Origin of the sequence: Sporosarcina sp. YIM B06819 (assembly GCF_033485175.1) — a bacterium.
Taxonomy (GTDB): Bacteria; Bacillota; Bacilli; order Bacillales_A; family Planococcaceae; genus Sporosarcina.
Window position 1 is genome coordinate 1 of the sequence record NZ_JAWLIQ010000016.1, and the last position, 57,671, is coordinate 57,671.

Genomic DNA, 57,671 nt, shown 5'->3' on the forward strand with positions numbered 1-57,671 from the left:
AATCGCCCTTCAGAGCAATTTTATTGATCCTCAAATTTGTCTAAACAAATTGTGTGATGGTTGACCCCTTTGATGTGAAGGCGTGATTCCTTCAGGTGAATCGCAAAAGGTCTACTGTTCTTGCTTTTGCGTTATGTATACGTATGTATACATATTTTCGAACGGCTTTATGTTACCGAAGAATGAGCCTTGGCAACAAAAACAGGTGTAGCAATCAGTCCCTGAATTGACCCTCTCTCAATAAAACGTTATTATAGGGGTACAGGGTATAAGTACTTACTGGGGAGGGGAAATTATGCAGGAATCAACGAAAAAAACTATCCAGCCTAATAAGCAACAACTACTGAATCGCTTAAAACGTGTCGAGGGACAAGTTAGGGGAATTCACCAAATGATTGAAAATGATCGCTACTGTGTAGATATTTTACATCAAATTAGTGCGGTTCAATCGGCGATGAATAAGGTTTCATTAGCGCTGCTAGAAGATCATACAAAACACTGTGTCGTAAATGCGATTAAAGAGCAGAATGGCGAAGGGGCCATTAAAGAATTAATGGATGTTATGAAAACAATGACAAAATAAAGAACTTTTTGACCATTACTTGACATACGTTACAGGGGTATAGTAAGTTGGAGTTAACAATAAAATAGGAGGTTTTTAACATGAAAGAAATTTTAAAAGTAGAAGGCATGTCATGTGGACATTGTGTCAATTCTATCGAAACGAGTGTTGGAGAACTTACAGGTGTTTCAGCAGTTAAAGTGGATCTTGGCAGCAAAGAAGTTGCTGTAGAATTTGATAGTGCAGCAACATTGGCTCAAGTAAAAGAAACGATTGAAGACCAAGGCTTTGATCTCGTCTAATTAAGAATCAATTACGCCTCGGCGTAATTGCGTCCAGATTTTGAATTGCGCTTGAGGCCAGCACGATGCTGGTCATGCAACCGTTGCCGCAGGATGCGGCGAACTTAGGTTGCCTTCTTAACCCCCTTCAAAATCTGTGACATCCGCCGGAGGCTTTGGGCCAACAGGATGTTGGTTACTCAGACGTTGCCGCAGGACGCGGCGAAATTAGTCTGAGTTCCCCTACTCAGTAATGGGGTTCTGCTGAAGCAAGTTAAAGATCCGCTTACACCACGTGGGGGTATAAAGCGGTGGAGGACATTATACCTCTCGGTAGGTATAGTTCTTCTTTTTGAAATTAATATACCCCCACTAAGTATAGGAGGAGGGACATCATGGCGACAGCAGAAAAAACATTGCAAATTAATGGCATGACGTGTGCAGCTTGTGCGAATCGTATTGAAAAAGGTTTATCTAAAATAGAAGGCGTGGAGAAAGCTAATGTGAACTTTGCATTGGAGAGTTCAACAATTGTTTATGACCCCGCTAAAACGAATGTGAATGAGTTTAAGGAACGGGTTGAAAAACTTGGTTATAGTGTTGTTCAGAGCAAAGTCAATTTTGATATATCGGGTATGACGTGTGCAGCCTGTGCGACTAGGATTGAAAAGAGAGTTAGCAAGATGGATGGTGTTTCTAGGGCAAGTGTTAACTTTGCATTAGAAACGATTGCTGTTGAATATGACAGTAAGCAGGTTAATGCGACCGAAATGATGACGGCTATTAAGAAGATAGGTTATGAATTAATACCTAAGCAAGATAGCCAAGGCAAAATGGATCATAAAGAACAAGAAATTAATAAGCAACAGAAAAAGTTCATCTTGTCATTGATCTTGACGATTCCATTGCTATGGACGATGGTGGCGCATTTTGAGTTTTTATCCTTCATCTATCTGCCTCATATTCTCATGAATCCTTGGGTGCAGTTGGCATTTGCGACACCCGTTCAATTCATAGTCGGCGCTCAGTTCTATAAAGGGGCCTTTAATGCGCTACGCAATAAAAGTGCTAACATGGACGTCTTGGTTGCACTCGGTACGAGCGCAGCGTATTTCTACAGTCTCTATTTGTCGATTGAATGGATGAATGCAGGCGGAGTTGGCAGTCCCGAATTATATTTTGAAGCATCCGCTGTTATACTTACATTGATTGTACTTGGGAAATTATTTGAAGTGCGTGCAAAAGGAAAAACGAGTCAAGCCATTCAAAAGCTATTGGGTTTACAAGCAAAAACAGCAAGAGTATTGCGTGATGGCGTTGAAATCGAATTACCGATTGAGGAAGTCATCGCAGGTGATGTGATACTTGTGAAGCCAGGTGAAAAGATTCCGGTTGACGGCGAAATTATTAACGGACGTTCAGCCATCGATGAATCGATGATTACGGGTGAAAGTCTTCCGGTGGATAAAGTAGTCGGCGACGTTGTCATTGGTGCGACGATTAACAAGAATGGTTCATTGCAAATCAAGGCAACAAAAGTTGGTAAAGATACGGCATTAGCACAAATTGTGAAAGTGGTTGAGGAAGCGCAAGGATCGAAAGCGGAAATCCAGCGTTTAGCGGACAGAATTTCAGGTATCTTTGTACCGGTTGTTGTGATCATTGCGGTGGCAACGTTCTTCATTTGGTTCTTTATGGTGACACCGGGCGATTTCCGTTCGGCTTTGATTCCAACGATTTCGATTTTGGTTATTGCATGTCCGTGTGCGCTAGGTTTGGCGACGCCGACGTCGATTATGGCGGGTTCAGGCAGAGCGGCTGAAATGGGCTTGCTGTTTAAAGGCGGCGAACACTTAGAAAACACACGCTCGATTGACACTGTTGTGTTGGATAAAACGGGAACAGTGACAAATGGTCAACCTGCTTTGACCGATATCACAGTGACAGCGGGCTTTACAGAAAATAAGGTTCTGCAATTAATTGCAACAGCTGAAAATCAATCCGAGCATCCTTTGGCACAAGCAATTGTCCAAGGTGTGAAAGTAAAAGGGTTGTCATTGCTGGAAGTGACTGATTTTGAAGCGTTGCCGGGTTATGGCATCCGGGCTGAAGTAAGTGGCAGAGAAGTATTGGTTGGCACAAGAAAATTAATGAATGAGTATAGCATCTCTTTTTTGTACTTGGAAGTTGCAATGGAAAAGCTTGAGAGTGAAGGGAAAACAGCGATGTTGATTGCTGTGGATAACAAGCTCGCAGGTGTCGTGGCAGTTGCTGATACAGTGAAGGAAACGTCGAGAGAAGCTATTGCAAGAATGCAGGCTTTGGGTCTGGACGTCATTATGCTGACAGGAGATAACCAACGAACCGCGGAAGCGATTGCACGTCAAGTTGGCCTGTCGCATGTTATTGCAGAAGTGCTACCTGAACAAAAGAGTGATGAAATTAAAAAGTTGCAAGATCAAGGTAAGAAGGTCGCAATGGTCGGCGACGGCATCAATGATGCACCAGCTCTCGCCATGGCGAATATCGGAATGGCTGTCGGAACAGGGACGGATATTGCGATTGAGGCGGCCGATATTACGTTGATGCGCGGAGACTTAAACAGTGTCGCTGATGCGATTATTATGAGTCGCAAAACGATGCGAAATATTAAACAAAACCTATTCTTCGCATTTTTCTACAATACAATTGGCATTCCAATTGCGGCACTCGGTTTGTTAGCTCCGTGGGTTGCGGGTGCAGCGATGGCGTTTAGTTCCGTGTCCGTTGTGTTGAATGCATTGCGGTTGCAGAAAGTTAAATTCTAATTGGAATGAGGGGAAGCCATGTGGAGAGGATCCTGCATGGCTTTTATTTTGTAGTCCAGTTCGTCGAAAGGGTAGTTCAGTTTTGCGTATAGGTAGCCCAGTTCATCAAAAGGGTAGCTCAGTTTGGCAAATAGGTAGTCCAGTTTCCACAGAATTCATCATAGGAACAAAATTATCGAGTTGGATGGTGCTTGAACAATGTATGGATGGCTATCAACATTTAGTGCGGCAATTAGTGAGCCACTGACTAGCCTCATGCATTCTTTTGCAGGTGTGCCGCTTGTTTTTGCGCTTTTGCTAGGGCTAATTGGAGCTGTTGCTCCTTGTCAGTTGACGGGAAATATGAGTGCGATTACTTTTTACGGTAATCGCACGGTTCAAATGAAAAGTAATTGGATTGAGATAGGATTTTTTATTGCAGGAAAAGTTGTTGTTTTTAGTGCCCTTGGCTTGCTAGCATGGCTCTTTGGACAATCATTTGAGACGAAAATTACGGAGTATTTTCCTGTTTTCCGTAAGGCGATTGGGCCATTAATTGTGATGACAGGGCTTGTTTTGCTGGGGGTTCTCAAGCTTGAGTTTCTGCATGGATTAACGGCGCGGATTCCGATGCGGTTGCGTGAAGGGAAGTTTGGCTCGTTTATGTTGGGCGTTAGTTTTTCACTCGCTTTTTGTCCAACGATGTTCGTCATTTTCTTTTTGTGGCTAATGCCAGCTGTTGCAACAACTTCTTATGGCTTTATCCTCCCGACGGTATTTGGCATTGCCACGTCGTTTCCACTTATTCTACTGTTCTTTTTAATTTGGTTTTTCGACGGTAAGCGTTTGATTATGAAACGTAGCAGGAAAGTAGGGGCAATGATTCAACGCGTTGCAGGTGTGATTCTTGTACTGATTGGTGTGTTTGATACGGTCACGTTTTGGAGAATTTGAATCGTGTCCTGTTCGCTGAAGTGTTATGCAAATGAGGCAATTTCATTTATCCGAATATGGATGTGCGTGCAAAGATCTTTGAAACGGTGATACCTATGACATGGGTAACGCTACTATTTGAAAATTATAAATAGGATGTTGCATCAAGGAAACTTCTAGCATACAATGACACTATAATGAGGAATAAAATGAGTTAGCTTTCAATAGAGAGGAAGAACAATGTGCTTGAATTTTTTATGGAGTTAGATGCCGTTTACCAGGCCTTAATCGCGACTTTATTCACCTGGGGAATGACGGCGCTTGGGGCTGCGTTAGTATTTACGACGAAGACAGTGAACCAAAAACTGATGGATGGCATGCTTGGCTTTGCGGGCGGCGTGATGATTGCGGCGAGTTTTTGGTCATTGCTGTCTCCTGCAATTGAAATGGCGGAGACTGGACCTTTCCCATCTTGGTTCCCCGCTGCAACTGGCTTTTTACTAGGCGGATTGTTCTTGTGGGTTGCTGATAAAATCATTCCTCACGTGCATCCGACTTCTCCGATAACAGACGCGGAAGGCATACATCCGGAGAAAAAACGTCGCAGTACATTGTTGGTACTGGCAATTACGTTGCATAATATCCCAGAAGGCTTGGCAATAGGTGTTGCATTTGGTGCGGTGGCTGCTGGTTTTCCGTCGGCATCATTGGCAGCGGCGATTGCTTTGGCTGTGGGGATTGGGATTCAAAACTTGCCGGAAGGGACAGCAGTTTCCATGCCTTTACGGAGAGATGGTATGTCCCGTAAAAAGGCTTTTATGTATGGTCAATCTTCGGGTGCCGTTGAACCAATTTCTGCTGTCATAGGAGTTCTTGCGGTTACGTTAATGGCCCCAATTTTACCGTTTGCACTTAGTTTCGCGGCGGGTGCAATGATTTTCGTCGTCGTTGAAGAAGTGATTCCGGGTTCGCAGGAAAACGGTAATAAGGACTTGGCTTCCATGTGCTTAATGCTTGGATTTGCCGTCATGATGATACTGGATGTGGCGTTTGGGTAAGGGAATAGGGGGTAGTAGACTTCATCTTCGGGTGGGGTCTTTTTTTGTTATAGATGGATATGAAATTGTCAGTGAAAACAGCGAAACTGCAAGCGCAAACTTTCACTACAAATTGCATCATTTTGGTTCTGTCGACCTATCAACTGGGAATACAATGGGGTAAGTGAGGTGATGTAGTCATAATGCATTCGGAGTCAAAAATAAAGAGCGTAGGAGATATTCAAATGGAGCAGTGGTTGACGTTCCATTCTGGGACCGTGCATCGTCACCCATTGTGGAAAAGGGCATTTGATATTGTGGGTAGCCTGTTCATTCTTTTCGTTTGCCTACCATTGTTCCTAGTTATTCCAATAATTATAATTATCTTTTCGAAAAGACCGGTTTTCTTTACTCAGACAAGGACAGGCATGCATAACAAGAAATTTCGGATAGTAAAATTCCGTACGATGAAGGTATCTACGCATAATAAAAAAGGGCTTACGTATAATTGGGAAGAAGGGGTACCGGATCACTTTCAGTTTAAGACAGGAAGTGATGAAAGTGTTACGACAATCGGCAAGTTTTTGCGAAAGTATAGTCTGGACGAGTTGCCCCAATTGTTGAATGTGTTGGTGGGTCATATGAGTCTAGTTGGTCCTCGTCCTGAAATCCCAGCAATTACAGAATTATATAGTCACGAGCAAGTACAAAGATTACTTGTTAAACCAGGAATTACAGGTTACGCGCAAGTTAATGGACGATCAGATATTAACCACGGCAAGAAAATTGAATATGATTTGTACTATGTACAAAATCGTAGTTTGCGACTTGATGTAAAAATAATCGTAGCAACAATTGTAGCTGTTATTAAAGCAAAGGGGGCTTATTAAATATATGCAACCAATAGAGATGACGACGGTAAAAGCGCTATGAATGAGCAGATGAATTTGATAGAAATCTTTCAATTAATAGGTAATCAGTGGCGGAAAATCACGTCTTTTTTGTTGCTAATTACATTATGCGGTGGTTTTAGTAGTTTTGCTATTCCGCCCACATATGAGGCAAAAATCGATTTACTTATTAACAATCCAACGAAAGATGAGGGTAGTACGGTTTTGGAAACCTATGAAATTGATATGAATTTACGTCTAATAGAAACATACAAATATATATTAAAAAGTGATCGTATGATGGCTAACGTAAACGCAGAATTTAACAAGCCATATACGAATGGCGAGCTGATGGAAAAGATAAAAATTGTGTCTACTAACGAATCACAAATACTAACCATAATTGCTAATGAAAAATCCCAGAAGCAAGCAGCGCTACTTGTAAATACCTATGCCGCGACATTTCAAAAAGAGATCAAAGATCTGATGCATTTAGAGAATATAAAAGTTTTGAAAGAAGTTTCCGCTGAAAAAGACACAAGGAAAGTAAAACCAAATCATGCATATTATTTTATTCTATCGTTTGTCTGTGGTCTTCTTCTCTGTGTAACCATCGTCATTGCGCGAGAAGTCTATTTCACAAAAATGGATAGTGTAGTAAAAACAGAGAGGGCAACGGGCATGACAAATTTAGGTACAATCCCATTTATGGATAAAATTCTACTGAGTCAGATGCACAACGATGGACCACAAGGAAGTCTATTTACGAATGGAAACTTACCTGATTTCATAATTGAAGAATATAGAAGACTTAGGGAAAACATAGAGTTTATGCTAAAAGGACGAGGCATAAAAACAATCATGATCACTAGCTCTTCTCCTGGAGACGGAAAATCAACCATTAGCAGCAATCTTGCAATGATTATGGCGATGAATGGGAAAAAAACAATTTACATTGATGCTGATTTAAGGAAATCTACGGGTAGAACTTTATTTAATCTCCCTAAAAGAAAAGGTCTGACTTCAGCCATTGCGGGGCATGAAACGTTCGAAAGTATTATCCAAGCAACTGAAATAGAAAACCTGTCTTTTATCAGTGCGGGACCCCAGCCATTAAACCCGACAAAATTTCTGTCATCGGCTCGAATGAAAGAGCTACTTGAGCAACTGGCAAAGAAGTTTGATGTCATTATTATCGACTCCCCACCTTTACTTGTTGTCGATGCAGTCACACTGTCTTCAATTGTGGATGGTTGTCTATTTGTTATCGATGCAAAAAGTACGAAAGAAGAACTAGCTATGAAAAGCTTGGCACAGCTGACAAAAGTAAATGCACCCCTATTAGGAACAGTGTTGAATAGAACAGACCCAGCCAATAGTAATACTTATTATTAATGAGTAAGAAAGGCAGTGAAAGCTATTGTAGTCGACATACACAACCACATCCTACCAGGGATTGATGATGGTCCTCAAACTGAAGCCGAAGCCATTGAACTTGCAAAAAATGCATCTGCAAATGGAATTACTCATATTATTGCAACCCCACATCATCGGAATGGCATATACAATAATAATGCGCTAAACATCCAGTACTTAGTGAATAAATTAAACCATCAACTAACAAGCCAAGGTGTGCCCATTACGATTTTAGAAGGTATGGAAATTAGGCTGTATGAAAATCTGTTGAATGAACTAACTGACAGTTTGGTATCGCTTGCGGGAAGTAAAAAGTATATGCTCATAGAATTACCCAAAAATCACATACCACATTATACGGCTACTATTTTTTTTGAAATGCAACTCAGAGGCTATATTCCAATTATTGCTCATGCAGAACGAAATACCGTCATTAGAAGTGATCCAAGTCAACTTTTTGAATTTGTCAATCGAGGTGCTCTTGTACAAGTCAATGCATCAAGCATTACAGGTGCAAATGGAAGAGCACTGCGAAAATTCGCTTTGAAGTTATGTAAAGATCATCTTGTTCATTTTATAGCTTCTGATGCACATCACTTAACAAAAAGACCATTTCTTTTGTCATTTGCTTATGCCTATCTTCAACGTAAACTATCGCCCGATTATGTTGATTACGTAAAAACAAATGCACAACATGTACTAAACGGCACTGAATTTCACATCTTACCTCCGATTCAACCTAAATAATGGAATTGCCATATCATCCAGAGCCTATCACTCGCTAAAGTGGGGGAGCCAATTTGAAAATTGTTCAAGTCATTACCCGTATGGATACGATTGGAGGTGCCCAACTACATGTCAGGGATCTTTGTATTGCCCTGGCAGAGGAGGGACATTCCGTTTATGTCGTGACCGGAGGTAATTTGACGCTATATGAAGAGCTCAACACCGTTTATTGTCAATCATTAATGCGTAACCTTAACGTCGTTGCGGATATAAAAGCATTTTTAGAATTACGTAGCATTCTAAAAAGCATGCAGCCGGATGTGATTGCTACACATTCATCGAAAGCAGGAGTGATTGGCCGGCTAGTCGGTTGGTCGCTTCGTATCCCGACTCTTTTTACTGCACATGGTTGGTCTTTTACTGAAGGAGTAGCAGGAAAGAAGAAAAGAATGTATCGAATGATTGAAAGACTAATGGGGCGTATGACCAAGGGCGTGATCACGGTTTCGGAATACGACAAGCAATTGGCGCTAAAGCATAAAGTTTTACCACTGGAAAAATTATTAACGATTCATAATGGTGTACATGAAACAGAGTTATCAAGAGATTATAGGCATCCAGACAATCGACTAACGATGGTCATGGTTGCCCGATTCGCACCGCCAAAACAACAGCTTGATTTGTTAAAAGCCTTAACAAAACTACAGCAGTTTGAGTGGGAAATGCTGTTTGCAGGTGATGGACCATTATTAAGAGAAGCGCAATGCTTTGTGGAAAGTGAAGGACTGAATGACCGAGTTCAATTTTTAGGCAATCGGCATGATATATCAGCGATTTTACAGATGTCCGATATTTTTCTATTGCTCTCTGATTGGGAGGGACTTCCTCTTAGCATTTTGGAAGCGATGCAATGTAGTTTACCTGTTATTGCTTCCGATGTTGGTGGCATTAATGAAGCGGTAAAGCACTCCGTAAACGGTTATTTAATCTCACCGAAAGAAGAGGCTGAATTGGTAGACAAACTAGCTGTATTACTAACGAGCCCATCCCTTCGGCGGCAGATGGGAGAGCATAGCAGATTACTTTATGAGCAGCACTTCACATTTGAACAAATGCATGACAAGACATTTGCATACTATGAAAAAATAATCGAACAATCATAAGTTACCTCTCAGGAAGGAGATCAAGTGCATGAAAGTACTAGTGACTGGTGGAGCAGGATTTATTGGATCACATGTTGTAGAAGAATTAGTAAACCATCAATACGAAGTGGTGTTAATCGATAATTTAGTAACTGGATTCCTTGGTAATGTGTTAACTAACGTGAAAACATACCAGTTAGATATTAATAATCCAGAAATAGAATTTGTATTTGATAGAGAAAGGCCGGACTATATTATCCATTTAGCGGCGCAGGTCTCGGTCACCGCGTCTATGAAGGACCCTCTTTTGGATTTACAGACTAATATAATTGGTACGGTTAAGCTGATTACCTTAGCAAAAAAATACAATGTGAAAAACTTTGTTTTTGCCTCTTCAGCAGCCGTCTATGGAGAGCCAACCTATCTTCCAATTGATGAAAATCATAGTTTACACGCACTGTCCTTTTATTCTCTTTCGAAATGCTCGGCAGAGAAATATATTGGATTGTATGGGCTGAATAGCTGTATTCTACGTTTTTCAAATGTTTACGGCCCCAGACAGAATGCGGATGGAGAAGCGGGTGTCATCTCTATCTTCATCAACAAATTAGTACAGGGGGGAGAAGTTGAGGTGTTTGGTGGCTGTCAAACGCGAGATTTTGTTTATGTGAAGGATGTTGCGAGAGCTTGCCGGCTGGCTATCGAGGGACAACACAATGGGGTTTACAATATTTCTTCAGGAATAGAAACATCCATCAAAGAATTACTAACCTATATTTCAGATGCAATTGGGGATGCGACAATACCCGTGTATAAGCCAATAAGAGTGGGAGAAATTGAACGAAGTGTGTTGGACAATAGCAAAGTGTCTCAAGCGTTTGACTGGCGTGCGCATTATTCTTTGTCTGAAGGATTACGGGAAACGATTCACTATTATTCAACAGTTTCCCGCCCAAAGTTACCTATGAACTGATTATTAAAGGGAGGAAAATATGAATCTCGTTACAATTACATCAGTTGGTCAACTAAAAGACTACAAGGATGATTGGTCTTTCATTTTGGAGGATATCGACAATACAAATCCGTTTATCGAATTTGAATGGCTGTATGAATGGTGGAGTTATTTGGGACAAGGAAAAAATGTTGAGATCATCGCTGTTCAACAACATGGACGCTTTGTTGCATTTTTCCCCTTTATTTATAAAAAAAAGTGGTTCGGTTATGAATATAATTTTATGGCGCTAGGACAGGCAAACTATATGGATTTCATCGCGTATCAGCATGTATTGGATAACGCAATTGAATTTGTTTTTGACTACCTTTTTGATACGAAAAAAAGGGTGTTGTTTAATTTGCATGGGTTATTGGAAAGCAACCAGACACCTAACAGTCTGAATGCTTATTTTAGAAAGCGGGAGATAGAAAATCGGACGTATCGAATTGTGACTCCTTTTGTTGACTTGGAAAATATGAATCTCGATGACTATATGAAAGAAAGAAAGACACTGCATGGGCTGGATAGAAGGCAAAAAAGGCTACGGTCTTTAGGTACAGTTAAGCTTGCTACGAGTCGTCCAGAAGAGATGGACACTATTTTTCAGCTGCATAGTAAAAGATGGGAAAAGAAAAATGACACAAGTGGATTTACTAGCCAGGAGAAAAGACATTTCTTTCGGAAATTAGCTGAAAATACGACCGGAGCCATGCGTGTGCAAATTGAGTCTCTTTACTTAGAGGATAGACTTATTGCCTTCACGTACGGATTCAAATGTCGCGGAAGATACATGGGGTATGTGCTCGGACATGATGATTCCTTCGATTATTTCAGCCCAGGACGAATACTGGTTAAAGAAAAAATCAAGAAGAGTGTCAACAGCCCAATTAAAAAGTTGGACATGAGTATTGGCTATGAACCATATAAATTTGAATGGAGTACCGGATTGGATCATACAACGAGAATGGTTTTTTCTTCGAATTCTATACAAGTAAAATGGAGAAGGAACCTCATATGGGGAAAAGAATGGCTGCTTTCAGGTATTAAAAAAAGTAGGGAAGCTGTGTTATTTAGACGTAATACAGTTGGTAAAATTAAATATATTTTAAGGAATTTACGATCAATTGATACAGTCAGTAAGGTGAAACCAGATATTGTGAGCGCTATAAATTACGTCACAAAATTCTTTTTTGAACGACAGAAACATGTAATTTTAAAAATGGATTTACAATCGAATTCCGATCTAGTCACCCACGAAACGTTTAAGCCTGTAACCATTAAAAAAGTGTTTGCGAACCATGACATTGAAGATGGAGATATGAAGGAAATCGGAAATCGACTTTACCGTGGGTTTACTGGTTATTCTACCAAAGAACGATTGTCAGTTGATGATATTTGTTGGATTAATCAAAATGTTATTCGAATAGATGCAATCTCCTACCTGACTCAATTGCGAAAGGGGACTGTCTATATTGATAAGTGGAACCACGATAATATCATGGATATATGCGCCTTTATCAAGAAGGATTACAAGGCAAAAATAATTGTTATAGAATTGGAAGATCCAGATGAAAAAACGGTAGCTTCTTTAAAAAGTAGAGGTTTTTTCGTAGAAAAAGAGATTCATAATCAAACCTTCTTCGGCTTTAAGAAATCTACAATTATAGATGGATGCACGGGAACATAATAACGACCGACGATGGTGTTATTAAAAATCAACTAGCAGGGAAGGACAACTCATCGAAACGATAAAAAAAACGGCTGCGCTATTGATGATTATAACGGTCCTATCAAAAGTCTTCGGGTTTTTCCGTGATATTACGCTGACCTATTTCTATGGTGCTTCTGTTACGACTGATGCTTATTTCATTTCAATTTCCATTACAACGATGTTATTTAGCTTTATCATGACAGGAATCGCATCAGGATATATTCCCCTCTACAAAGAGATTGAAAATGATAGCGGTAAAAAACAGGCACTAAATTTTACTAATCGCTTGCTGACGGTTGTCCTACTTATCACAACTGTACTTCTTATTGTGGGATTTCTATTTTCCAGTCAACTCGTGACCATATTTGCCTTAGGTTTTAACGAAGAAACAAAGGGAATGGCGGTCCTTTTCACGCGTATCGGACTGATGGGAATCTATTTTACAAGTCTGACGCAACTTCTTGCGAGTTATCTCCAGCTGAATGGAAAATTCTCGACAGTTGCTATGCTGGGGTTTCCTTTCAATTTCATCATTATTCTCTCCATTATTATCAGTGCCCAGACGCACAGTATCGGTTTAGTAATGGGTAGTATTGCTGCATCATTGGCTCAATTTCTATTTTTACTACCCTCCTTGTCTAAGATAAATTATAGGTATTCTCCTGTAGTTCCATTGCTAGATGAAAATATAAAAAAAGTAGCATTATTTGTTTTGCCGATAACAATGGGTATGTCTGTTGACCATATCAACTCCATCATCGATAAAACACTTGCTTCGAGGATTGTCGAAGGTGGAATATCTGCATTGACATATGCAAGTCGATTAAATGATTTTGTCCATGGAATATTCGTTCTGTCATTCATCGCAATATTATTTCCTCATCTGTCAAGGATGGCTGCACAAAAGAGCATAGAAGAATTGAAGAGATCGATGCACGAAGTTCTTTCAAGTGTAATTCTTCTAGTTGTACCGGCAAGTATCGGAATAATGATTGTAGCTAAACCAATTATCCAATTGCTCTTCGGTCGTGGACAATTCGATGAGCAAGCCATTGTGTTAACATCGCAGGCATTGTCTTTCTATTCTATCGGCATGATAGGCTATGGTATTCGAGAGATCTTCTTGCGTACTTTTTATTCGCTACAGGATATGAAAACTCCGATGATCAATGCCTCCATCGCAGTGGCAATGAATATTCTGTTGAATATCATTTTATCGGCTTACATGGGGCTGAACGGATTGGCACTAGCAACAAGTATTTCAGCACTGATTAGTGTTGTCCTTTTAGCTATCAGTCTTCGAAGAAAAATCGGTCCATTAGGATTGAAAACTATAGCGGTCACTTTATTTAAAGTATTGATGGCATCGGGGATTATGGGTGTTGTCATCGTGCTAATAAATGAATATGTAGGGCTATGGATGAACGACCTTTTAAAAATGGTGGTTATCGTATGTGTAGCGGGGAGTTTCTATTTCATATTATTAACCATTTTTAAGGTGAAGGAATCAAGAGAAATCCTTACTTTCATACGAAGGAAGTTGCGCATATGAGAATTATGATGACAAGATCGAATCCCGTCAATCCTGATCCGCGTGTTGAAAAGGAATTGAACACGCTACTGGAACGTGGTTATGAGCTAAAGGTTCTAGCATGGGAAAGAAACGGGGGACAGGATGTTAAACAAAGAGATAACATAGCTCTGGACAATGGACAGGTACAGATTGAGTTATTCCATAAAGAAGCCTTATTTGGACGAGGCATCATCAATTTGTGGTCACTGTTATTATTTCAATTATTTTTATTAAAAAAACTGATCCACTACCGTAGGGATTATGACGTGATTCATGCATGTGACTTTGATACTGTCATTCCTGCGTTTGTCGTATCGAAAATCTTTCATAAAAAGTATGTGTATGATGTATTCGATTATTACGTTGACGCGTTTAGAGTGCCTACAATCCTGAAGCCTGTTATTGAGTGCCTGGATATTCAGATGATTAATCAAGCAGATGCTGTCATTATTGTTAATGACAGCAGAATCGAACAAATGCGAAAAAGTGTACCTAAAAGCTTGTGGATTATTCATAACTCTCCAGACAGATTACCTTTAGCAAATGGTAGGTTTGTTCCTATGGGTTCTGCTAATAAGAAATTGAAGTTTGTCTATGTCGGGGTTTTATCGACAAGTCGTTTTCTGCTTGAAATTGCCGATGTGATTTCCAAATTTAAGGATGCTGAACTCCATATCGGTGGTTTTGGTGATTTGGAGAGCCATTTTAGAGAGCAGAGTGCAGAACATCCTAATATCTTTTTTTATGGGAAATTGGATTATGATTCGGTTCTTACTTTAGCGGAGCATTGTGATGTGATGTTGGCAATCTATGATCCATTGGTTCCAAATCATCGTTTTACATCACCTAATAAGTTATATGAAGCGATGTTATTGAAGAAACCGATTATTGTGGCAGAGCATACGGGAATTGACGAAATCGTTGCAGTCAATCATACGGGGTTTGTTATCGAGTATGACAAGCTCAGTTTAACGAATTTGATCGAGCAACTTCTGCAAACTAGTCCAAATGTATTTCAGGAGATGGGTATCCGGTCACATCGTTTATATTCAGAAAAATATGCGTGGTCTATTATGGGGGAGCGTTTAACAAGTCTTTATGAGCAACTCTAAAAAAGAGGAATGACAAGCGATGAAAATTTTAATTGTAGGATACAACCTATCAATGGGAGGAATTCAGCGAGCGCTCATCAATACCTTACAAGTATTAGCGGCAAATAGTAACAACGAAATCGATTTATTTCTGTTTTCTAACAAAGGAGAGTTAGCAGAGGAACTACCGGGAAATGTGACGATTATAAAAAGTAATTACTTACTGACACTCACGGCCACACCATTCTCCGAAGTCATAAAATCGGGTACGCTATTTGATAAAATGATCAGGATACTATTGACGATATTCGTTAGGCTCGTTGGATCAACGCTCTATTTTAAAATACTCTTTTCATTGCAGAAAAAAAAGAAGCCATATCAGGTGGCAATCTCTTATTTTAATGATGTTCCACAAGGCTATTTTAATAGAGGAAGCAATCAGTATGTCATAGAAAATGTTGTTGCCGAAAAAAAAATTGCTTGGATTCATACAGATCCTATCAAAGCTCAATTTAACCGTGAGAGAAGTCTGAAAAGCTATCGGAACTTTGACAAAATTGTTAACGTATCAAAAGCTGGAAAAGAAAAATTTGATGTGTTTATCCCAGAATATAAATACAAGTCGGCTGTGGTTTATAACATTTTTCCGTATAAAACTATTCAGGATCGAGCCAATGACTTTGTGCCAAAGTACAGACAGGACATCACTAATCTCGTCACAGTCGCTCGGATTGATAATGCAACGAAACGTATAGACCGTATTATAGAAGTCGTGCATTTGTTGAAATTGGCTGGATATGAACATTTTAAATGGTGGCTTGTCGGAGATGGGCCAGACCGGGATAAAAATTATGCACTTGCTGACAAATATGGCGTGATGGACCTACTTGAGTTTACGGGAGAAAAAGTGAACCCACTTCCTTACATGAAGTACGCCGATGTATTCGTATTAGCTTCCGATTACGAAGGCTATCCGATGGTTGTCGGTGAGGCTCTCGCCCTAGGGACACCAGTCATTACAACTGCCTATGCATCTGCCAGAGAACAACTTGTTGACAGAGTGAATGGAATTATTGTCGAGACGGATACCGAGGCATTGTTTGATACGTTGAAAGCGGTTCTGGAAGACAGAAATATTCTTATAGGCTTACAAGAGCAGAGCCGAAAAAAACGAGGAAATAATGGAGAAGCGATGAGCCAACTTCAGGATATTTTACGCTAAGAACCTATTTTTTAATACAGAAGAGGCGGGGAGGAGGAAAAGGATGAATTGGTCAATTCCAAGTAGCGTACTGATTACGGTGGCTGCATTATCCGTATTGGCCAACATAATAAGTGATCATAGCTTATTTTTGATCCTTTTCTTACTCGTGTCTTGCTATGGAATCATGAAAGAAGAGATGGAAGGTAAAATTGTTTTCCTACTATTTTTCTCTACATGGATATATGTGTTGAAATTGGAAGTAGATAGTTTTTCCTTTTTCCACGTTATCCAATTCGTCTATTTAGTATCCTGTTTATTTTCAATGCTGAACAATAAAGTACGTGTAAGTCTCACGGTCATAGTAGGATTTTTGTTTTTTGTCCTTTATATTGTGATGACATCTTGTTTCGCTTCGAATAGTAATCCACTCATTGTAGTTGGATTTCTGTTGAATTTCCTAACGATAGCAATAGCGATTGCGACGCTCAACGACAATGCCTCTTATGAACGATATGTACTTTCCTATGCTTCTGGTTTAGTATTTTCAGGTCTAGTTGCCCTGCTTGCGCGTTGGATTCCTCAAGTACAACAACGCATTCAAAGTATGGGGGAAACCTATACGTTATATGAAAATAATTACTTGTACACTCGATTTAGCGGCTTGGACGTAGATCCTAATTATTTTTCTTTTCAAGTATTAGTTGCGATTGCGCTTCTGCTTGTTATTGCAGGTTATAAGAAACGACTTGTAATAGAAAGAGTGCTCATACTAGTTTTGGCTTTCATGGGTTTGCATACACTCTCCAAAATGTTTTTGCTCATGCTAATTGTCATCTTGGTTTACGTTTGTATCGTTTATGTAACGTCTAGATATAGAAGTGTCATGAAGTATTTATTTGCCTTGACGATCATGATTTTTGCTGCAATGCCATTCGGGTTACTCGATTTTATCGCTGTGACGATTGCTCGGTTTTCAGAACAAGGGGGTACAGTCGTTTCAGTTACAACAGGTAGGTCTTCATTATGGTTAGCTTATCTCCAAGAAATCATAGTTAATTCTCGTGTTTTTCTAATAGGGAATGGCATTGGAACAGGCTTCCTAGACGGCTTTGCAGCTCATAATATGTATTTGTCTTATTGGTACTTCACAGGGCTTCTGGGCATCGTCGCTTTGCTTGTATTTGTTGCTTATTCATACAATTATATGAAGAAAATAGCGGTGGGATCTAGTAAAATGGCTAAGCGAGTTTTGAACAGCCTGCCTCTATTCGTAGTCATTGTGGCCAATTTCTCACTTGACTCAATTGTGATGGACTTTTTCCCCCTAGTTCTATTCCTGTCTTTGTTATCACTGAATCATGTAAAATTCTAGATTTGGAGGCGGCTAGCATATTATTAATCGAGCGGAAGTTGTTTCATATAAAGATAAATAATTATTATTTTTTAAAGGAGGGAGTTGAGTTCGAAGCAGCAGTCCATGTGAAAGGATTTTCACATTCCTTTATTCCACGAGGGACATTGGAGGGGTTGGAAACCATTCATATTGATTTAGCAAAGGATGAAAATGTACTGTTAATGGAGATGCATAAATCGACTAGAAAGCAAGTTAGAAATGCAAAAGAGAAAGAGTTCGAACAGTTTGTGATTGAAACACCAACGGACCAAGATTTTAAAGAATTCCAATATTTTTATAATCGATTTGCGAAAAATAAACATGCACATACTTGTAGTTCTTTTCACATAAAAACAATGAAACTGCTGAGGGAGAAAAATGCAATTATGCTTACCTATATGCAAGACAAACAAAAGAATATCCTCTGTTACCGAATATATATTACAGATGGAGATGTTGTGATGAATTTATATTCCGCTTCCCATTATCGAATGAGTGAGGACAAGGAGAAAAAGAGAATGATTAGCCAAGCGAATCGTCTTCTTATCTGGAACAGCATATTATGGTTTAAAGAGAAGGGCTATAAGCTATACGATATGGGCGGCTTAACGAGTGATGACAATATTCGTCTGTTTAAGCTCGGCTTTGGAGGGAAGATTGTTCCTGTTTATTCGGGATATGAAGCCCATTCCTTTTGGGGGCAATTAATTATAAAGGTTCGTAACTTAAAAATGACCATTGTAGGGATGAAAGTATGAGTAAAAAAGGGATTTTCATCGTCTCCCTTGATTTTGAACTGAACTGGGGTGTCCATGATGTTTTTACTTTAGGACACTATCAAGAAAATATAGTAGGTGTACGGCAGGCCATTCCAAGAATGCTTGAGTTGTTTAATCACTTTGATATTCATGCGACATGGGCGACAGTTGGCATGCTTTTTTTTGATAATAAGAAAGAGCTACTGGCAAACTTACCTGAACTCCATCCGAGTTATGCCGATGCAGCTTTTTCACCGTATGACAAGCTAGCGAGCCTAGTAGGAGAAAACGAACAACAGGATCCCTTGCACTTCGGTGCTTCATTGATAAAAGAAATTATGGACTATCCGAACCAGGAATTGGCGACCCATACTTTTTCGCATTATTATTGTTTGGAAACTGGACAGACTGCCGCGCAATTTGAGGCCGATGTACAAGCATCTGTAAAGGTTGCAAAAGCAATTGACCAGTCTACCAAATCGATGATTTTTCCAAGAAACCAAATCAACCATGACTATTTACAAATTTGTAAAGTAAACGGTATTCAATGCTTTAGAGGACACGAAGACAGTTGGGTCTATCAAGTCGGTCCATTTCATAATAAAGGAATTATAAAGAGAATGCTAAGGCTGGCTGACTGTTATTTGCCTATTTTCGGTGATCATACGTATTCGATTGACCAAGTGACAACCGAACCAATTGTAAACCTGCCATCGAGTCGGTTTTTGAGACCTTATCACACAAGCCTGAAAAGTCTTGAGCCCTTGCGCTTAAGAAGAATTAAAAAAAGTATAACAAATGCTGCGAAAAAAGGAGAGATATTTCATCTTTGGTGGCATCCTCATAATTTTGGCAAAGACATCGAAAGCAATCTAGGTTTTTTGACGGAAATCCTGATTCACGTAGCTACTATGAGAGAACAATATGGTCTGACAAGTCTTACGATGGCGGAGGCTTCAACGTTAGCTTTACAGGGGATGGATTCACATACTATCCGGAGTCGTTAATTCGAGGATGGACATTACGATAATCTGTGCAATATTTTTTAACCGTTGTTCACTCAATTTATCTATGGTGTCATTGGCTGAATGGTAGGCTTTCTCTAAAGGGAAATAACTGAATAGAACTGCGTCAATTGCTGCATTGTGAAAGGGAAAATGATCGCTTTGACTAGTAGATCCAATCGTTAAAGTTTCCCCAAATAAATCTTCATTCGCTTTGTTGCCAATCTCTGTCGCGCTGTTCGGCATTCCATCTACCGTAAACATCGTTAGAGGTCCGGCATCTGCGCTACCGACCATATCTAAGTTAAACATGGCAATCGTTCGCTCGATTTCGTCGGTCGTCATGTGATTCACATAACTTTCAGAGCCAGCTAGACCTTTTTCTTCAGAGCCGAAAAAGATGAAACGAATTTCTAACAGGGTCGGCGTGTCTTTTAGCATACGAGCGACTTCGAGCAATACGGCTGTTCCGCTGGCATTGTCACTTGCTCCTGGTGATTGAATGACGGAATCATAATGTGCTCCAATTATAATAATATCACTAGTTTTTGGAAGATCATTTGTAGGTTTTTTTGTGACAATGAGGTTCTGAGATTCGTTCTTAGCTACTTCGATTGTAAAGTTTTGTATGTCGACTTCATATCCATACAGTTCGAGTTGTGTGGTTAAGAATACAGCAGCTAGCTGTTCGGATTCTGTTCCAGCTATACGAGGTTCTTTCGTTAATTCTTGAATAGATGCATATAGTTGGTCGCTGTTAAAACGACTTAACATAGCCAATTCAGTATCTGCTAATAGACGACCGCCTTCAACGGTAGATGAACAGGCTGATAGGATAAAAGTAAGTGATAAAAGCAACATTTTACGTAGCAATAGAATCCCCTCCATTCTACTTTAGAAGATTGTACCATGATAAAGGGAAAAGAAAGCATGTTATTAAAAAGCGACAGAACTAGTGGGAAAGGTACAAGACTTGGCAGATTGTTTAGCCATGACTCGTCACAATTTTTACTTTTTCTTCTTCGAATAAGGCCTCACCATCAACCCCAGCTATTTGCGTTCCTTATTGAGCTCCTTATAAAGTGAAACCATCATACCAATGATGACAAAGGAAAATGGCAATGGCTGCTTCTGCAATTCCTCATGTTAACTCGGCTACATTAACTGGTTGAAGTGGGCCATATATTGTCTACATGCCGATAGGGAACGTCGCTGAGTCTGCTGATGTGATAAAAAAGATGGCGATATCAAATAGCAGCATGGACATCGGCAATTCATGAAAAACGGCGAAAAGAGGGGTCAAATCCACTCCTTTTATTTGTACATCCATTGTAGTGGCACCGAGAACAGAGAACCAAAAAAAGCTAATTAATGTCGGTAATAACAGGACGACTGTTAGAAATTCACGTATGGTTCATCCGTGCCCAGTTTGTTCTGTTGCAGAGTCTATCGCGATGTGAGATAGCGGTTCCGCTACGCCCCAAAAGATGTGGCCGATTCCCATGCCGGTCGAAAATAGCATAGCGAACCAGCTTATTCTAGAATACTCGGATTTTTCATCCGGCTTACCGAGTGTGATTTATTCTACAGGGCTGACGATAAAAAGAGACAGAATAGCACAATTGCTGTGACGAAAAGCAAATAATATAAATCGAATATCGATGTGATAAAGTCTTTCATATTAGTGGTCACAGCTTCAAAGTTCTCAGGTGCTAGCACTCCATAAAACACTGCAATGCATACAAGTCCAAGCGTAATCCAGAATACATTTGATGTTTTTTTCATCTTATCATCTATTTTTCGATGTGATAATGGGGCAAGTATTACAGTGTAATCTTGTCCATTTATGGCAACAGATATGTACTTATAACTATTACCATAGTATTTGTGTGAAGCATAAAAAAAGCAATTCCAAATAATAATGGAATTGCTTTTTTTTCATGCCTCTTATCAAAAACAAGAAAACTGATCGATTTGACTCAAACTAATTCCCGTATACTCCCATCTTCTTTGCCTGCTGCGCCATCTGTAACCCGCCACGGAAGTTCGTCCGACAAAGACTGGGTAGAACCAAAAACCTTGTCTTCTGGATAACCAGACGTATGTGTAGCGGTAGAGGCATCCGCGGATTGCGCCAGGATCTACCGCAAACGTTTGATGCGTTGGATAAGCTGGGATGGTGCTTGGTGGTGCTGATGTTGGACCTTGTTGGCCATGTGATTGTCCTGGAGGACCGAAATTTGGCGGTCCTTGGTTAGGTGAGTGTCCAGGAGGTCCGAAACCCGGTGGCCCTTGATTTGGTGGGAATCCAGGTGGTCCAAATCCCGGAGGACCTTGGTTAGGCGGGTGGCCTGGCATACTAGGCCTTGGTGCGAATGGTTGCATGTTGTGTCCCATTAAGCCTTGTTCTAGCGAGAAGTCTGGCATGTCATAGCCCATCATTCCTTGATCTGGGGAAAAACCTGGCATGTCGTAGCCGATCATTCCTTGTTCTGAAGAAAAACCTGGCATGTTGGAGCCCATCATTCCTTGTTGTGGAGAAAAACCTGGCATGTTGTAGCCCATCATCCCTTGTTGTGGGAAGAAACCTTGCATTCCATAGCCCATCATCTGGTTGCCAGCCCCGTAACTTGGCATACTTTGAACATTTCTTTCCTCATATCCCTCAGGTAATCGCGGTGACCATTGTTGGCCGCCTTGATTATCTGGCTGCATGTTAACCATTATTTCACTCCTTCCAACTGATTCCATCTAGTCTATGCGACAATGGGTGAAATGGAATGGACGCTGATATTCATTTTGTGCAAACTTATTCAAGTTTTACAGGTTTCCTGAATAACAGGAGGTGTGAAAATCAAAATTAAATAACGAAAAAGTTCCACTGTAAATGCCGTGGAACTTTTTTGTTTGCGAATTAATCACGCCTTGGCGGGATTGCGTCAGGATTTTTTTCAAGCTCCCTTTCGTGACAACCTCCTGGATTCAGAAAAACTAATTCGCTTCATCAGGATAATAGAGATCTTTGCGCAAGCACACATCTCGATGGCGTAAATGACGCTCACCTTGAAAGCGAAGCCAAATTTCATCATCTGCCATGACGCCATGCGTTTTACGGACGATTCCCCAACGATTGTAGGCTTGAAGACCGAGTGCTTTAAGCAATTCATCGGCATTGGCGCGGGTAGGTGGGAAAGTACACCATTTCAGCTAACGTTCCAACTCTTCAAGTGTAATATGACCTTCCATATTTTCATTTTTCCCCCTATACTTCACCACGCTGTAACAGCATCATGTTGTTAGGGACTAAACCTTCTGAAAATCGTACAATAAAGCACTTACATCGTGCGCCCGATAGATGAAGATCGTATTTTTACACCTGATAATGAAAAGTTAGCACAGTATTTGGTGGAATGAAGGAAGAAAGCTGAAGCCATGGTTATGGCTTCAGTTTTTTCTATTCAAAACTTTCAAGTAATCACCGTATTCCCATCTTTTATTACCGATGAAGAACGTTTGAGTTGAACAATATGCGCATCTGGATGCTCTTTCCCGGTCATGAGCTCAGCCAACATTTTCGAACCAAGCATACTATAAACAGTGCCATTACCTCCATAGCCGAGCAAATAATAATGATTTTTTTTTGTTGGATGTTCGCCGATGAAAGGTAAACTATCGAGTGATTCCCCGAATGTTGCACAGTAAGCAAATTCAATTTCAATCGGAAGATCTGGAAATAGTGCTTGTAGCTGTTTTTTCAAATGTGCACAACGCTTGTTGATGAGTTCAGCTGAATGAGTGGCTTCCGGTTCGTCTTCGTCGAGCCCACCTACGATGATTCGATTATCTGTCGTGGTGCGCATATAGAGATAAGGACGTTTTGATTCCCAAATCAGGGCATGTTCATGCCAAATCGGAGAGTGGGCAATGGGCTTAGTGACGATGACATACGAACGGTTAATGTTTGCGCCTACTCGTTTTCCGACTGGAGGCGTTTCGTAACCAGTTGTAAACAAGACTTTATCCGCCTGGAATTCACCTGTAGATGTGGCAATATGCAATCGTCCATTTTCGTCGGTAACGCCAGTAACGTCCATATATTCTATTAGATGAACACCCATTGATTCGACCAACTGCAAAATGCCGTTAACGAATTTGTAGGGATTCACTTCGGCATCGTTGTATGTCACGATTGCCCCAGGTTTTGAAAACGACATCTGTTTGTATAGTTCGTCTTCGGTCCAATAATCGCAAGGAAATCCGTGTTTTTGTAACATGACATATTCGGTCATCACACTTTCTAGATCCTTGTCATCACTTGCATAATAAACGCTAGGCCTGCTGATGAAGCCAGGATCTATCGGTAGCCGTTTAGCTGTTTTTTTTAAGTCAACAATCGCTTCCAAACATAACTGATAAAACCGGACGGCATCCCTTTCACCAATCTGATCAATTAATGCATGAAGCATAATGTCATTTGAATATTGAAGAAGCCCTGTATTCGCTATTGAACTGCCTGCTGCCATCTGCCGCTTATCCAACACGGCAATGGACAGTCCTTTATCAGCCAGTGCAAGTGCTGAAAGAGCCCCAGACATCCCGCCACCTACAATGACGACATCATAATGGGGTGCTATTTCTATTTTTTTACGTGCTGGTGTTACGGGCATTGTCGTGGGCCAATACAATGAGCCTTCGTGAATATGCATACTAATAAACCTCCCAGACATAATTCATTTATCTTTCCCTGTAAGGTATTACGGAATACATAATTAATGCCGAAAAAGTACGATTTTTTGTTGTTCAAAGGGAAAAAAGGTTATCATTAGGTTGACTAGAATGTATGAAAAATAGTTTGACAGATGGAGGAAGAAGTTTACATGACGATAGAAGAAAAACCACATATTTTAGTAATCGATGGAATGGCCCTGTTATTTCGCTCGTTTTTTGCGACGTCCGCAATGGGACATTATTTCCCAAATGCGGAAGGTACGCCGACGAATGGGGTGCAAGGATTTGCGCGTCATACGATGACGGCAACATCGATTTTCGAACCAACACATTTAGCAGTTTGTTGGGATATGAGTGCGCACACATTTCGTAATGAGTTATTTGACGGCTATAAAGCGAATCGTCCTGAGCCGGCGCCAGAGCTTGTTCCACAGTTTGATATGACGAGAAGTGTATCTGAACTAATCGGCTGGAAAAACTACGGAATACAGGGCATGGAAGCGGATGATTTGATTGGGTCGATGGTTACGACATGGGATGGCAAAGCAGATATCACCATCGTTACCGGTGATAAAGACTTGCTGCAACTACTCAGACCTGGCGTCCGTATTGCGTTCATGAAAAAGGGCTACAACGTGTATGATATTTATACATATGAACGATTTGTAGAAGAATACGGCATTTCGCCACAGCAGTTTGTCGATGTAAAAGCTTTCACAGGGGATGCGAGCGATGGCTATCCAGGTGTCAAAGGCATTGGACCGAAGACGGCACTGAAATTAATAAAAGAATACGGTTCTGTCGAAGGTGTTATCGAGTCTATACACGAATTAACACCTGCGATGCGCAAGAAAATCGAGGAAGATATGGATATGCTTCAATTGTCCAAAAAGCTAGCGGAAATTCATTGTGAGATTGACGTGACTGATTCAATAGAGAATTTGAAGATACCTTCATTTGATGGCGAAGTTCGAGAGCTAATGGAACAACAAGGGTATTCAATGATTGTTAGGCAGATTCGCTCTTGAAAAATGGCTAAGTTAATGCAGGATGTTGATATACTTGTTCAACTAACAGGATAGTTAGTTGAACAAGTATAGTCAATAAAAGCAAAGTCTATATGAGAAGAGGAGGAAAAGAGTATGTTGATTGGTTTGATGCAAACTATAGGGATATTCTATTATTGGACTTGGATTATCTGGCCATTTGTATTTGTTGTTTCATTGGTTTATGCGATTTCTTCATTAGTAAAAGACGATACAGCATCTATGAAACCTGCCATAGTTGCTTCAATATCACTTTTAATAATTCTGGCTGGAATCACTTCACCTGCATTTAATTAATAACATTTAGGAAAAGGAAATAAGTATAAACCACGGTTCTAAATAAGGGAACTCCTTACTGCAACTCCCTTACCGGCTCAATCTTAACAAAAGACAACACGGCTTTATTCTTCTTATAAGACACCTGCCGCACTTGGCTCGGACGATTTCTTGCACCATTGTCATGAATAATTAGCTCAATGTCATCCTCTTTTTCTTCATAACCAATCACAGGTACCCAATGATAATCAAATTCGTAACCTCCGCGCCAACGGAAGTTAAACCACTTGTCAAACTTCGCTGCAATAAGTCGTCCATTATTAATTTGCCGTTTCACATTTGCAATATCACACTCTGCAACTGTCCAGTTGGAGCCTAATATTTTACCCATATTACGAATAAAACGCCCTTTGACTAGTCCAATTTTTGTGCCGCCAAGCCGTGTAAATAATTCGTTGATATCATATGGACATGCCTCTGGGGGAAACTGATCCATTAGGAGACGAGCCGTTACAGGGCCACATGCGGAAGGACGAAAAGATTCCTTGATATCTTCGTCATATTGCGACTTTCCATTGATGTTTAATATTTTTTTCATAGAAGCCACCACCCTTTTATTATTAATTCCCGTTCCACCAAGGTTGAAACAGAATTTCAGTATAAGAATAAAAAATCACTTCATCAGACAGAGTGAAGTGATTGTCCATTCGCATTGAAAAGGATGGTGAGTGCTGTTTTGAAGGTGGCGTAGGTTTCAATTTCAACATGCAAGCCTGATTGGACGATTTCGCGAACGAGTTGCGGATTAAAGCCGACATAGATTGGTCGAATGCCCATCAATTTCAAGGCTGCATTCAGCTGACTAATTTCGATGGCAAAGACATTGAAATCTAGTTGCGCAAGGTCTTTGAGTTCGACACCTGTAAAATCAAAAGCGGCACAATTCACTTCACGTTGGTCTGCGCAATAGTTGAGAACCCGAGTACGAATGGATTCAAGTCGCCCAGGACTTAATGGGCCAGCAATTGGCACAAGAATAGTATCGTCAATAAGGGAAGGGATGATTGGGGCAGAAAGTTCGTGAATGACTAGTTCATAGTAGGCAATTTTAGTTTTTAATTGTTGGATTTCTTTTTCATTGTTGTCCATTTTTCCACCTCGATACTATTTTCTCCAGTATATATCATTTTGGTAAAAAAGACCATTATGAAAACGGATAGACTAAGGCCTATCCGTTTAGGTGATAAATTTAATTTCCTACGCTTTCAAGAAAATCTGTAACTTGTTCAGGTGATTTTGCGTTAGCGCTATGCAAATGGGCTTTCTTTTCTCCATTTTTGAAAATAAGTAAGCTTGGAATTCCCATGACATCATACTTTTCTGCAATTTCAGGTAGCACGTCACGGTCGATGTCATACCATGTATACATATCGTATTTTTCAATGATTGGATCGATGAACATATCCATTCGTGTGCAGTCAGGACACCATCCCGCCTGGAATTTAATAAGCGCTTTAGAATCGCTCGCAATGATTTTGTTGAATTGTTCAGTTGTTGTAATTGGTTTCATCTTTATATTCCCTCCTTCATATAATAAGTGTACAATGATTGCAATCAGGTCGGAAGTAAAGTGTCTTAGAAATAAAAAAAATGAAATTAAATATTGCGAAAACTAGTTTTGTGTTCTACACTAATAGATATAGATACGCTTTCTATTTTTTTTGCCCATAAAATGAATGGTGATTCATTCAAGGAAAACAAAGGAGGCTTCTCACGTGGCTTATCAAATTAAAAAAGCAGCAGTTTTAGGTTCGGGTGTCATGGGGTCAGGTATTGCTGCTCATCTCGCAAATATCGGAATTCCAGTTTTACTATTGGATATCGTTCCTGGCATGTTAACGGAACAGGAAGAAGCACAAGGACTTACAGTAGAGAATCATCAAGTACGCAACAAAATTGCAGCGGGCGCGATTCAAAATCTGCTTAAACAAAAACCTGCACCACTGGCAACGAAAAGTAATCTGTCTTTGATTGAAGCAGGGAATTTTGAAGATGACTTAGATAAATTAAAAGACGTTGACTGGATCATTGAAGTCATTGTTGAGAGATTAGATGTAAAAAAAGGGTTATTTGAAAAAATTGATGCCGTTCGCAAGCCTGGAACAATTATTAGTTCGAATACATCAGGCATAAGCATTGAAGCAATGGCAGAAGGACGTTCGGAAGATTTCCAAAAACACTTTCTGGGCACACACTTTTTCAACCCACCACGCTATTTAAAGCTGTTGGAAGTCATTCCAGCAAGTACGACAGCTCCGGAAGTTGTGGAGTTCATGACAACCTTTGGGGAAGACCGTTTAGGAAAAGGCGTTGTCATTGCGAAGGACACGCCGAATTTCATTGCCAATCGGATTGGTACATATGGACTGCTGATCACATTACGTGAAATGGAGAAACGTGGCTATTCGATTGGGGAAGTCGATTCTGTGACAGGTACATTGATTGGTCGTCCGAAATCAGCAACTTTCCGTACGCTCGATGTGGTAGGTCTCGATACATTTATGCATGTGGCGAAAAACGTCTATGACAAAACAGCAGGCGAAGAGCAGAAAGTGTTCGAACTGCCACCGTTTATGACAAAGATGATTGACAATGGATGGATAGGTGCGAAAGCAAAACAAGGTTTTTATTTGAAACAAGGAAAAGACATTTTTGAACTAGATACCGAGACGTTTGAATACGGTCCAGCTAAAAAATTGACAACGCCTTCAATTGAAATGGCGAAGCAACAAAAAGGGCTGGCGAACAAAGTGAAAACGTTGGTTTACGCCAATGACCGAACTGGAGAAATTTTGTGGAATATTGTTGCGCCGACGCTATTATATTCGGCAGAGCTACATGGTGAAATAGCGGACGATATCGTTGCCATTGATAATGCCATGAAATGGGGCTTTGGTTGGCAGCAAGGACCGTTTGAAATTTGGGACGCGATTGGCGTAGCAAAATCCATGGATTTAATGAAGGAAGAGGGAGCAACAGTGCCTACCTTCGTTCAAAGTTTACTCGACAAAGGCTATGAAACTTTTTATAAAGAACAAGATGGAGATCTCTACTTCTTCGACGGGGAAGATTACAAGCTTGTCCCAGTGAATGAAAAAGCAATTGATTTGAAGCGCTACAAGAAAAAACATGGCGTCATCAAAAAGAATACTGGCGCTAGTTTGATAGACCTTGGGGATGGCATCGCGCTTCTTGAATTCCACTCCCAATCAAATGCCATCGGACTCGACATTATGCAAATGATAAACTTTGCTGTCGATGAAGTCGAGAAGAACTACAAAGGGCTGGTCATCGGTAACCAAGGGAAAAACTTTTGTGTAGGTGCCAACCTTGGGATGATTTTAATGGAAGCACAAGATGACAATATCTTCGAACTCGAATTCGTTATCCGAACGTTCCAGAATGCCATGATGAAAATCAAGTATTCTACGAAACCAATTGTAGCGGCACCATTTGGCATGACCCTTGGGGGTGGCGCAGAAGTTTGTCTACCGGCAGCGCATATTCAAGCGTCATTGGAGACGTACATCGGATTGGTTGAAGCGGGCGTTGGTTTGATTCCTGGTGGTGGCGGTAACGTCAATCTGTATGCCAAACATCTAAAAGGTTTGCCGAAGGGCGTCCATGTCGACTACCAGTTTGTGGCGAATAAAGTATTCGAAACCATTGCGATGGCGAAGGTATCTACTTCTGGCGAAGAAGCACGCGACAACAACTTCCTTGATTTTGCAGACGGTGTCAGTGTCAATGGCGATCACTTAATCTATGATGCAAAACAGGTAGCACTTGCCCTATATGAAAACGGCTATCAAGCGCCGAAGCGTGAAAAAATTCCAGTAACAGGTGATTCCGGCTATGCAACGATGTTGTTAGGTGCGGAGGGCATGTTCCTTTCAGGATTTATCAGTGAGCATGATTTGAAAATTGCCAAGAAGCTGGCGTTTGTTATAGCAGGTGGTAAAGTGCCATACGGAACATTAGTAGATGAACAATATCTGTTGGACCTTGAACGTCAAGCGTTCTTAAGCCTGGTGGCGGAACCAAAATCACAGCAGCGTATGCAGCACATGCTTGTTAAAGGAAAACCATTGCGTAACTGATCTGCATAGCAAAAAGGAGGAATTTCAATGCGTGAAGCAGTACTAGTAGCCGGTGCACGGACGCCGGTTGGGAAAGCGGGCAGGGGCTCACTTGTGTCGGTACGTCCAGATGACTTAGGGGCGATTACGATTAAGGAAACATTGAAACGTGCGGGAGGCTATGATGGTCCAATCGACGATGTAATTATAGGTTGTGCGATGCCAGAAGCGGAACAAGGGATGAACGTGGCACGTAATATTGGTGCGCTAGCAGGCCTTCCTGATACAACACCTGCCATCACGGTTAATCGGTTCTGTTCATCAGGTCTTCAGTCGATTGCATATGCAGCTGAGCGTATTATGCTGGGGCATTCGCAAGCCATACTTGCAGGCGGTGTCGAGTCGATGAGTATGGTGCCGATGATGGGCAATACGATTCGACCGAATGCTCACCTTGCAGAAACGGCTCCGCAGTATTATATGGGGATGGGTCACACCGCTGAGCAAGTTGCTGTTAAATACGGTATTACGCGCCAAGAGCAGGACGAATTTGCAGTATTGTCACATCAAAAAGCAGGCGCGGCGATTGCAGCTGGGAAATTTGATGATGAAATCGTCCCTGTTAAAGTCGTCAAGCGTACTGTCGATGACAATGGTAAATATAGTGAAAAGACATTTATGTTTGAAATGGATGAAGGCGTTCGCCACGGTACGAGTATGGAAGGATTGGCGAAACTACGTCCAGCATTTTCAGCGACGGGTACGGTTACAGCAGGTAACGCGTCCCAAACGTCAGACGGAGCAGGTACTGTTCTCGTCATGGACCGTGAAGTGGCTGAAGCGCAAGGCTTGAAGCCAATCGCAAAATTCCGTTCATTCGCAGTGGGGGGCGTGCCACCTGAAGTGATGGGGATTGGGCCGATTGTAGCGATTCCAAAAGCACTTAAACTTGCAGGCCTATCTATTGAAGATATCGATGTGTGGGAATTAAATGAAGCATTTGCTTCACAATCTCTGCAAGTGATTCGTCATTTAGGTTTAGATATGGATAAAGTAAACTTTAACGGCGGAGCCATCTCCCTAGGACATCCACTGGGCGCGACAGGAACGATTTTAACAATCCGCATGATGAGTGAATTAAAACGTCAAGGCAAGCAATTCGGCGTCGTTACGATGTGTATCGGCGGAGGAATGGGTGCGGCAGGCGTATTCGAACTACTTTAACTTTATGCAGCAAAGGCGAAATTGATTGTAAAATTAAAAGGAGGAAACTATAATGACTGAATTGAAAACAGCTGAACTAATCAAAGGTGGAGCTTTCTTGGTTGAAGATATAGAAGCAGCACGTGTATTTACACCGGAAGATTTTTCAGATGAGCAAAAAATGATTGCCAAAACAACAGAAGACTACGTGAAAAATGAAGTGCTTCCTGTTGTAGAAAATCTTGAAAATCATGAGTTTGAGCACTCTGTTAGACTACTGAAATCAGCAGGGGATCTTGGACTGCTTGGGGCGGATGTTCCAGAAGAATATGGAGGCCTTGATTTGGATAAAATCTCATCTGCTTTGATCGCTGAAAAGCTATCGGTTGCAGGTGGATTCTCCATTACACACGGAGCACACGTAGGAATCGGGACATTGCCAATCGTCCTTTTCGGTAACGATGAGCAAAAGAAAAAGTACTTGCCGAATTCCGTAACAGGTGAGAAAATTTCGGCATACGCATTGACAGAGCCAGGTTCAGGTTCAGATGCACTAGGTGCGAAAACATCGGCGAAGCTTAATGCAGAAGGTACACATTACATTTTAAACGGTGAAAAACAATGGATTACCAATGCTGGATTTGCAGATGTATTTGTTGTCTATGCTAAAATCGATGGCGATAAATTCACAGCCTTTATCGTCGAAAAAGAATTCCCAGGCGTTTCTGTTGGTGCAGAAGAGAAGAAAATGGGGATTAAATCATCTTCAACACGTACGCTAATTTTGCAAGATGCCCAAGTGCCAGTGGAAAACCTATTAGGTGAAATTGGCCGCGGTCATATCATTGCTTTTAATATTTTGAACATCGGTCGTTACAAACTAGGAGTAGGTACAATTGGTGGTTCAAAACGTACACTTGAATTGGCAATTACGTATGCTAACCAACGTCAACAGTTCAAAACACCAATCTCTTCATTTAATTTAACAAAACAAAAGCTAGCGACGATGGCATCTAAATTGTATGCAACAGAAAGCTTGATTTACCGTACAGTCGGCTACTTTGAAGAGCGTCAGAGCCAGTTGAGCGCTGAAGAGCAAAAAGATGGTAAAGCGATTGCAGCGGCAATTGCTGAGTATGCTATCGAATGTTCTATTAACAAAGTGGTCGGTTCAGAAGTCTTGGATTATATTGTTGACGAAGCAGTTCAGCTGCACGGAGGCTACGGCTTCATGCAGGAATACGAAGTAGAGCGCATTTACCGCGATTCCCGCATCAACCGTATTTTTGAAGGAACGAATGAAATCAACCGCCTCATCGTACCAGGAACATTCTTGAAAAAAGCGATGAAAGGCGAATTGCCATTGCTACAACAAGCGCAAGCATTGCAAGAAGAATTGCTCATGATGATGCCTGAGGAAATTGGTGAAGAGGCATTGGCACAAGAGAAAGTACTTGTCAAAAATGCCAAGAAAATCGGTCTTTTGGTGGCTGGTCTTGCTGCACAACGCTTCGGAGTGAAATTGGAAGCTGAGCAGGAAGTACTGGTCAACATCGCAGATATCGCGAATAATATCTTTGCAATGGAATCTGCACTACTCCGTACAGAAAAAGCAATTGCGCGTAACGGCGAAGAAAAAGAGCAGCAGAAGATTCTTTACACGCAAATCTTCTGTCAGGAAGCATTTGAAGAAATCGAGAAGGATGCAAAAGAAACACTTCTTGCAGCTGTCGATGGTGACAATTTGCGTATGATGATTTCTGCACTGCGTAAATTGACGCGTTCAAATCCATATAATATCATTGTGAAAAAGCGTGAAGCTTCAGTGAAGCTTATCGAAGCTGAGAAGTACATCGTTTGATAGAACCGTTTTTTGAAGTGGAAAGGAACTTATTATGAAGCAAAGCCCCAAACAAGGAATGTGTTTGGGGCTTTGCTCTATTATAGGCTTCTTTCAATTAGTGATAAAAATATTTACCTACTAAGTTAATGTTTAAATTGCTAATAATAACTTTTATTTTCTTTTTGAAGCTCTACCCAACAAAAATGCCCCTGCGGATAGAACAATAATAGAATTCGTTTTCTTAGTGAAAACTTGTTTAACGACAAGATTTAAGTTCTGCGGTCTTTCTGCCAAACGCCGCATGAAATAGCCATACCAGTCCTTGCCGAATGGTACATACACACAGAAATTATAGCCTTCTTTTGCTAATGTAAGTTGTAGGTCCGTTCTGAAACCGTACAACATTTGGAATTCAAATTTGTCATTTGGGATATTATTCGCTTTCACGAATTCCTTAACATGGTTAATGACTATATGATCGTGTGTTGCGATAGATGTGAATTTACCATTTAATAAATGCCATTCAATTAGTTTAATGTAATTCTCATCAATGTCTTTTTTATTTTGATAAGCGTATTCCTCAGGTTCTTTGTATGCACCTTTTACAATACGCAAGCGGTAGTTTTTATATTTTTGTATATCATCTTCCGCTCTGAAGAAATAGGATTGGATAACAGTTCCAATATTACTAAAATCCTTTGAAAGTGTTTCTAAAAGATCAAAAGACGGTTGTAGTCTGTCGTAATCTTCCATGTCAAAGTTAATGAAAATGTTGTAGATACTTGCTTTTTCCACGATTTCTTTTAAGTTAGCTAAGCAAAACTCATATTCAATATCCAATCCAAGCTGGGATGGTTTTAATGAAATATGTGCATCTACTTCATGAGTATGAATCGCTTCTATTACTTCAAGGATTTGCTCCTTCGCTTCAGTAGCCTCTTCTTTTTTATAAACAAATTCACCCAAATTATCGACTGTACAAGAAATACCCTGAGCATTTAATTCTTTAATACTTTTAATTGTCTCTTTGACATTTGTTCCTGCGACAACATGCTGTGCACCTAATTTTAACCCATATTTTTTTGCTGCTGTATTCAATAGTTGATTTTTAGATAAACCAATAAATAAGTCTTTTAACATCGCCAATTTATTTACCCCTTACTCTATTTAATTAACAGGTTACATCCGTCCAGTGTTAAGATTTTTGAGCAGAAAACCGCCATTTAACTTAGTTGGCTCATAGGAAATGATAAATGCTTTTGGCGCTAAAGATAGAACAAGATCTCTTAACTTCTTCTCGTAATGCCGTTTAGCTAATACTTTAATTACAAGCCTTTGACCATCTTTTCCGTCAGCGACCCAAGATGTAACACCATATCCTTGCGCTCGAATTTTCATAGGAATCTCTATTTCTAACGAATCAACGACTACATCAAATACGATATAACCAAGCGCTAAACGAGATTCGATTTTACTACCAAGGAATACACCCATCCCCCAGCCTAAACAATAGGCTGCTATATTAATTGGTTTGTCTAAGTTATCCAAAACGATTGTCAAACCCATTAGATAAATAAATACTTCACCCATGGATAGGATTGATGCTACGACTGTGTAACCTTTAATAACTAGGATTACACGCAATGTGAATAATGAAACATAGACAATATTAATAATAATTATTGTCATTAGCATTGTTAGCATAAAATTCTCCTTAAGTCTTGATGTGACCCGTATTTAAAATACCATTTGTTCAAAATCTCTAGGATACTGTGTAATTGAATAGCTACCCGTTTTCGTTAGAATAATTGTATCCGAATGCCTAAATCCACCCACTCCAGGAATATAAAGACCAGGCTCAATCGTATATACCATCCCCTCTTGAAGGATTAGCTCATTATCAAACCGCAAGTACGGTTCTTCATGTTCGGTTAACCCAAGACCATGACCAACTCGATGATTAACATATTGAGCAAAACCCGCTTTTTCGAACACCTTATAAGTAGCGATGTCAACTTCCTTTGCTGCAATGCCTGGACGAATCATCGCCATGCCTACACACTGTGCTTCAATTGCAAGTTTCAAACAGTATTTTTGCAGTTCCGTTGCTTGTCCAATTAAGAACGTGCGTTCATTTTCGGCACGATAGCCATTAAACCAGACTTGCCTACTGTGCACAACGCCGTCTCCTGTCTCAAACTTCCTTGTACTTGAATACAAATGCGGCATTTCGCTACGCTGCACACCTGAACACGTCCAATCTTCGTATCCAACTAGTTCATTAGGATACTCTTTTGAAGCGATTTCAAGCAATACCTTATCACCGTATGAATCAAATTCAAGTTCGCTAATACCTGGTCTTGCATTTTTCAGTGATTCTGCAATCGCTTTATCAGATAAACGACCAGCTATTTTTAAAAATTCTATCTCATGTACATCTTTAATCATCCGCATTTCAATAATTTTATTACCTATGTCTACAATTGTGAAACCTAACTTAGTAAGATACATAAACACAGTAGAAGGGAGGCTGTCTACCTCAACACCAATCATACTACCCTTTGGAAGATGTTGAAGTTGTTTCGATAAATGGTCCAAATAGGACATTTCCTTGTCCTTAAAGCCGAACTGCTCATAATAGATATGCATTGCGTCCACTCTAGCTTTCTCTTTTGCATGAACTTCTTCAAGGCCAGGAATGATTAACGAAGTCTTGTCATTTTCAATCAACGTAACAATCGGCCGTGAATAGGAAATCGCACGAAAACCTGTTAAATAAAACTGATTATCTGGAACCCAAATTAAGCTTAGTCTAATTTGATTGTCATCCATAAACTTCTTGAATTGCACAAGCCTATTCTGAATGAACACGTTCATTTCTCCCTTCAAAAGAAACAGAATTAATCGCAAGTAATTAGATAATCGTGATTACTAAGTGAGTGTATCATAATAGATCCTTTAATCACAATAGGTTTTATTGAAATTATTTACATGAAAAACTCCTTGTTGCAAGCAGTGTTACATGGAATGAAACCCTGCTTGTACAAGGAGAAGTACCTTTTAAACGAACTCTCTAGGAATAGCAATTTCCCATGTTTTATTGAACACTTCATTGTCACCCTCATAAGCGACTAGATGATTGGTTAGGTAGAACTGATCTTTGTCAGCTGACATGATGCTGGAAGTTTCTAAACGCGTCTGCCATTCACCGCGTCCCACTGTCAACGTCCAATCACATTGCACTTTTGCGGACAATGGATTTCCGGCTTCAATCGTGTAGATATTACGATTTGTACTACCGTATTCAATGCCACTATAAGGAAGCATTCTTGCACCTTCATCAGAGAAATCGTCAAGTGTCCATACATCTGATATTGTGTTATGTCGAATCTCTCTTGTTCGGTTTGCTTCACGAAGAATTTCACGTTCCATTACGGCAGCTGTTTCTGGATGTTGAAACGGTATTAACTCATTATCAATTGCTTTAGGCTCTCTAACTGGCAAGGATAAATGTGTCTTTTCATTTGTAAATATTTTTAAAGTTACTGGTTCAGGTGACGGCCAAGCATGTGGCCAATAAGTCGGCGACACGGCAATTTGCCAACGATGTCCCACAGGTAGATTATGACCTATTGCATTCATTTTTACTGTAATCATGTACTTTTCCCCTGGTACTAAATGTTCGGGATGCTCATGACTATTACGATGTGTTAAATTCAGCATTCCCCATGTAATCCGTGAAGAAGAGCCATCTGGCGCAACATCATTTAATCGCACAGCTAGAAGCGCATTCGGTTGATCAGATGACACTTCTACTGTTAGTTCAGGGAAGCCAAGGATATCTACGGATTCTGTTAGTGGTTCTGATGTAAATACGACAGATAAACCATTTTCAATTCTTTGATCTGCTGGATAGTCACCCGGTTGTCCAAATGGGCAGAACACACCTGAATAAAGACCGTGTTCCTGTACACTAGAAACGATTATTTCTTCTTCAACAACGGGTTGTTCATGGAGTTGTTGATTGCTGAGATAATAACGTTTTTCATCACTAGCCTTAGGTGGCCATTCACTTTCCGCTACCCAATGTCCTGGGCGAATTGCATAATCTGTTCTTGGCGCAACGCTATCGTTTACCCAAGCACGAAGCATCGGCTCATCCATAATGCCAGTTTTAACATCCTTCAACCAGTGATCCCACCAACGCAAACATTCTTGTAAAAAGCCAATTTGCGGACCGGGAACAGCTACCTCTGGATATTCATGTGCCCAAGGACCAATCAATCCTTTTCGAGGTCCACTGAGTCCCTCCAGCATGCGATGTACGGCGTTTGTATAGCCATCTGCCCATCCACCTACTGCAAAAACTGGGATGTTAATATCCTCATAATTTTCACATACAGAACCGTGTTTCCAATATTCGTCTCGGCGTTGGTGTTTGACCCATGCTTCAACGAATGGTGGTGTTTTTTCTAAACGCTCTAACCAACTTTTACGCCATGCATCACCAACAATTTTAGGATCTGCGGGTCGCGCATTATAGGCAAACATTGTAGAACCCCACCAAAGCATGTCCGAAGCTAGAAGTGCTCCACCTTTATAATGAACATCGTCTGCATAACGATCATCTGTTGACATTAGCGTAATAATTGCTTTAAGTGCTGGATGACGCCGGGCAGCAATTTGAAGGCCGTTAAAACCACCCCATGACTTACCAATCATTCCAACTCCACCAGTAAACCATGGTTGTTTTGAAATCCAAGACAATACTTCAAGACCATCATCTTGCTCTTGTTTTAAATATTCATCATACATAATTCCATCAGAATCCCCACAACCACGCATATCCACTCGAATACTTGCATAGCCATGACCTGCAAAATAAGGGTGGCGGATTGAATCCCTTAACGCCGTAAAATCATTTTTACGATAAGGAAGATATTCTAGAATCGCCGGAACTGGATTTTTTTCAGCATCAACAGGCAACCAGATACGTGCAGATAAGCGTGTTCCATCAGATAGTGGAATCCAGACATGTTCAATTTCTTTAATTTCCCTCGGAAATTTTGTTTTAATCGAGCGATTTGATTCACGAACGTTGAAAACCATTGGAAAACCCCATTTCTTCTTACTAAGTTACATTTTCGGAAAATCCTGTTTTAACCATTTGAAAAACGAAACGATTAACAATAGATAAATAACAAATATAGGAACAGAAACAATTACTGCTGACGTTTGTATAACGCGTAATCCACCAATGAGTAATAAGGTAATGGATAGGACTGCCAATATTGTCCCCCATACCATGCGATGCCATCTAGCAGGTTCTTGTCCTTCCTTTAACTCTTTTGTCGCGATAGCCGCCAAGATGTAAGTGGCAGAATCGAGTGATGTTGACAAGAATATTATGGCCAAAATAACAAAGAACGGTAATACGATGTAGCTTAGTGGCAAGGACTTCAATATTTCTACAACCGTTGCAGGACCACCATTTTCACTTAATATATCTTTAACTGGTAGGATATCACTTAACTGCAAGTTCATCGTATACCCACCGAAAACCATAAAGTAAATCCACCCACCAATTGAACCCCATAAAAGCATATGTGTAATTAGTTCGCGAAGTGTACGCCCTTTCGAAATACGTGCAACAAACAATCCCATAAATGGAGCTGTAGCAGCAAACCAGGCCCAATAGAAAACGGTCCATCCTTGTGGGAATCCTCCCTTGTTGATGGGATCCGTATAAAAACTCATATACGCGAAGTTTTGCACCATCAACCCAAAGCTGTTCGAGAAGTATGTCAAGATAAACGAAGTTGGTCCTACAATAAAGACGAAAATTGCAAGGGCTAATGCAAGATAAACGTTTATGTCACTTAGTCGTTTAATACCTTTATGAAGTCCCATATATGCACTTGCAGAATAAATAATTGTAATACTAACGACAATAATAGTGTCTAGCATTAATGATTGCTGTATACCAAAGATACTGCCAACAACAGCGGAAACCATTGGTACACCTAATCCGAGTGATGTTCCTAGACCACCAACCAAACTCCAGATAACTAGCACGTCTATTAGCTTTGCAAGCCACCCATCAGCATATTTACCTAAAGCTCCACTTAAAGCGGTACTTAATTTTAATGATGGACGTTTTCTAACGAAATAGGAGTAAGCGATGACAACAGTTGGGAATGCATAAAGTGACCATGCCGATATCCCCCAATGAAACAAACCATATGTTAAAGCCCATTCCGCAGCTTCTTTACTTTCGGGCTCTATACCAAAAGGAGGTCCCGTAAAATAAAAAATAGGTTCAAGCATAGACCAATACATGATACTTGTTCCCATTCCTGCTGTGAACAACATCGTTCCCCAGCTGAATGTCGAAAATTCTGGGTTCCCATCACCTAACTTAATTTTTCCGTATTTACTAAAAGCAATCCAGATAAGTAAAACAAATAGGCCGATTGTTAAAAACTGAAACGCCCAGTCCATTTTATACGTAATGGAAGTCATAATTTTATCTAAATACGGTTCTGCAGTCGCTTTATTTAACACGAGTAAAACAGTTGCTGCGACAATAACAACAATGGATGTCCAAAAGACAAATGGATCAATCTGCACCTTCTTCAAATTTCTTCACCCCTCAATTGTAATATAACTACCTAAAAACAACACGTATACTTCTCCAGTAATTGACAGCGCTTTCAAATATCCGAAAGTTCCGTGACGTCCGCCGAAGGCTTTATCTAGATTCAGATAAATTTGTCCATCAATAGTCTGCCTTCCTTTTTTTAATTCATGCAAAAGTAAAAACAAGATGCTTGCATTCATGAAGTAAATATTATCACAATAGATAATATAATCGTGATTATTATTCCACGTTGATTATACTAACACATGAGAAATCTTAGAACAATCTAAAAATGCATTTTTTTTTTAGAAATATCGTATAATTGAATTGACTGGTGCATTACAAAGAATTTAAGAGGTGTTAAACTTGAGTAATAAAAAGATTCAAATGAGTCGTATGTGGAAATATTTTATCGAAGCAACAGTGGAAATCATTGATGAAGAAGGCATCGATCAAGTAACCATTCGAAAAGTTGCAGACCGTGCCGGATATAATAGTGCGACTATTTACAACTATTTCGCAGAAGTGTCTCATCTTCTATTTTTCGCATCAATGAAATTAATGAAAAATTACACTGAAGAAGTGACAATGTATATGGGGAAAGGTGACACGCCCTTAGAAAAATACATGCTTGCTTGGGAATGTTTCTGTAAACATTCTTTCCAACAACCAAGCATCTTTCATGCAGTTTTCATCATGGATTTGGGAGATCAACCAGAAAACCTTATAAAAAGATATTATGAAATTTATCCTACTGACTTAATTGCTATTCCTGAAGAGCTAAAACCCATTTTGATTGAAAGAAGTATGTCCAAACGCGGAAAGTCAATTTTGGAGCTTGCTGCCAACGAAGGGCAAATAGATGCAAATAGTGTAGATGATATTAATGAAATAACAATATTAATTTGGCAAGGAATGCTAACGAATATTTTAAACAGACGCTCGGATTATAAATCAGAAGAAGCTATGCATATTACTATGCAGTATATAGAACAAATAGTTGACAATGCAAAATCACGACATATTGTAGTCAAATAGAGAAGGAGATCACAAGTGTGAATAGATATTTTCCTCTTTATTCTATATTATGAACTTGTGCATTAACCCGTTTGATTATTATGATAATATCGCTAAAACAGTTAAAGCCGTACCAATATCTGCTATTTTCACTTTACTATTGTAGGAAAGTAACAAGACGTTTGCCACACTTGTCCTTCGGTAATGCTATCGTGATTAATTTGCCGAAATTGCGCCGGAAAAGGTCCAATAAAATAAAGATTTTCAGATCTTTCTTACCTGTGCTTTATAAAGAAATTTGTTAGTTAACAGATGTCATTTTTTTTTGTTATAATGGCGAAAATGGAGGTGTTGTGGATATGGGACTTACATATTACGGATATCCGAAATGTGGAACGTGTAGAAAAGCAAAGGCTTGGCTTGAAGCAAAAGGGTTTGAGTTACGAGAGATAAACATTGCAGAAGCCCCTCCTGCTGAAGAGGAACTAGGCAAAGTTATTGCTACATCCGGATTGGAACTGAAGAAGTTTTTCAACGTCAGTGGGACAAAGTATAGGGAACTTAATTTGAAAGATAAATTAGTAGGTATGTCAGATGAAGAGAAAATTAGCTTGCTAGCATCAGACGGTATGTTGATTAAAAGACCGCTTGTTTTTGGTGATAGCAAAGTGACGGTTGGTTTCAAGGAAGAAGAATTTGAAAACGTTTGGACAAAGTGATTCCTTCCTTGTTTTTATGCACGAAATATGCCAAAATTGAAGTGAATGAAACTATATATTTGGAGGGGTACGGAATGAGCACACCAAAAGATCTGCGTTATTCTGAAGAGCATGAATGGGTAAAAGAAGAAGGCGGTAACTACCGTATCGGAATTACACATTTTGCACAATCTGAACTTGGCGATATCGTTTTCGTTGAACTTCCATCTGTTGGTGACGAGATCAAAGCGGACGAGCCTTTCGGAAGCGTTGAATCCGTTAAAACAGTATCAGAACTTTACGCACCAATCAGCGGTAAAGTTATTGAAGTGAACGAAGGACTGGAAGATAGCCCTGAATTCGTGAACGAATCTCCATACGAAAATGCATGGATGATCGTTGTTGAACCATCTGATGTGTCTGAAGTAGATGCATTGATGACAGCTGAAGCATACGAAGCAATGACAGTCGGAGAATAAGTTGTCCAATGAAACGTCGGGTTTATTCCGACGTTTTTTTGATATAGAAGAGCGAGTAAAGATATAAATAGCCATGTCTATCCCTATATGCAATTACTGGAAAGTAGTTAGTGACTTGAGAATTACGTTAGGAGAGGACAAATATGGTTTTCCATTATGATGAAGCAGGTATCACGCAAAGATTTATGACTGAATTACTAATGTTGTGCAAGAAAAACGAATCAATTGAAAGTATAATGCTTTTTGGATCTCGGGCAAGAGGAGACTATCGCAACACATCAGATATTGACCTCGCATTATTTACAAACCACCTTTCTCATAGCGAACAAAACTTAATCGAAGCAGATTTGCAAAACTTACCCACACCGCTAAAAATAGATGTTTTGTTTATGAATCGTTTAGCTAAAGAAAAATTGCTTGTCAATATTAGAAATGAAGGAGTTGTTTTATATGAAAAAGGAAAGACTCCACGAGAAGCTTGAAGATTATAAACGGGCGAGTAAACGTTTAGCTGAAGCAACGGAATTAGAAATCATGAATGATATTGTATACGATGGGGTTATTCAACGTTTTGAATTTACATTTGAACTCAGTTGGAAGCTTATGAAAATATTTTTGGAATATACGGGAATCGAGGAAATGAGAAGTCCGCGGGCTACGATTCGGGAAGCCTATACTTATGGGTTAATTCGAGATGGGGATGAGTGGATCGATATGATGGTAGATCGAAATAAAACATTCCATATTTATGACGAAGAGGAAGCTAAACTCATTTATGTTAAGATTAAAAGGGATTATGTGGGACTTCTGCAAAAGTTGATTGTAAATATAGAAAAAGAGCTAGAAAAACTACAGTAAGCAAATGCTTGTGCCGATAATGACGAAGTGGAGTGGACACTTGTGAATGATGACAAAGTAATCATTGTTGAAGGAGGGCAGGATCGAAAACGGCTTGCACGAATCCTTGCCGAGCCCGTGGATATCATTTGTACGAATGGAACGGTCAGCGCTTATCGACTGGAAGAATTGCTGGCCCCTTATGAACAACATGAGCTGTTTGTCCTTGTCGATGCAGATGAATCAGGCGATAAGATCCGAACGTTATTCAAGCAGGAGTTTCCTGACGCCATTCATTTATATACAGAAAAGGTGTATAGAGAAGTGGAAACAACGCCATACAAAGTACTCGCAACAATCTTGCAAGATGCACATTTCAATATACTGCCCGAATTTTTAACTTGATTCAGCAGATTTAAAACCCTCTACTGAATCAAGTTAGCCTCCGGCGGATTGTAAAGGATGGTTTATAAGCAATGGAAACATGGACACGTGAACAATGGGAAGTAGCCTTGAAAGAGTCGACCGCTGCCTTGTATTATTTATATACACCAATGTGTGGGACATGTGCTGTCGCTTCTAAAATGATGGAAGTTGTGTCAGTAATGAAGCCAGACATGCCGATAGGGAAGGCAGATTTGAATTACGTACAAGACTTGGCAATGGATTATGAAATCGAAAGTGTGCCTTGTTTGCTAATCCAAAAAGATGGCATTGTGCAACATAAGATTTATGCATTTCAGTCTGTTCCCTATCTTCTCGAAAAGATTGGTTGACAGTCCAAATCAACATGTGATAGTATATGTCTTAACATTCTAATTGAATAGAACACTCTTATTAAGAGAGGTGGAGGGATAGTGCCCTATGAAGCCCGGCAACCGTCACGCAAGTGAAATGGTGCCAAATCACACAAAGTATTTACTTTGGAAGATGAGAGATTGGACGAACGTTTATTTATTGATAACGTCAAGCCTTTCTGCCCGTCTGCAGGAAGGCTTTTTTATATTATCAACACGTAGTGTGGAAAAAAATATTCAGAGGTGAGAGAAATGATTCATTTATCAAATATAAATAAACAATACGGTGATGGGTCAGACAGGATTACAGCTGTCAAAGATGTATCGCTTGAAATTGCTGATGGCGAAATTTTCGGAGTCATTGGTTATAGTGGGGCAGGAAAAAGTACGTTAATCCGCTTGTTGAATGGTCTTGAAATGCCTACATCTGGCAGTGTGCAGATTGGGAAGTTAGAAATTTCTGCTATTAAGGGGAAACAACTTAGGGAAGCGCGGCAAAAAGTGAGTATGATTTTCCAACACTTCAACTTATTATGGTCTAGAACTGTTAAGGAAAATATCGCTTTTCCACTGGAAATCGCAGGAGTACAAAAAGCAGACCGTGAAAAGAAAGTGGCAGAGCTGATTGAACTTGTAGGGTTGGCTGGTCGTGAAAATGCCTATCCATCCGAATTATCAGGCGGTCAAAAGCAACGTGTGGGAATCGCCCGCGCGTTGGCAAATGACCCAGAAGTTCTGTTATGTGATGAAGCAACTTCAGCCCTTGATCCAGAAACCACAGATTCAATTCTCGATCTTTTAACTGGTATTAACGAGCGTCTAGGCTTGACGATTGTGTTGATCACACATGAGATGCACGTCATTCGTAAAATTTGCCATCGAGTTGCGGTCATGGAAGCTGGCGAGGTTGTCGAGTTGGGAGATGTCCTAGAAGTATTCCAATCACCGCAAGCGCCGATCACGAAACGATTTGTTACTCAAATAACGGAACCGGTGGAAGTGAAGCAGGCGTTGGCACATATTAAAGAAGAATTGCCTACTGGGACGCTTATCAAGCTTGTTTTTGTAGGGGAACAGACAGAACAGCCCGTTTTAGCAGGCTTGATTCGTAAATTTGATGTAGATGTGAATATCGTTCAGGGGAATATTTCACATACGCATAGCGGGGCATACGGTTCATTAATCCTTCAACTTGTGGGGGACGAGGCTACCATTGAAGAAGCGATTCGTTATCTTCATGAAAAAGATGTGCAGACAGAGGTGATTAGTAATGATTGAAACCCTATTTCCGAATGTTGACTGGCCGAAAATGTGGGAAGCGACAGTTGAAACGATTTATATGACAGCATTATCTACATTTTTTACGTTAGTAATTGGATTGGTGCTAGGTGTCCTTCTATTCCTTTCAAGTCCAGGACAGCTGTGGGCTAATAAATTCGCCAATGTTGTTACAGGGGCATTCGTCAATATTTTTAGATCGATTCCCTTTATTATATTAATCATTTTGTTGATTCCATTTACGAAGTTCCTACTTGGGACGATACGCGGACCTGATGCAGCGATGCCTGCACTTATTATTGGAGCAGCTCCTTTCTATGGAAGAATGGTATTAATTGCATTACAGGAAATTGACAAAGGTGTTATTGAAGCTGCCAAGTCGATGGGAGCAAAAACACGGACAATCATTTTTAAGGTTTTATTACCTGAGTCAATGCCCGCACTTATTTCGGGTATTACCGTCACATCTATTGCACTCGTTGGCTATACGGCAATGGCCGGAATCATCGGTGCTGGTGGTCTTGGAACATTAGCGTTTTTGGACGGATTCCAGCGTAATCGTGGGGACGTTACACTTGCTGCAACAATTATCATCTTAATTATCGTTTTCATCATTCAATTCATTGGAGATTTTGCTGCAAGAAAAATGGACAAGCGGTAACTTACTTTTGGGAACAACAGGCATTGCCTGTTTTAAATTAATCCGGATGGATACACACCCATCCGAATTAATTTATAGCCTCCGGCGGATGCCATAGATTTTGAAAGGAGTTAATTGAGCAAGCTCAATTCAAAATCTAGGCACAAATACGCCAAGGCGCATTTGATTATAAAACAACATAGAAAAGGGGAGTCATCAACATGAAAAAGTTATTAACAGGTATTTTACTAGCAGTGCTTGTATTGGCACTTGTAGCGTGTGGAACAAAAGAGGTTAAGGACGATCAAACAAGCGGAAGTGGTAGTGGAGATACAGGTGAAACAGAAGTAACGACACTTACAATTGGCGCATCCAACGTACCACATGAGATTATCCTTGAAAAGGCAGCACCATTGCTAAAGGAAAAAGGTGTTGAGCTCAAAATCGAGACATACCAAGACTATGTATTGCCAAACCAAGATTTAGAATCTGGTGATCTTGATGCGAACTATTTCCAACACATTCCTTATTTCGAAGGACAAATTGCAGATTTTGGCTATAAATTCGCAAATGCAGGGGCTATTCATATTGAACCGATTGGTCTTTATTCAAAAAAGTACAAGTCAATTGACGAGTTACCAGACAATGCCGTGATTCTAATTAGTAACTCAGTAGCTGACCATGGTCGTGTATTGGCAATGCTTGAAGCGAATGGGCTTATCAAGTTAGCTGACGGAGTCGAAAAGATAAAAGCTGAAGTGAAAGATATCGTAGAAAATCCGAAAAACTTGCAATTCGATGCAAATTACGAAGCAGCTCTTATGCCACAACTTTATGCAAATGATGAAGGCGACGCGCTGTTAATTAACTCAAACTATGCAATCGATGCTGGTTTAAACCCACTTGAAGATTCAATTGCAATTGAATCTTCGGATTCACCTTATGTAAATATTATTGCTGTAAGAGAAGGCGATGAAGACAAGCCAGCTATCAAAACGTTGGTTGAAGTATTGAAATCAAAAGAAATTCAGGACTTTATCTTAGAAGAATGGGGCGGCTCGGTCGTACCTGTAAAATAAGTAGCACAAGGCCTCGTCAATCAGCAATGGTTGACGGGGTTTTTTTAGGTGATGGGAAATGATAATTATTAAACAAAATATAAGTCATAATAGTCGGAGGATTAAGATAATTATTAAATTAAAAAAGAGGTTACAATAGTGAAAAAATTATGGTATCATAATCGAATAAATACATGTGTTTATTTAGGGAGGACATAAAAATGAAGTTTAAACTTGGTCTTATATGGCGTATTGTCATTGCGATTGCGCTTGCAGTTGTACTTGGAATACTAACCCCGAAAATCGGAGAAGGTTTTGCAGAATGGTTTGTCAGTCTAGCGGCAACATTTAATATGATCTTCGGTGGATTCCTTAATTTTATTGTACCGTTAATCATCATTGCATTTATAGCACCGGGGATTGCGGAACTTGGAAAAGGGTCTGGCAGGCTTCTTGGACTTGCGACGGCATTTGCTTACATTTCGACAATTGTCGCGGGAATTATGGCTTTCTTTGCGGCAACAACGCTATTGCCGGGCTTTATTGACAGTATTGGTAGTGGTAAGGTTGGCGAAGCAACTAGGGAAGCAGCTACAGCATTTTTTGAGCTTGAAATGACACCAATTATGGGTGTTATGTCTGCGCTTCTTCTAGCATTCGTGCTGGGGATTGGGATGGCGTCTATTGGCAGTAAGTCGATGTTTGCTGTCTTCAATGAATTCAATGTATTAATCGAAAAAGTAATTTCATATATCATTATTCCACTATTACCGTTCCATATTTTCGGTATATTCTTGAATATGACATATACAGGACAAGTTACGAAAGTTCTTTCCGTATTTGCTGTGGTGTTCGTGATGATTATTGCACTTCATCTAATTATGCTGACACTTCAATATACGGTGGCAGGGACATTGTCAAAACGTAACCCGTTCGGCCTCATGAAAACAATGGCACCTGCTTATTTCACTGCAATTGGTACACAATCTTCTGCTGCAACGATTCCGGTGACATTAAGACAGTCGCGAGAAACGGGCACATCAGAGAAGGTGGCGAATTTTACAATACCACTGTTTGCAACTATTCACTTATCGGGAAGTACGATTACACTTGTATCGTGTTCAATTGGTGTCATGCTGATGAATGGTATGCCGATTGAATTTTCCGCGTATCTACCATTTATTTTTATGCTAGGTGTGACGATGATTGCAGCACCGGGTGTTCCAGGTGGAGCGGTAATGGCGGCAGTTGGGCTTCTGGCTTCGATGCTTGGTTTCGATGAATCAATGGTCGCTTTGATGATTGCATTGTACATGGCGCAGGATAGCTTCGGTACGGCGACAAATGTAACGGGTGACGGTGCACTTGCGATGATTGTTGATAAGTTTACGAAAAAAGAAGATAAAGTTTCTACTGGAAACTAATACTTTATAGAATAAATCGAAAGTCGATACCTTGTGTATCGGCTTTTTCAAATGATTAGAATTCTCAATAGAATAGGGATAAATGAAAATATGTGTAGCCGGCTAGAATGCTTGCATACAAGTCTTGAATTAAGGGCATTCAAATGAAATGGAACAGATTCTCAATGATTTGCAAGGCATTGATTAATGGGGTAAGATTAGAATGATACTAAATAGAGAACGATTTTCCGTTCATCTTTAATATATTGGAGGTATTGGAATGGCTACTTTGGAAATTAAAGGCCTTCACGTTGAAATTGAAGGCAAGGAAATATTGAAAGGCGTCGATTTGACGATCAATACAAACGAGATCCACGCAATCATGGGTCCAAATGGTACAGGTAAATCTACACTCGCGCAAGCGATTATGGGGCATCCCAAATATGAAGTAACAGCAGGTACAGTGACGCTTGACGGCGAAGACGTGCTTGATATGGAAGTTGACGAGCGTGCTCGTGCAGGAATCTTCCTTGGTATGCAATATCCAAGCGAAATTACAGGTGTTACAAATGCTGACTTCCTTCGTTCTGGCATTAATGCTAAACGTGAAGAAGGCGACGAAATTTCGTTGATGAAATTCATCCGTGAATTGGATAGCAAAATGGAATTCCTTGAAATGGACGAAGATATGGCAACACGTTACTTGAACGAAGGTTTCTCAGGCGGAGAGAAGAAGCGTAATGAAATCCTTCAGTTGCTTATGTTGAAACCTACATTTGCAATCCTTGATGAAATTGACTCGGGTCTTGATATAGATGCATTGAAAGTTGTATCAAAAGGCATCAACGATATGCGCGGTGAAGAATTCGGTTGCCTAATTATCACGCATTACCAACGTCTTCTTGACTATATTACACCAGACCATGTTCACGTGATGATGCAAGGTAAAGTAGTTAGATCCGGTGGTGCTGAACTAGCACATAAACTTGAAGAACAAGGCTATGATTGGATTAAAGAAGAGCTTGGCATCGAAGACGAGACAGTCGGGCAAGAAGTTTAAGAGAGGAGGACGATTCACAATGACGGTTGAAACTAAAGTGGCATTGACCGAACAGGACGTCCGCTCCTATTCAGCTCAAATGAATGAAGCTAGTTGGATGGCAGATTTCCGTGCAGATGCATTAGCGAAAGTGGAACAGCTTGCAATGCCAAAACCAGATAAAACAAAAATTGATAAGTGGAATTTCACAGAATTCCCTATTCATGCAGTGGAGTCATCGACGTATACTTCATTGGACAAGCTTCCTGAAGAAGCACTTGCTTTGATTGATATAGAGCAGCAAAAAACGATTTATGTTCAGCATAACAACACTCCTGCTTTTCTATCAGTATCAGATGAACTGAAAGAGCAAGGCGTTATCATGACGGATATTTTCACAGCATCTCGTGAACATAGCGATCTAGTGAAGAAATATTTCATGGCAGATGGCGTTAAAGTAGATGAGCATAAGCTAACTGCACTTCATGCAGCACTAATGAACGGCGGCGTGTTCGTTTATATTCCGAAAAATGTTGTCGTAGTAGAACCGCTTCAAGTGTTATTCTTACATGACGATGCGCAAGCTTCACTCTTCAACCACGTTCTTGTGGTAGCGGAAGCAAATAGTTCAGTGACGTATGTCGAAAACTATTTGTCAACAGTAGAAGAAGCGGCAGGACTAGCAAACATCGTTGCGGAGGTATTCACAGGCGACAATGCGAAAATCACCTATGGTGCTGTGGATGTACTGGCAGCTGGCTTCACAACTTATGTGAACCGTCGTGGAGTTACTGGACGCGATAGTCGTATTGAGTGGGCACTAGGTCTAATGAATGACAGCGATACAATTGCTGAAAACATTACGCATCTTGTAGGGAACGGTTCATCATGTGATTTGAAGACCGTTGTTGTTGGGCGTGGTAACCAACGCCAGAACTTCACGTCTGAAATCGTTCACTTTGGACTGGATACAGATGCTTTCATCCTTAAACATGGTGTTATGAAAGATGCTGCATCATCGATTTTTAATGGAATCGGAAGAATCGTAAAAGGGGCAACACGTTCAAATGCTGTTCAAGAATCACGCGTACTAATGCTAAGTGAGAAAGCACGCGGAGATGCAAACCCAATTCTTTTGATTGATGAAGACGATGTAACTGCAGGACACGCAGCATCTGTTGGTCGTGTCGATCCGTTACAACTGTTTTATTTAATGAGTCGAGGAATTACAAAACATGAAGCAGAACGTCTTGTCATTCATGGTTTCCTTGCGCCGGTTGTCAGCAAATTGCCGATTGAAGGCGTTAAGAAACAATTGACGGAGGTTATCGAAAGGAAAGTGCGCTAATGCTCAGTCAAGAGATCCGCAACCATTTTCCCATATTGAATCAGGAGATAAACGGGCATCCGCTCGTTTATCTTGATAGTGCTGCGACTTCACAGAAGCCTCGGCAAGTAATAGAAGCGTTAAGCAACTATTATGGCCTTGATAATTCGAATGTTCACCGAGGTGTGCATACACTCGGTAACCGAGCGACAGAAGGCTATGAAGGCGCACGTGAAAAGGTGCGCAAGTTCATTAACGCGAAATCGACGGAAGAAGTTATCTTCTTGCGTGGGACAACAACTGCGTTGAATACAGTCGCGCAAAGTTATGGGCGGGCTAATGTTGGTGAAGGTGATGAAATCGTCATTACCTATATGGAGCACCATTCGAACATTATTCCGTGGCAACAGCTTGCGAAAGAAAAAGGGGCAGTGTTGAAATACGTCGACCTTGAGGAAGATGGCACATTGTCAATTGATAAAGTACGTGAAGTCATCACGGATCGGACAAAAATCGTTTCCATTATGTATGTGTCCAACGTACTCGGTACGATGAATCCGATTAAAGAAATTACTGAAATTGCGCATGCGCATGGTGCTGTCATGGTTGTTGATGGCGCACAAGCTGCACCGCATTTGAAAATAGATGTCCAAAATCTAGACTGTGACTTTTTTGCTTTCTCGGGACATAAGATGTGTGGTCCTACTGGGATTGGTGTTTTGTACGGCAAAAAAGCGTTATTGAACAACATGGAGCCTGTCGAGTTCGGCGGCGAAATGATTGATTTTGTCGGGCTATATGAATCTACGTGGAAAGAGTTGCCTTGGAAATTCGAAGGAGGCACGCCAATCATTGCAGGAGCAATTGGTTTGGGTGCGGCTATCGATTTCTTGGAGGAAATCGGACTGGATCATATTGAACGGCATGAACATGAATTAGCAGGCTATGCTATGGAACGGATGTCGGAAATCGACGGACTGACGATGTATGGTCCGCTTGATCCGAAAAAACGTGCAGGGCTAGTAACATTCAATTTGAATGACGTCCATCCGCATGATGTCGCAACAGTGCTCGATATGAATGGTGTTGCTGTTCGGGCGGGTCACCACTGTGCACAGCCGCTCATGAAGTGGCTGAATGTATCAGCCACGGCACGCGCTAGCTTCTATATTTACAATACAGAAGCTGACGTCGATCGCCTCGTGGACGGACTCCGTATCGCAAAGGAGTATTTTAACGATGTCTACTAATAATTTAGATCAGTTATACCGATCCGTCATTATGGATCACTATAAGAACCCAAGGAACAAAGGGGTTCTTGCGGATAACAATATTACAATCGATATGAATAACCCAACATGTGGGGATGTCATCCATCTGACACTTCAAGTGGAAAATGACATCGTTCAAGATGCGAAATTTGAAGGCGAAGGTTGCTCGATCTCTATGGCCTCCGCTTCCATGATGACGCAAATTGTGAAAGGGAAAAATGTGAACGAAGCTACGAAGCTTGCACATGTTTTTTCGGACCTAATGCTGGGGAAAGATGTTGAAGACTCCATTGATTTAGGGGATATCGAGGCACTTGCGGGTGTAGCGAAATTCCCTGCGCGCATTAAGTGTGCAACACTCGCGTGGAAGGCGATGGAAAAGGGAGTCGGAAATGATTCCGACGCAACAGACTAAAGGAACGGAGGAATAGTAATGGCTAAAAAAATGCCGGATATCGGTGATTATAAATATGGTTTTGCTGATAAAGACGTATCAGTTTTCCGTTCGGAACGCGGTTTGACAAAAGAAATTGTTGAACAGATTTCAAACATGAAGGAAGAGCCACAGTGGATGTTGGATTATCGTCTAAAGTCATTGGAATTGTTCTATAAAATGCCAATGCCTCAATGGGGTGGCGATCTTAGCCCACTTAAATTTGACGAAATCACATACTACGTTAAACCATCTGAAGGAACAGAACGTTCTTGGGATGAAGTACCGGAAGAAATCAAGCGTACATTTGACAAACTCGGAATTCCTGAAGCAGAGCAGAAGTACCTTGCAGGGGTTTCCGCACAATACGAATCAGAAGTTGTCTACCACAACATGAAAAAGGATCTTGAAGATCTTGGAATTGTTTTCAAGGATACAGATTCGGCGTTACGCGAAAACGAAGAGTTGTTTAAAAAGCATTGGGGAACGATTATTCCGAACTCCGATAATAAGTTTGCTGCTTTAAACTCGGCTGTTTGGTCGGGTGGATCATTCATCTACGTACCACCAGGCATTAAGGTTGAAACGCCGCTACAAGCTTATTTCCGTATTAACTCGGAAAATATGGGGCAGTTCGAGCGTACACTTATCATTGTTGATGAAGGAGCAAGCGTGCATTACGTCGAAGGATGTACAGCACCTGTTTACACAACAAACTCACTGCACAGTGCGGTTGTTGAAATCATCATCAAAAAAGATGCCTATTGCCGTTATACAACAATCCAAAACTGGGCGAACAACGTGTACAACCTTGTAACGAAGCGTGCAGTTTGTGATGCGAATGCAACAATGGAATGGATTGATGGCAACATCGGTTCAAAATTGACGATGAAATATCCAGCAGTCATCCTTAAAGGTGAAGGCGCGCGCGGTATGACATTATCCATTGCACTTGCAGGTAAAGGCCAGCACCAAGATGCAGGAGCGAAAATGCATCACCTGGCACCAAACACATCTTCAACAATCGTTTCTAAGTCGATTTCTCAACATGGTGGGAAAGTAACGTACCGAGGAATCGTTCACTTTGGACGTAAAGCAGATGGTGCACGTGCGAATATCGAGTGTGATACGTTAATTATGGATGATAAGTCTACATCAGATACGATTCCATATAACGAAATCCTCAATGATAACGTGTCACTAGAACACGAAGCAAAAGTATCGAAAGTTTCAGAGGAGCAGCTCTTCTACTTGATGAGCCGAGGAATTCCTGAGCTTGAAGCAACTGAAATGATCGTTATGGGCTTCATCGAACCATTTACAAAAGAATTGCCGATGGAATACGCTGTTGAAATGAACCGATTGATTCGCTTCGAGATGGAAGGTAGCATCGGGTAATTATTATGTTGGAAAAACCGGTCCTAGTGACCGGTTTTTTGTCGTTGTGATAAAGTTAGGTAATCCAGATTGTTGTAAAGGTAGTCGAGTTTACAAAATTCATCGTACAATCCTCCAAATCAGTTCCGATTGCCGTAACAGTTTCACTGGCATATGTTAGAATAATACTAACGTTGCATTTGAAAGGGGGGCGAGGGGAATGATTCAAATCGGATTGACGGGCTGGGGCGATCATCCGACTGTCTATGATCCGTCCTCAACGGCAAAGGAAAAGTTGCTCGATTATAGCGCTCATTTTCCGATTGTTGAACTGGATGCTACTTTTTATGCGATACAACCAGAACGTAATATCCGCAAATGGATTGCCGAAACGCCGGATAATTTTCGTTTTGTTGTAAAGGCGTATCAAGGGATGACGGGGCATAATCGTGAACCACTGCCATATGCTTCGATTGACGAAATGTATCAGTTGTTCCGCTTATCCGTTACACCGTTACAAGAAGCGGGGAAGTTAGCGATGATACTTGTGCAGTTTCCACCTTGGTTTGATTGTACGAAAGATCATGTCGATGAAATTCAATTCGTTTGTGAAAAGTTGCAAGGCTTCGATATCGCAATTGAGTTTAGACATCAATCGTGGTATTCGACTGACTTTAGGCAAAAGACATTAGATTTTTTGCGCAAACTAAAAGTGATCCACTCCGTCTGTGATGAACCGCAGGCTGGTGAAGGCAGTATTCCACTTGTGGCGAGCACGACACGACCAGATAAAGTGCTCGTTAGGCTACATGGCCGTAATGTCCAAGGATGGCGTAACATATCCGGCGATGATCATGCGTGGCGTAAGGTGAGGTATTTGTATAATTACAATGAAGCTGAACTGCAAGAAATTCAGCGAACAGTCGAAAAACTGACAGTGGAAACGAAGGAAGTATTCGTTATTTTTAATAACAACTCTGGCGGACATGCAGCAAGAAATGCACAGCGATTTCAAAAAATGCTCAATATCAACTATGAAAGTCTGACGCCGAAACAGCTCAACTTTTTTGAGGAGGAATGGTAGTGGAATATCTTATATTGGCCGTTATTGGTCTAGCAGCAGGAATTGTCGGGGCACTTGTTGGCCTCGGAGGCGGCATCATCCTTGTGCCGGCGACACTTTTTGTCGGCATCAATCTGGGGCTGATTGATGGCATTACACCGCAAACAGTCGTTGGTCTTTCAGTCATTATGATGATTTTTACAGGTCTTGCATCGACACTATCTTATATGAAAACGAAAACAATTGATTACAGAAGCGGTCTCATCTTTTTCGCAGGGAGTGTTCCGGGAACTCTTGTCGGAGCATTTGTTAATAAAGGGCTCGATCTACCATCATTTAACTTTTATTTCGGAATTTTACTTATTATTTTATCGACGCTATTATTAGTTAGAAAATATTTAAAGCCTGTGAGTTGGTTCGTTAACCATGGTAAAAAAAGAACCTTTGTGGATAATAGGGGAGAGACATTTGTCTTTGGCTATCCGGTATGGTTTGCTTTACTGTTGACGTTTGGAGTTGGCTTTGCATCGGGTCTATTCGGAATTGGTGGAGGCTCCATCATCGTACCTGCAATGATTCTATTATTCTTGTTTCCTCCGCATGTTGCGGTTGGAACATCCATGTTCATGGTATTCCTATCGGCTATGGCCAACTCTATTACGCATATATCACTTGGCAATGTACCATGGTTGTACACGATACCCGTCGTTCCTGCTGCTTATATCGGTGCGAAGTTAGGTGCGATGTTAAATCAGAAGATGAAATCAGAAACGCTTGTTCTCGCATTACGAATTATTCTTTTAATACTAGGGATTCGATCGATTATCGACGGAATTATGGGGTGAGTTGCGATTAGTACAATAGAAACGATACACTTTTATCATACCAATGATATCCATAGTCACTTTGAGAATTGGCCGCAAATTAGTCGCTTGTTATGTGATAAAAAGCGTGAGCACTCGGCCAAGGGAGAAGCTTGTTATGTATTCGATATCGGGGATCATGTTGACCGCTCACATCCTTTTACGGAAGGGACAAATGGCCACGGGAACATCCGTTTATTGAATGAAGCAGGATTTGACGCAGTAACGATTGGCAATAACGAAGGCATTACAATGTCGGAAAAGGCGCTTTCTTCTTTATATAAAGATGCCAAGTTCGATGTGATTCTTTGTAATTTATTCGAAAAGGGTGGGGGGCGTCCGGCATGGGCGTTGCCTTACAAGATTTACGTGACAGAGCAAGGGACGAGAATTGGTGTTATTGGCGCAACAGCAGAGTACACCACGTTTTATGCGAAGTTAGGTTGGGAAGTGACGTCGCCTAGTGAAGGGTTAAAACGGGTTGCTGAGGAAATTGCAGGGCAAACAGACATGATCGTCTGCCTATCACATTTGGGGATAACGGAAGATGAAAAATTGGCAGTAGAATGCCCTGAAATCGACGTTATTTTCGGAGCACATACGCACCATCTTTTTCATGAAGGCAAGCTAATCGGACATACATTATTGGCGGCGACAGGGAAATATGGGGAATATGTAGGTCATGTGACGGTGCAAGTGGATAGCGATGCAAAAAAAATGGCAGCAAAGCTTTACAGGTCAGACCAGCTGACAACTACTGAACAAGACATTCAACAAGTGAATGCACTTATCGCATCAGGCAAGCAGGCAATGGCAGAAAGGGTTTTCTACAATCCGACAACACTGCCACAAAATTTATTCGGTTCGAGTCCATTGGCATCCTTTTTCGGCCGTGCATTGATCGCTTATACAAAGGCTGATTGTGCGCTATTTAATACAGGGATCTTTCTTGGTAGCTTAGACAAAGGTTGGGTGACGAAAGAAAGCCTGCATACGCTACTGCCACATCCGATAAACCCTTGTATCATCACACTAGACGGCGCCGAGTTGAAAGAGATTTACGAACTGTCTTTGAATGAAGAATGGCCGCATATTGAAATTAAAGGACTTGGATTCCGTGGGACGCTTATGGGAGCAATGATACATGAAAGATTGTACAAAAATCGTCATGGTAAGCTTTATGCGGGGAATCGGCAAGTTGTCGAGGGGCAGACGTATTCGCTTGCCACACTAGATATGTTTACATTTGGCTTTTTCTTTCCTTCGTTGAAAGAGGCGGAGAAAGACTACTGTATGCCTGAATTGATTAGAGATGTGTTGGGCTGGTATGGAACTGAATAAACGACTCCTTTCCTGCATAATGTAACAGCAGGAGGAGTCGTTTTGAGATTTCATGTGCAAAGTACTCGAAGATCAAGGAAGAAGAAACGAAAATGGTTACCGCTCCTTATTCCGGCGTTTCTAATCGCGATTGCCTTATTCTTATACATCATCAATATGAGACTTACACCTATCTATGTCCAATATGCAGAAGTACAAACGCGGATAATAGCCGCTCATGTCATTAACAAAGCTCTCACATCACGGGATTTTAAATTACCTAGCGTTGAAGAAATGTTTCCGGCAGGCACTAATGGTTCTACTGGGGTAATAACAATCAATGCGGAAGCCGCTAGTCGGGCAGTAGGAGATATACATGCACTAGTTGCTACTCATCTTAAGCAGGCTGAAGCGGGGAATTTTGATATGTTGCCCATGCAAAACAATATCGAATATGACCCGCAAGCAATGGAAAGTCAAAAGGGCATTGTATTTTTTGTTCCTATTGGGCAGGCGTTGAATATTCCCTTACTTGGAAATTTCGGTCCAAAAATCCCAATCCGCTTTCATGTCATTGGTGAAGTGCACACGGATATTGAACCGACCATCAAGGAATTTGGTATAAACAGTGCATCTGTCGAAGTAAATGTTGTTGTGACAGTGAACGTTCAAATTATCGTGCCGCTTGCAACGCAAGAAAGTGTAGTGGAACAGAGAATTCTGATTGCAATGGGAATTATTCCAGGAACCGTGCCTCCGGTCTTCAGTAATGGTGGAGGTGCTGCACCTAATATTGAAATTCCAGTCCAACTTCCAAAGCAATAGTGAATAAGACTTGAAAGTTAGCTGTTTTATTGTTAGGCTAGTATAGTAAATAAAATACCGATTGGGTAGAGGCTGCATTGCTTATCAGTCACACACGAGAGATTGACATCTATGACCGTGTGTAAAAGGAAGCTTTGCCGAAGTTTGATAGGATCGTCAAATCCATCAGGCTGGGGTTATTCCAAATAGGAATAACACTGTCATACATCGTTTGATGTGTGATGAGCTACATGTCGTACGTTAGATAAGCACTTTTATTTATCCAACAAACGCAACGTAGATAATGCCGGCTCCCCAAACACTTAATTAAGTGTCAAAAGGAGTCGGTTTTTTTATTCCCCCATGACGGGCCTCAACCCAACAAAATGGAGGATTTTAGAATGATTGGAACATGGGTATCGATTTTGCCGCCACTAATTGCTATTGTCATGGTGTTGGCGACAAAACGCGTATTGCTATCACTTGGATCAGGAGTTGTCGCTGCAGCTTTATTGGCAGCATCCTTTTCGCCAGGTGAATCTATCAAGAATTTATGGAGTGGAATGATCGTCTCTTTCTGGGATGGAGGAG

58 protein-coding genes and 2 riboswitches (1 of these 60 running past the window's edge) are annotated in these 57,671 nt (G+C 40.6%); of the genes, 43 read left to right on the forward strand and 15 right to left on the reverse strand.

Annotated features, from left to right (window positions below; translation table 11 throughout):
- Positions 1 to 295 precede the first annotated feature (295 nt).
- From R2B72_RS11940 to R2B72_RS12020, 17 genes are all read left to right on the forward strand, one after another.
- Positions 296 to 583 carry a metal-sensitive transcriptional regulator gene (locus R2B72_RS11940; RefSeq protein ID WP_318616803.1) on the forward strand — a complete coding sequence of 96 codons (288 nt, stop codon included), beginning with the start codon at positions 296 to 298 and terminating at the stop codon, positions 581 to 583.
- Positions 584 to 663: 80 nt separating this feature from the next.
- Positions 664 to 864, forward strand: a complete 201-nt coding sequence (gene copZ / locus R2B72_RS11945; protein WP_318616804.1) for a copper chaperone CopZ — start codon at positions 664 to 666, stop codon at positions 862 to 864.
- A gap of 374 nt (positions 865 to 1,238) precedes the next feature.
- Positions 1,239 to 3,650, forward strand: coding sequence for a heavy metal translocating P-type ATPase (locus R2B72_RS11950; RefSeq protein ID WP_318616805.1), 2,412 nt, complete (start codon positions 1,239 to 1,241; stop codon positions 3,648 to 3,650).
- Between the two features lie 198 nt (positions 3,651 to 3,848).
- The gene (locus tag R2B72_RS11955; protein WP_318616806.1) at positions 3,849 to 4,583 is read left to right on the forward strand and encodes a sulfite exporter TauE/SafE family protein; all 735 of its coding nucleotides are present in this window, start codon (positions 3,849 to 3,851) and stop codon (positions 4,581 to 4,583) included.
- A gap of 221 nt (positions 4,584 to 4,804) precedes the next feature.
- Positions 4,805 to 5,620 carry a ZIP family metal transporter gene (locus R2B72_RS11960; protein WP_318616807.1) on the forward strand — a complete coding sequence of 272 codons (816 nt, stop codon included), beginning with the start codon at positions 4,805 to 4,807 and terminating at the stop codon, positions 5,618 to 5,620.
- 224 nt (positions 5,621 to 5,844) lie between these two features.
- Positions 5,845 to 6,489: a sugar transferase gene (locus tag R2B72_RS11965; RefSeq protein ID WP_318616808.1), complete on the forward strand. Its 645-nt coding sequence runs from the start codon at positions 5,845 to 5,847 to the stop codon at positions 6,487 to 6,489.
- A gap of 57 nt (positions 6,490 to 6,546) precedes the next feature.
- Positions 6,547 to 7,884, forward strand: a complete 1,338-nt coding sequence (locus tag R2B72_RS11970) for a polysaccharide biosynthesis tyrosine autokinase (RefSeq protein ID WP_318616809.1) — start codon at positions 6,547 to 6,549, stop codon at positions 7,882 to 7,884.
- Between the two features lie 15 nt (positions 7,885 to 7,899).
- Positions 7,900 to 8,652 (forward strand): tyrosine-protein phosphatase, encoded by a 753-nt coding sequence (locus tag R2B72_RS11975; RefSeq protein WP_318616810.1) that lies wholly within the window; start codon positions 7,900 to 7,902, stop codon positions 8,650 to 8,652.
- A gap of 53 nt (positions 8,653 to 8,705) precedes the next feature.
- Positions 8,706 to 9,794, forward strand: a complete 1,089-nt coding sequence (locus R2B72_RS11980; protein ID WP_318616811.1) for a glycosyltransferase family 4 protein — start codon at positions 8,706 to 8,708, stop codon at positions 9,792 to 9,794.
- Between the two features lie 28 nt (positions 9,795 to 9,822).
- The gene (locus tag R2B72_RS11985; protein WP_318616812.1) at positions 9,823 to 10,746 is read left to right on the forward strand and encodes an NAD-dependent epimerase/dehydratase family protein; all 924 of its coding nucleotides are present in this window, start codon (positions 9,823 to 9,825) and stop codon (positions 10,744 to 10,746) included.
- Between the two features lie 19 nt (positions 10,747 to 10,765).
- On the forward strand, positions 10,766 to 12,454 hold the full coding sequence (locus R2B72_RS11990) for a GNAT family N-acetyltransferase (protein WP_318616813.1): 1,689 nt from the start codon (positions 10,766 to 10,768) through the stop codon (positions 12,452 to 12,454).
- 61 nt (positions 12,455 to 12,515) lie between these two features.
- Positions 12,516 to 14,030 carry a murein biosynthesis integral membrane protein MurJ gene (murJ, locus tag R2B72_RS11995; protein WP_318616921.1) on the forward strand — a complete coding sequence of 505 codons (1,515 nt, stop codon included), beginning with the start codon at positions 12,516 to 12,518 and terminating at the stop codon, positions 14,028 to 14,030.
- Positions 14,027 to 15,163 carry a glycosyltransferase family 4 protein gene (locus R2B72_RS12000; RefSeq protein ID WP_318616814.1) on the forward strand — a complete coding sequence of 379 codons (1,137 nt, stop codon included), beginning with the start codon at positions 14,027 to 14,029 and terminating at the stop codon, positions 15,161 to 15,163. Before murJ ends, R2B72_RS12000 begins: the two co-directional genes overlap by 4 nt.
- 19 nt (positions 15,164 to 15,182) lie before the next feature.
- Positions 15,183 to 16,364 carry a glycosyltransferase gene (locus R2B72_RS12005; protein ID WP_318616815.1) on the forward strand — a complete coding sequence of 394 codons (1,182 nt, stop codon included), beginning with the start codon at positions 15,183 to 15,185 and terminating at the stop codon, positions 16,362 to 16,364.
- A 43-nt stretch (positions 16,365 to 16,407) separates the two neighbouring features.
- Positions 16,408 to 17,718, forward strand: a complete 1,311-nt coding sequence (locus R2B72_RS12010) for a hypothetical protein (RefSeq protein WP_318616816.1) — start codon at positions 16,408 to 16,410, stop codon at positions 17,716 to 17,718.
- A gap of 107 nt (positions 17,719 to 17,825) precedes the next feature.
- On the forward strand, positions 17,826 to 18,497 hold the full coding sequence (locus tag R2B72_RS12015; RefSeq protein WP_318616817.1) for a hypothetical protein: 672 nt from the start codon (positions 17,826 to 17,828) through the stop codon (positions 18,495 to 18,497).
- Entirely contained in the window at positions 18,494 to 19,504 is a 1,011-nt protein-coding gene (locus R2B72_RS12020) for a polysaccharide deacetylase family protein (protein WP_318616818.1), read from the forward strand. Before R2B72_RS12015 ends, R2B72_RS12020 begins: the two co-directional genes overlap by 4 nt.
- Here R2B72_RS12020 and R2B72_RS12025 read toward each other — a convergent pair.
- From R2B72_RS12025 to R2B72_RS12045, 7 genes are all read right to left on the reverse strand, one after another.
- Complete coding sequence (locus tag R2B72_RS12025) at positions 19,481 to 20,374, reverse strand: M20/M25/M40 family metallo-hydrolase (RefSeq protein ID WP_318616819.1); 894 nt, start codon at positions 20,372 to 20,374, stop codon at positions 19,481 to 19,483. The genes R2B72_RS12020 and R2B72_RS12025 overlap by 24 nt on opposite strands.
- A gap of 316 nt (positions 20,375 to 20,690) precedes the next feature.
- Positions 20,691 to 20,912 (reverse strand): BCCT family transporter, encoded by a 222-nt coding sequence (locus R2B72_RS18655; RefSeq protein WP_412177840.1) that lies wholly within the window; start codon positions 20,910 to 20,912, stop codon positions 20,691 to 20,693.
- 3 nt (positions 20,913 to 20,915) lie between these two features.
- The gene (locus tag R2B72_RS18660; protein ID WP_412177834.1) at positions 20,916 to 21,023 is read right to left on the reverse strand and encodes a BCCT family transporter; all 108 of its coding nucleotides are present in this window, start codon (positions 21,021 to 21,023) and stop codon (positions 20,916 to 20,918) included.
- Between the two features lie 62 nt (positions 21,024 to 21,085).
- Positions 21,086 to 21,286, reverse strand: coding sequence for a BCCT family transporter (locus R2B72_RS18665; protein WP_412177835.1), 201 nt, complete (start codon positions 21,284 to 21,286; stop codon positions 21,086 to 21,088).
- Positions 21,287 to 21,451: 165 nt separating this feature from the next.
- Entirely contained in the window at positions 21,452 to 22,225 is a 774-nt protein-coding gene (locus tag R2B72_RS12035; protein ID WP_318616820.1) for a hypothetical protein, read from the reverse strand.
- A 267-nt stretch (positions 22,226 to 22,492) separates the two neighbouring features.
- Positions 22,493 to 22,663: a hypothetical protein gene (locus R2B72_RS12040; RefSeq protein ID WP_318616821.1), complete on the reverse strand. Its 171-nt coding sequence runs from the start codon at positions 22,661 to 22,663 to the stop codon at positions 22,493 to 22,495.
- A gap of 305 nt (positions 22,664 to 22,968) precedes the next feature.
- Positions 22,969 to 24,207, reverse strand: coding sequence for an FAD-dependent oxidoreductase (locus tag R2B72_RS12045; RefSeq protein ID WP_318616822.1), 1,239 nt, complete (start codon positions 24,205 to 24,207; stop codon positions 22,969 to 22,971).
- Positions 24,208 to 24,378: 171 nt separating this feature from the next.
- Here R2B72_RS12045 and R2B72_RS12050 point away from each other — a divergent pair, with 171 nt between their 5' ends.
- Positions 24,379 to 25,257 carry a 5'-3' exonuclease gene (locus R2B72_RS12050; protein ID WP_318616823.1) on the forward strand — a complete coding sequence of 293 codons (879 nt, stop codon included), beginning with the start codon at positions 24,379 to 24,381 and terminating at the stop codon, positions 25,255 to 25,257.
- A gap of 114 nt (positions 25,258 to 25,371) precedes the next feature.
- Complete coding sequence (locus R2B72_RS12055; protein WP_318616824.1) at positions 25,372 to 25,572, forward strand: hypothetical protein; 201 nt, start codon at positions 25,372 to 25,374, stop codon at positions 25,570 to 25,572.
- Between the two features lie 55 nt (positions 25,573 to 25,627).
- Here R2B72_RS12055 and R2B72_RS12060 read toward each other — a convergent pair whose 3' ends face one another.
- The 3 genes from R2B72_RS12060 to R2B72_RS12070 form a co-directional block, all read right to left on the reverse strand.
- Positions 25,628 to 26,149: a hypothetical protein gene (locus tag R2B72_RS12060; RefSeq protein ID WP_318616825.1), complete on the reverse strand. Its 522-nt coding sequence runs from the start codon at positions 26,147 to 26,149 to the stop codon at positions 25,628 to 25,630.
- An 83-nt stretch (positions 26,150 to 26,232) separates the two neighbouring features.
- Positions 26,233 to 26,700: an STAS domain-containing protein gene (locus R2B72_RS12065; RefSeq protein ID WP_318616826.1), complete on the reverse strand. Its 468-nt coding sequence runs from the start codon at positions 26,698 to 26,700 to the stop codon at positions 26,233 to 26,235.
- 100 nt (positions 26,701 to 26,800) lie between these two features.
- Positions 26,801 to 27,121, reverse strand: coding sequence for a thioredoxin family protein (locus tag R2B72_RS12070; protein ID WP_318616828.1), 321 nt, complete (start codon positions 27,119 to 27,121; stop codon positions 26,801 to 26,803).
- Between the two features lie 166 nt (positions 27,122 to 27,287).
- Here R2B72_RS12070 and R2B72_RS12075 point away from each other — a divergent pair, with 166 nt between their 5' ends.
- Genes R2B72_RS12075 through R2B72_RS12085 form a run of 3 tightly spaced genes read left to right on the forward strand, consistent with a single transcriptional unit; the run spans position 27,288 to position 32,754 of the window.
- Positions 27,288 to 29,711: a 3-hydroxyacyl-CoA dehydrogenase/enoyl-CoA hydratase family protein gene (locus tag R2B72_RS12075; protein WP_318616830.1), complete on the forward strand. Its 2,424-nt coding sequence runs from the start codon at positions 27,288 to 27,290 to the stop codon at positions 29,709 to 29,711.
- Positions 29,712 to 29,738: 27 nt separating this feature from the next.
- Positions 29,739 to 30,914, forward strand: a complete 1,176-nt coding sequence (locus tag R2B72_RS12080; protein WP_318616831.1) for an acetyl-CoA C-acetyltransferase — start codon at positions 29,739 to 29,741, stop codon at positions 30,912 to 30,914.
- 52 nt (positions 30,915 to 30,966) lie between these two features.
- The gene (locus R2B72_RS12085) at positions 30,967 to 32,754 is read left to right on the forward strand and encodes an acyl-CoA dehydrogenase family protein (protein WP_318616832.1); all 1,788 of its coding nucleotides are present in this window, start codon (positions 30,967 to 30,969) and stop codon (positions 32,752 to 32,754) included.
- 153 nt (positions 32,755 to 32,907) lie between these two features.
- Here R2B72_RS12085 and R2B72_RS12090 read toward each other — a convergent pair whose 3' ends face one another.
- The 5 genes from R2B72_RS12090 to R2B72_RS12110 form a co-directional block, all read right to left on the reverse strand.
- Positions 32,908 to 33,876: a proline dehydrogenase family protein gene (locus tag R2B72_RS12090; RefSeq protein ID WP_318616923.1), complete on the reverse strand. Its 969-nt coding sequence runs from the start codon at positions 33,874 to 33,876 to the stop codon at positions 32,908 to 32,910.
- A gap of 39 nt (positions 33,877 to 33,915) precedes the next feature.
- Positions 33,916 to 34,440 carry a DUF2179 domain-containing protein gene (locus R2B72_RS12095; RefSeq protein ID WP_318616833.1) on the reverse strand — a complete coding sequence of 175 codons (525 nt, stop codon included), beginning with the start codon at positions 34,438 to 34,440 and terminating at the stop codon, positions 33,916 to 33,918.
- Between the two features lie 33 nt (positions 34,441 to 34,473).
- Entirely contained in the window at positions 34,474 to 35,607 is a 1,134-nt protein-coding gene (locus R2B72_RS12100) for a Xaa-Pro peptidase family protein (RefSeq protein ID WP_318616834.1), read from the reverse strand.
- 189 nt (positions 35,608 to 35,796) lie between these two features.
- The gene (locus R2B72_RS12105) at positions 35,797 to 37,845 is read right to left on the reverse strand and encodes a CocE/NonD family hydrolase (RefSeq protein ID WP_318616836.1); all 2,049 of its coding nucleotides are present in this window, start codon (positions 37,843 to 37,845) and stop codon (positions 35,797 to 35,799) included.
- 27 nt (positions 37,846 to 37,872) lie between these two features.
- Positions 37,873 to 39,366 (reverse strand): BCCT family transporter, encoded by a 1,494-nt coding sequence (locus R2B72_RS12110; protein WP_318616924.1) that lies wholly within the window; start codon positions 39,364 to 39,366, stop codon positions 37,873 to 37,875.
- A gap of 367 nt (positions 39,367 to 39,733) precedes the next feature.
- On the opposite strand from R2B72_RS12110, the gene R2B72_RS12115 reads away from it, so the two are divergent.
- The 21 genes from R2B72_RS12115 to R2B72_RS12215 form a co-directional block, all read left to right on the forward strand.
- Entirely contained in the window at positions 39,734 to 40,414 is a 681-nt protein-coding gene (locus R2B72_RS12115; protein WP_412177836.1) for a TetR family transcriptional regulator, read from the forward strand.
- Positions 40,415 to 40,752: 338 nt separating this feature from the next.
- Positions 40,753 to 41,112: an arsenate reductase family protein gene (locus R2B72_RS12120; protein WP_318616839.1), complete on the forward strand. Its 360-nt coding sequence runs from the start codon at positions 40,753 to 40,755 to the stop codon at positions 41,110 to 41,112.
- A 74-nt stretch (positions 41,113 to 41,186) separates the two neighbouring features.
- Positions 41,187 to 41,570: a glycine cleavage system protein GcvH gene (gcvH, locus tag R2B72_RS12125; protein WP_318616840.1), complete on the forward strand. Its 384-nt coding sequence runs from the start codon at positions 41,187 to 41,189 to the stop codon at positions 41,568 to 41,570.
- Positions 41,571 to 41,713: 143 nt separating this feature from the next.
- Entirely contained in the window at positions 41,714 to 42,052 is a 339-nt protein-coding gene (locus R2B72_RS12130; RefSeq protein ID WP_318616841.1) for a nucleotidyltransferase domain-containing protein, read from the forward strand.
- Positions 42,021 to 42,428, forward strand: a complete 408-nt coding sequence (locus R2B72_RS12135) for a nucleotidyltransferase substrate binding protein (protein WP_318616842.1) — start codon at positions 42,021 to 42,023, stop codon at positions 42,426 to 42,428. Before R2B72_RS12130 ends, R2B72_RS12135 begins: the two co-directional genes overlap by 32 nt.
- Before the next feature lie 42 nt (positions 42,429 to 42,470).
- Positions 42,471 to 42,812: a toprim domain-containing protein gene (locus R2B72_RS12140; protein ID WP_318616843.1), complete on the forward strand. Its 342-nt coding sequence runs from the start codon at positions 42,471 to 42,473 to the stop codon at positions 42,810 to 42,812.
- 71 nt (positions 42,813 to 42,883) lie between these two features.
- Positions 42,884 to 43,183: a thioredoxin family protein gene (locus R2B72_RS12145; protein ID WP_318616844.1), complete on the forward strand. Its 300-nt coding sequence runs from the start codon at positions 42,884 to 42,886 to the stop codon at positions 43,181 to 43,183.
- Positions 43,184 to 43,238: 55 nt separating this feature from the next.
- Positions 43,239 to 43,344: riboswitch (SAM riboswitch) on the forward strand.
- Between the two features lie 112 nt (positions 43,345 to 43,456).
- Positions 43,457 to 44,482, forward strand: a complete 1,026-nt coding sequence (locus R2B72_RS12150; protein ID WP_318616845.1) for a methionine ABC transporter ATP-binding protein — start codon at positions 43,457 to 43,459, stop codon at positions 44,480 to 44,482.
- Positions 44,475 to 45,143: a methionine ABC transporter permease gene (locus R2B72_RS12155; protein ID WP_318616846.1), complete on the forward strand. Its 669-nt coding sequence runs from the start codon at positions 44,475 to 44,477 to the stop codon at positions 45,141 to 45,143. The genes R2B72_RS12150 and R2B72_RS12155 overlap by 8 nt, the downstream gene beginning before the upstream one ends.
- Before the next feature lie 200 nt (positions 45,144 to 45,343).
- Positions 45,344 to 46,201 (forward strand): MetQ/NlpA family ABC transporter substrate-binding protein, encoded by an 858-nt coding sequence (locus R2B72_RS12160; RefSeq protein ID WP_318616847.1) that lies wholly within the window; start codon positions 45,344 to 45,346, stop codon positions 46,199 to 46,201.
- A gap of 200 nt (positions 46,202 to 46,401) precedes the next feature.
- Complete coding sequence (locus tag R2B72_RS12165; RefSeq protein ID WP_318616848.1) at positions 46,402 to 47,604, forward strand: dicarboxylate/amino acid:cation symporter; 1,203 nt, start codon at positions 46,402 to 46,404, stop codon at positions 47,602 to 47,604.
- A 259-nt stretch (positions 47,605 to 47,863) separates the two neighbouring features.
- A complete protein-coding gene (gene sufC / locus R2B72_RS12170) occupies positions 47,864 to 48,643 on the forward strand; it encodes a Fe-S cluster assembly ATPase SufC (RefSeq protein ID WP_412177837.1) in 780 nt (259 codons plus the stop codon).
- Between the two features lie 19 nt (positions 48,644 to 48,662).
- Positions 48,663 to 49,970, forward strand: coding sequence for a Fe-S cluster assembly protein SufD (gene sufD, locus R2B72_RS12175; protein ID WP_318616849.1), 1,308 nt, complete (start codon positions 48,663 to 48,665; stop codon positions 49,968 to 49,970).
- The gene (locus R2B72_RS12180; protein ID WP_318616850.1) at positions 49,970 to 51,199 is read left to right on the forward strand and encodes a cysteine desulfurase; all 1,230 of its coding nucleotides are present in this window, start codon (positions 49,970 to 49,972) and stop codon (positions 51,197 to 51,199) included. The genes sufD and R2B72_RS12180 overlap by 1 nt, the downstream gene beginning before the upstream one ends.
- Entirely contained in the window at positions 51,189 to 51,635 is a 447-nt protein-coding gene (gene sufU / locus R2B72_RS12185) for a Fe-S cluster assembly sulfur transfer protein SufU (RefSeq protein ID WP_318616852.1), read from the forward strand. The genes R2B72_RS12180 and sufU overlap by 11 nt, the downstream gene beginning before the upstream one ends.
- 18 nt (positions 51,636 to 51,653) lie before the next feature.
- Positions 51,654 to 53,051 carry a Fe-S cluster assembly protein SufB gene (gene sufB / locus R2B72_RS12190; RefSeq protein ID WP_318616853.1) on the forward strand — a complete coding sequence of 466 codons (1,398 nt, stop codon included), beginning with the start codon at positions 51,654 to 51,656 and terminating at the stop codon, positions 53,049 to 53,051.
- 199 nt (positions 53,052 to 53,250) lie between these two features.
- Positions 53,251 to 54,114, forward strand: a complete 864-nt coding sequence (locus R2B72_RS12195) for a DUF72 domain-containing protein (RefSeq protein WP_318616855.1) — start codon at positions 53,251 to 53,253, stop codon at positions 54,112 to 54,114.
- Positions 54,108 to 54,938 (forward strand): sulfite exporter TauE/SafE family protein, encoded by an 831-nt coding sequence (locus R2B72_RS12200; protein ID WP_412177838.1) that lies wholly within the window; start codon positions 54,108 to 54,110, stop codon positions 54,936 to 54,938. The genes R2B72_RS12195 and R2B72_RS12200 overlap by 7 nt, the downstream gene beginning before the upstream one ends.
- Before the next feature lie 24 nt (positions 54,939 to 54,962).
- Positions 54,963 to 56,297, forward strand: a complete 1,335-nt coding sequence (locus R2B72_RS12205) for a bifunctional metallophosphatase/5'-nucleotidase (RefSeq protein ID WP_318616926.1) — start codon at positions 54,963 to 54,965, stop codon at positions 56,295 to 56,297.
- 42 nt (positions 56,298 to 56,339) lie between these two features.
- The gene (yunB, locus tag R2B72_RS12210) at positions 56,340 to 57,101 is read left to right on the forward strand and encodes a sporulation protein YunB (protein WP_318616858.1); all 762 of its coding nucleotides are present in this window, start codon (positions 56,340 to 56,342) and stop codon (positions 57,099 to 57,101) included.
- Positions 57,102 to 57,159: 58 nt separating this feature from the next.
- Positions 57,160 to 57,338, forward strand: a riboswitch (Lysine riboswitch).
- Between the two features lie 143 nt (positions 57,339 to 57,481).
- A protein-coding gene (locus R2B72_RS12215) for a Na+/H+ antiporter NhaC family protein (protein WP_318616859.1) crosses the window boundary here: on the forward strand, positions 57,482 to 57,671 show its 5' portion. 1,385 nt of this gene lie beyond the right edge of the window; the window shows 190 of its 1,575 coding nt (coding positions 1-190); it begins with the start codon at positions 57,482 to 57,484; its stop codon lies off the right edge, out of view.

Excerpts from the sequence above, each read along its gene's own strand:
- R2B72_RS11940 (WP_318616803.1), top strand. The coding sequence starts at position 296 with ATGCAGGAATCAACGAAAAAAACTATCCAGCCTAATAAGCAACAACTA.
- copZ (WP_318616804.1), top strand. The coding sequence starts at position 664 with ATGAAAGAAATTTTAAAAGTAGAAGGCATGTCATGTGGACATTGTGTC.
- R2B72_RS11950 (WP_318616805.1), top strand. The coding sequence starts at position 1,239 with ATGGCGACAGCAGAAAAAACATTGCAAATTAATGGCATGACGTGTGCA.
- R2B72_RS11955 (WP_318616806.1), top strand. The coding sequence starts at position 3,849 with ATGTATGGATGGCTATCAACATTTAGTGCGGCAATTAGTGAGCCACTG.
- R2B72_RS11965 (WP_318616808.1), top strand. The coding sequence starts at position 5,845 with ATGGAGCAGTGGTTGACGTTCCATTCTGGGACCGTGCATCGTCACCCA.
- R2B72_RS11985 (WP_318616812.1), top strand. The coding sequence starts at position 9,823 with ATGAAAGTACTAGTGACTGGTGGAGCAGGATTTATTGGATCACATGTT.
- R2B72_RS11990 (WP_318616813.1), top strand. The coding sequence starts at position 10,766 with ATGAATCTCGTTACAATTACATCAGTTGGTCAACTAAAAGACTACAAG.
- R2B72_RS12000 (WP_318616814.1), top strand. The coding sequence starts at position 14,027 with ATGAGAATTATGATGACAAGATCGAATCCCGTCAATCCTGATCCGCGT.
- R2B72_RS12005 (WP_318616815.1), top strand. The coding sequence starts at position 15,183 with ATGAAAATTTTAATTGTAGGATACAACCTATCAATGGGAGGAATTCAG.
- R2B72_RS12010 (WP_318616816.1), top strand. The coding sequence starts at position 16,408 with ATGAATTGGTCAATTCCAAGTAGCGTACTGATTACGGTGGCTGCATTA.
- R2B72_RS12020 (WP_318616818.1), top strand. The coding sequence starts at position 18,494 with ATGAGTAAAAAAGGGATTTTCATCGTCTCCCTTGATTTTGAACTGAAC.
- R2B72_RS18660 (WP_412177834.1), bottom strand. The coding sequence starts at position 21,023 with ATGCTATTTTCGACCGGCATGGGAATCGGCCACATCTTTTGGGGCGTA.
- R2B72_RS18665 (WP_412177835.1), bottom strand. The coding sequence starts at position 21,286 with ATGAAAAAAACATCAAATGTATTCTGGATTACGCTTGGACTTGTATGC.
- R2B72_RS12035 (WP_318616820.1), bottom strand. The coding sequence starts at position 22,225 with ATGGTTAACATGCAGCCAGATAATCAAGGCGGCCAACAATGGTCACCG.
- R2B72_RS12045 (WP_318616822.1), bottom strand. The coding sequence starts at position 24,207 with ATGCATATTCACGAAGGCTCATTGTATTGGCCCACGACAATGCCCGTA.
- R2B72_RS12050 (WP_318616823.1), top strand. The coding sequence starts at position 24,379 with ATGACGATAGAAGAAAAACCACATATTTTAGTAATCGATGGAATGGCC.
- R2B72_RS12055 (WP_318616824.1), top strand. The coding sequence starts at position 25,372 with ATGTTGATTGGTTTGATGCAAACTATAGGGATATTCTATTATTGGACT.
- R2B72_RS12060 (WP_318616825.1), bottom strand. The coding sequence starts at position 26,149 with ATGAAAAAAATATTAAACATCAATGGAAAGTCGCAATATGACGAAGAT.
- R2B72_RS12065 (WP_318616826.1), bottom strand. The coding sequence starts at position 26,700 with ATGGACAACAATGAAAAAGAAATCCAACAATTAAAAACTAAAATTGCC.
- R2B72_RS12070 (WP_318616828.1), bottom strand. The coding sequence starts at position 27,121 with ATGAAACCAATTACAACAACTGAACAATTCAACAAAATCATTGCGAGC.
- R2B72_RS12075 (WP_318616830.1), top strand. The coding sequence starts at position 27,288 with ATGGTGATTCATTCAAGGAAAACAAAGGAGGCTTCTCACGTGGCTTAT.
- R2B72_RS12080 (WP_318616831.1), top strand. The coding sequence starts at position 29,739 with ATGCGTGAAGCAGTACTAGTAGCCGGTGCACGGACGCCGGTTGGGAAA.
- R2B72_RS12085 (WP_318616832.1), top strand. The coding sequence starts at position 30,967 with ATGACTGAATTGAAAACAGCTGAACTAATCAAAGGTGGAGCTTTCTTG.
- R2B72_RS12090 (WP_318616923.1), bottom strand. The coding sequence starts at position 33,876 with ATGTTAAAAGACTTATTTATTGGTTTATCTAAAAATCAACTATTGAAT.
- R2B72_RS12095 (WP_318616833.1), bottom strand. The coding sequence starts at position 34,440 with ATGCTAACAATGCTAATGACAATAATTATTATTAATATTGTCTATGTT.
- R2B72_RS12105 (WP_318616836.1), bottom strand. The coding sequence starts at position 37,845 with ATGGTTTTCAACGTTCGTGAATCAAATCGCTCGATTAAAACAAAATTT.
- R2B72_RS12120 (WP_318616839.1), top strand. The coding sequence starts at position 40,753 with ATGGGACTTACATATTACGGATATCCGAAATGTGGAACGTGTAGAAAA.
- gcvH (WP_318616840.1), top strand. The coding sequence starts at position 41,187 with ATGAGCACACCAAAAGATCTGCGTTATTCTGAAGAGCATGAATGGGTA.
- R2B72_RS12130 (WP_318616841.1), top strand. The coding sequence starts at position 41,714 with ATGGTTTTCCATTATGATGAAGCAGGTATCACGCAAAGATTTATGACT.
- R2B72_RS12135 (WP_318616842.1), top strand. The coding sequence starts at position 42,021 with ATGAAAAAGGAAAGACTCCACGAGAAGCTTGAAGATTATAAACGGGCG.
- R2B72_RS12145 (WP_318616844.1), top strand. The coding sequence starts at position 42,884 with ATGGAAACATGGACACGTGAACAATGGGAAGTAGCCTTGAAAGAGTCG.
- R2B72_RS12150 (WP_318616845.1), top strand. The coding sequence starts at position 43,457 with ATGATTCATTTATCAAATATAAATAAACAATACGGTGATGGGTCAGAC.
- R2B72_RS12155 (WP_318616846.1), top strand. The coding sequence starts at position 44,475 with ATGATTGAAACCCTATTTCCGAATGTTGACTGGCCGAAAATGTGGGAA.
- R2B72_RS12160 (WP_318616847.1), top strand. The coding sequence starts at position 45,344 with ATGAAAAAGTTATTAACAGGTATTTTACTAGCAGTGCTTGTATTGGCA.
- R2B72_RS12165 (WP_318616848.1), top strand. The coding sequence starts at position 46,402 with ATGAAGTTTAAACTTGGTCTTATATGGCGTATTGTCATTGCGATTGCG.
- sufC (WP_412177837.1), top strand. The coding sequence starts at position 47,864 with ATGGCTACTTTGGAAATTAAAGGCCTTCACGTTGAAATTGAAGGCAAG.
- sufD (WP_318616849.1), top strand. The coding sequence starts at position 48,663 with ATGACGGTTGAAACTAAAGTGGCATTGACCGAACAGGACGTCCGCTCC.
- R2B72_RS12180 (WP_318616850.1), top strand. The coding sequence starts at position 49,970 with ATGCTCAGTCAAGAGATCCGCAACCATTTTCCCATATTGAATCAGGAG.
- sufU (WP_318616852.1), top strand. The coding sequence starts at position 51,189 with ATGTCTACTAATAATTTAGATCAGTTATACCGATCCGTCATTATGGAT.
- sufB (WP_318616853.1), top strand. The coding sequence starts at position 51,654 with ATGGCTAAAAAAATGCCGGATATCGGTGATTATAAATATGGTTTTGCT.
- R2B72_RS12195 (WP_318616855.1), top strand. The coding sequence starts at position 53,251 with ATGATTCAAATCGGATTGACGGGCTGGGGCGATCATCCGACTGTCTAT.
- R2B72_RS12200 (WP_412177838.1), top strand. The coding sequence starts at position 54,108 with ATGGTAGTGGAATATCTTATATTGGCCGTTATTGGTCTAGCAGCAGGA.